The 57,671-nt window shown below is 49.3% G+C and carries 53 protein-coding genes and 2 riboswitches (2 of these 55 cut by a window edge); of the genes, 37 read left to right on the top strand and 16 right to left on the bottom strand.

Annotated elements, in window-relative coordinates:
* Positions 1–13: the 3' end of a LytTR family DNA-binding domain-containing protein gene (locus FB479_RS26740; RefSeq protein WP_106652575.1), read on the top strand. The gene continues 659 nt to the left of window position 1, outside the view; the window shows 13 of its 672 coding nt (coding positions 660–672); its start codon lies beyond the left edge, outside the window; it ends in the stop codon at positions 11–13.
* A 141-nt stretch (positions 14–154) separates the two neighbouring features.
* A complete protein-coding gene (locus FB479_RS26735; RefSeq protein ID WP_142067301.1) occupies positions 155–1,666 on the top strand; it encodes a succinyl-CoA:acetate CoA-transferase ScpC in 1,512 nt (503 codons plus the stop codon).
* Between the two features lie 197 nt (positions 1,667–1,863).
* Here the strand turns inward: FB479_RS26735 and FB479_RS26730 are convergent, their stop codons facing one another.
* From FB479_RS26730 to FB479_RS26705, 6 genes are all read right to left on the bottom strand, one after another.
* Positions 1,864–2,895: a cytochrome d ubiquinol oxidase subunit II gene (locus FB479_RS26730; protein ID WP_142067287.1), complete on the bottom strand. Its 1,032-nt coding sequence runs from the start codon at positions 2,893–2,895 to the stop codon at positions 1,864–1,866.
* Complete coding sequence (locus tag FB479_RS26725) at positions 2,892–4,226, bottom strand: cytochrome ubiquinol oxidase subunit I (RefSeq protein ID WP_142067300.1); 1,335 nt, start codon at positions 4,224–4,226, stop codon at positions 2,892–2,894. Before FB479_RS26725 ends, FB479_RS26730 begins: the two co-directional genes overlap by 4 nt.
* 163 nt (positions 4,227–4,389) lie before the next feature.
* The gene (locus FB479_RS26720; protein ID WP_142067299.1) at positions 4,390–5,163 is read right to left on the bottom strand and encodes a pirin family protein; all 774 of its coding nucleotides are present in this window, start codon (positions 5,161–5,163) and stop codon (positions 4,390–4,392) included.
* Positions 5,164–5,220: 57 nt separating this feature from the next.
* Entirely contained in the window at positions 5,221–5,607 is a 387-nt protein-coding gene (locus FB479_RS26715) for a DoxX family protein (RefSeq protein ID WP_106652579.1), read from the bottom strand.
* 74 nt (positions 5,608–5,681) lie between these two features.
* A complete protein-coding gene (locus FB479_RS26710) occupies positions 5,682–6,308 on the bottom strand; it encodes an FMN-dependent NADH-azoreductase (RefSeq protein WP_106652580.1) in 627 nt (208 codons plus the stop codon).
* Positions 6,309–6,443: 135 nt separating this feature from the next.
* Positions 6,444–6,890, bottom strand: coding sequence for a MarR family winged helix-turn-helix transcriptional regulator (locus FB479_RS26705; RefSeq protein ID WP_142067286.1), 447 nt, complete (start codon positions 6,888–6,890; stop codon positions 6,444–6,446).
* Positions 6,891–7,075: 185 nt separating this feature from the next.
* Here FB479_RS26705 and FB479_RS26700 point away from each other — a divergent pair, with 185 nt between their 5' ends.
* Positions 7,076–8,176 carry a carbohydrate kinase gene (locus tag FB479_RS26700; RefSeq protein WP_142067285.1) on the top strand — a complete coding sequence of 367 codons (1,101 nt, stop codon included), beginning with the start codon at positions 7,076–7,078 and terminating at the stop codon, positions 8,174–8,176.
* Positions 8,177–8,179: 3 nt separating this feature from the next.
* The gene (locus FB479_RS26695; protein WP_017247167.1) at positions 8,180–9,106 is read left to right on the top strand and encodes a pseudouridine-5'-phosphate glycosidase; all 927 of its coding nucleotides are present in this window, start codon (positions 8,180–8,182) and stop codon (positions 9,104–9,106) included.
* A gap of 100 nt (positions 9,107–9,206) precedes the next feature.
* On the opposite strand, the gene FB479_RS26690 is transcribed toward FB479_RS26695, so the two are convergent.
* On the bottom strand, positions 9,207–10,118 hold the full coding sequence (locus FB479_RS26690; RefSeq protein ID WP_255438703.1) for a VanZ family protein: 912 nt from the start codon (positions 10,116–10,118) through the stop codon (positions 9,207–9,209).
* 286 nt (positions 10,119–10,404) lie between these two features.
* Between FB479_RS26690 and FB479_RS26685 the strand changes: the two genes are divergently transcribed.
* The 6 genes from FB479_RS26685 (at position 10,405) to FB479_RS31100 (ending at position 17,595) form a co-directional block, all read left to right on the top strand.
* Positions 10,405–12,825 carry a heavy metal translocating P-type ATPase gene (locus FB479_RS26685; protein WP_142067284.1) on the top strand — a complete coding sequence of 807 codons (2,421 nt, stop codon included), beginning with the start codon at positions 10,405–10,407 and terminating at the stop codon, positions 12,823–12,825.
* Between the two features lie 63 nt (positions 12,826–12,888).
* Complete coding sequence (locus FB479_RS26680; RefSeq protein ID WP_106652585.1) at positions 12,889–13,089, top strand: copper ion binding protein; 201 nt, start codon at positions 12,889–12,891, stop codon at positions 13,087–13,089.
* Between the two features lie 664 nt (positions 13,090–13,753).
* A riboswitch (cyclic di-AMP (ydaO/yuaA leader) is annotated at positions 13,754–13,900 on the top strand.
* 392 nt (positions 13,901–14,292) lie between these two features.
* The gene (locus FB479_RS26670) at positions 14,293–15,519 is read left to right on the top strand and encodes a quaternary amine ABC transporter ATP-binding protein (protein WP_106652586.1); all 1,227 of its coding nucleotides are present in this window, start codon (positions 14,293–14,295) and stop codon (positions 15,517–15,519) included.
* Positions 15,503–16,342 (top strand): ABC transporter permease, encoded by an 840-nt coding sequence (locus tag FB479_RS26665; protein ID WP_142067283.1) that lies wholly within the window; start codon positions 15,503–15,505, stop codon positions 16,340–16,342. Before FB479_RS26670 ends, FB479_RS26665 begins: the two co-directional genes overlap by 17 nt.
* Entirely contained in the window at positions 16,339–17,274 is a 936-nt protein-coding gene (locus FB479_RS26660; protein WP_142067282.1) for a glycine betaine ABC transporter substrate-binding protein, read from the top strand. Before FB479_RS26665 ends, FB479_RS26660 begins: the two co-directional genes overlap by 4 nt.
* A gap of 18 nt (positions 17,275–17,292) precedes the next feature.
* Positions 17,293–17,595: a hypothetical protein gene (locus FB479_RS31100; protein ID WP_255438702.1), complete on the top strand. Its 303-nt coding sequence runs from the start codon at positions 17,293–17,295 to the stop codon at positions 17,593–17,595.
* 263 nt (positions 17,596–17,858) lie between these two features.
* On the opposite strand, the gene FB479_RS26650 is transcribed toward FB479_RS31100, so the two are convergent.
* On the bottom strand, positions 17,859–18,227 hold the full coding sequence (locus tag FB479_RS26650; protein WP_012684130.1) for a Na-translocating system protein MpsC family protein: 369 nt from the start codon (positions 18,225–18,227) through the stop codon (positions 17,859–17,861).
* A 241-nt stretch (positions 18,228–18,468) separates the two neighbouring features.
* Positions 18,469–18,615: riboswitch (cyclic di-AMP (ydaO/yuaA leader) on the top strand.
* 561 nt (positions 18,616–19,176) lie between these two features.
* On the opposite strand from FB479_RS26650, the gene kdpF reads away from it, so the two are divergent.
* The 16 genes from kdpF to FB479_RS26570 all read left to right on the top strand — a co-directional run bounded on the left by kdpF (position 19,177) and on the right by FB479_RS26570 (position 39,547).
* The gene (gene kdpF / locus FB479_RS31315; RefSeq protein ID WP_111914364.1) at positions 19,177–19,254 is read left to right on the top strand and encodes a K(+)-transporting ATPase subunit F; all 78 of its coding nucleotides are present in this window, start codon (positions 19,177–19,179) and stop codon (positions 19,252–19,254) included.
* Between the two features lie 61 nt (positions 19,255–19,315).
* Positions 19,316–20,989: a potassium-transporting ATPase subunit KdpA gene (gene kdpA, locus FB479_RS26640; RefSeq protein ID WP_142067281.1), complete on the top strand. Its 1,674-nt coding sequence runs from the start codon at positions 19,316–19,318 to the stop codon at positions 20,987–20,989.
* A gap of 72 nt (positions 20,990–21,061) precedes the next feature.
* A complete protein-coding gene (gene kdpB / locus FB479_RS26635; protein WP_142067280.1) occupies positions 21,062–23,101 on the top strand; it encodes a potassium-transporting ATPase subunit KdpB in 2,040 nt (679 codons plus the stop codon).
* 36 nt (positions 23,102–23,137) lie between these two features.
* Positions 23,138–23,701, top strand: a complete 564-nt coding sequence (gene kdpC, locus FB479_RS26630) for a potassium-transporting ATPase subunit KdpC (RefSeq protein WP_142067279.1) — start codon at positions 23,138–23,140, stop codon at positions 23,699–23,701.
* 21 nt (positions 23,702–23,722) lie between these two features.
* On the top strand, positions 23,723–26,053 hold the full coding sequence (locus FB479_RS26625) for a universal stress protein (protein ID WP_142067278.1): 2,331 nt from the start codon (positions 23,723–23,725) through the stop codon (positions 26,051–26,053).
* Between the two features lie 12 nt (positions 26,054–26,065).
* Positions 26,066–26,791 (top strand): hypothetical protein, encoded by a 726-nt coding sequence (locus tag FB479_RS26620; protein ID WP_142067297.1) that lies wholly within the window; start codon positions 26,066–26,068, stop codon positions 26,789–26,791.
* A gap of 62 nt (positions 26,792–26,853) precedes the next feature.
* Complete coding sequence (locus FB479_RS26615) at positions 26,854–27,696, top strand: arginase family protein (protein WP_142067277.1); 843 nt, start codon at positions 26,854–26,856, stop codon at positions 27,694–27,696.
* Between the two features lie 156 nt (positions 27,697–27,852).
* Positions 27,853–29,184 (top strand): DUF4179 domain-containing protein, encoded by a 1,332-nt coding sequence (locus FB479_RS26610; protein WP_142067276.1) that lies wholly within the window; start codon positions 27,853–27,855, stop codon positions 29,182–29,184.
* Between the two features lie 122 nt (positions 29,185–29,306).
* Entirely contained in the window at positions 29,307–29,873 is a 567-nt protein-coding gene (locus tag FB479_RS26605) for an RNA polymerase sigma factor (RefSeq protein ID WP_142067275.1), read from the top strand.
* Positions 29,854–31,506, top strand: a complete 1,653-nt coding sequence (locus tag FB479_RS26600; RefSeq protein WP_142067274.1) for a DUF4179 domain-containing protein — start codon at positions 29,854–29,856, stop codon at positions 31,504–31,506. Before FB479_RS26605 ends, FB479_RS26600 begins: the two co-directional genes overlap by 20 nt.
* A gap of 190 nt (positions 31,507–31,696) precedes the next feature.
* Positions 31,697–32,263, top strand: a complete 567-nt coding sequence (locus tag FB479_RS26595; RefSeq protein WP_142067273.1) for an RNA polymerase sigma factor — start codon at positions 31,697–31,699, stop codon at positions 32,261–32,263.
* Positions 32,244–33,905: a DUF4179 domain-containing protein gene (locus FB479_RS26590; protein WP_142067272.1), complete on the top strand. Its 1,662-nt coding sequence runs from the start codon at positions 32,244–32,246 to the stop codon at positions 33,903–33,905. The genes FB479_RS26595 and FB479_RS26590 overlap by 20 nt, the downstream gene beginning before the upstream one ends.
* Positions 33,906–34,109: 204 nt before the next feature.
* Positions 34,110–34,802 carry a sporulation membrane protein YtaF gene (gene ytaF, locus FB479_RS26585; RefSeq protein ID WP_088910410.1) on the top strand — a complete coding sequence of 231 codons (693 nt, stop codon included), beginning with the start codon at positions 34,110–34,112 and terminating at the stop codon, positions 34,800–34,802.
* A 108-nt stretch (positions 34,803–34,910) separates the two neighbouring features.
* Positions 34,911–37,715: a calcium-translocating P-type ATPase, SERCA-type gene (locus FB479_RS26580; protein WP_142067271.1), complete on the top strand. Its 2,805-nt coding sequence runs from the start codon at positions 34,911–34,913 to the stop codon at positions 37,713–37,715.
* 30 nt (positions 37,716–37,745) lie between these two features.
* Positions 37,746–38,447 carry a sporulation protein YunB gene (yunB, locus tag FB479_RS26575; RefSeq protein WP_142067270.1) on the top strand — a complete coding sequence of 234 codons (702 nt, stop codon included), beginning with the start codon at positions 37,746–37,748 and terminating at the stop codon, positions 38,445–38,447.
* Between the two features lie 125 nt (positions 38,448–38,572).
* Positions 38,573–39,547, top strand: a complete 975-nt coding sequence (locus FB479_RS26570; protein WP_106652603.1) for a copper amine oxidase N-terminal domain-containing protein — start codon at positions 38,573–38,575, stop codon at positions 39,545–39,547.
* Positions 39,548–39,595: 48 nt separating this feature from the next.
* On the opposite strand, the gene FB479_RS26565 is transcribed toward FB479_RS26570, so the two are convergent.
* Positions 39,596–40,111, bottom strand: a complete 516-nt coding sequence (locus FB479_RS26565; RefSeq protein WP_142067269.1) for a GNAT family N-acetyltransferase — start codon at positions 40,109–40,111, stop codon at positions 39,596–39,598.
* A 163-nt stretch (positions 40,112–40,274) separates the two neighbouring features.
* Here FB479_RS26565 and FB479_RS26560 point away from each other — a divergent pair, with 163 nt between their 5' ends.
* The 5 genes from FB479_RS26560 to FB479_RS26540 all read left to right on the top strand — a co-directional run bounded on the left by FB479_RS26560 (position 40,275) and on the right by FB479_RS26540 (position 44,702).
* On the top strand, positions 40,275–41,345 hold the full coding sequence (locus FB479_RS26560) for a PAS domain-containing sensor histidine kinase (RefSeq protein WP_106652605.1): 1,071 nt from the start codon (positions 40,275–40,277) through the stop codon (positions 41,343–41,345).
* Positions 41,320–41,976, top strand: a complete 657-nt coding sequence (locus tag FB479_RS26555; RefSeq protein ID WP_106652606.1) for a response regulator transcription factor — start codon at positions 41,320–41,322, stop codon at positions 41,974–41,976. The genes FB479_RS26560 and FB479_RS26555 overlap by 26 nt, the downstream gene beginning before the upstream one ends.
* Before the next feature lie 374 nt (positions 41,977–42,350).
* Positions 42,351–42,518 (top strand): cytochrome c oxidase subunit 2A, encoded by a 168-nt coding sequence (locus FB479_RS26550; protein WP_088910416.1) that lies wholly within the window; start codon positions 42,351–42,353, stop codon positions 42,516–42,518.
* 27 nt (positions 42,519–42,545) lie between these two features.
* Positions 42,546–43,013, top strand: coding sequence for a cytochrome c oxidase subunit II (locus FB479_RS26545; RefSeq protein ID WP_007726119.1), 468 nt, complete (start codon positions 42,546–42,548; stop codon positions 43,011–43,013).
* Positions 43,014–43,028: 15 nt separating this feature from the next.
* On the top strand, positions 43,029–44,702 hold the full coding sequence (locus FB479_RS26540; protein ID WP_106652607.1) for a b(o/a)3-type cytochrome-c oxidase subunit 1: 1,674 nt from the start codon (positions 43,029–43,031) through the stop codon (positions 44,700–44,702).
* A 229-nt stretch (positions 44,703–44,931) separates the two neighbouring features.
* Here the strand turns inward: FB479_RS26540 and FB479_RS26535 are convergent, their stop codons facing one another.
* Positions 44,932–45,687 carry an SDR family NAD(P)-dependent oxidoreductase gene (locus tag FB479_RS26535; protein ID WP_142067268.1) on the bottom strand — a complete coding sequence of 252 codons (756 nt, stop codon included), beginning with the start codon at positions 45,685–45,687 and terminating at the stop codon, positions 44,932–44,934.
* Positions 45,688–45,814: 127 nt separating this feature from the next.
* Between FB479_RS26535 and FB479_RS26530 the strand changes: the two genes are divergently transcribed.
* Positions 45,815–46,447, top strand: a complete 633-nt coding sequence (locus tag FB479_RS26530; protein WP_106652609.1) for a nitroreductase family protein — start codon at positions 45,815–45,817, stop codon at positions 46,445–46,447.
* A 104-nt stretch (positions 46,448–46,551) separates the two neighbouring features.
* Here FB479_RS26530 and FB479_RS26525 read toward each other — a convergent pair whose 3' ends face one another.
* Genes FB479_RS26525 through FB479_RS26515 form a run of 3 tightly spaced genes read right to left on the bottom strand, consistent with a single transcriptional unit; the run spans position 46,552 to position 50,042 of the window.
* Positions 46,552–47,946 carry a sensor histidine kinase gene (locus FB479_RS26525; protein WP_164724535.1) on the bottom strand — a complete coding sequence of 465 codons (1,395 nt, stop codon included), beginning with the start codon at positions 47,944–47,946 and terminating at the stop codon, positions 46,552–46,554.
* A complete protein-coding gene (locus FB479_RS26520; protein ID WP_106652611.1) occupies positions 47,933–48,640 on the bottom strand; it encodes a response regulator transcription factor in 708 nt (235 codons plus the stop codon). Before FB479_RS26520 ends, FB479_RS26525 begins: the two co-directional genes overlap by 14 nt.
* 37 nt (positions 48,641–48,677) lie before the next feature.
* Positions 48,678–50,042, bottom strand: a complete 1,365-nt coding sequence (locus FB479_RS26515; RefSeq protein ID WP_106652713.1) for a hypothetical protein — start codon at positions 50,040–50,042, stop codon at positions 48,678–48,680.
* Positions 50,043–50,295: 253 nt separating this feature from the next.
* Here FB479_RS26515 and FB479_RS26510 point away from each other — a divergent pair, with 253 nt between their 5' ends.
* From FB479_RS26510 to FB479_RS26495, 4 genes are all read left to right on the top strand, one after another.
* Positions 50,296–51,252, top strand: a complete 957-nt coding sequence (locus FB479_RS26510; protein WP_106652612.1) for a hypothetical protein — start codon at positions 50,296–50,298, stop codon at positions 51,250–51,252.
* A gap of 221 nt (positions 51,253–51,473) precedes the next feature.
* Positions 51,474–52,688: a GTP-binding protein gene (locus FB479_RS26505; RefSeq protein ID WP_106652613.1), complete on the top strand. Its 1,215-nt coding sequence runs from the start codon at positions 51,474–51,476 to the stop codon at positions 52,686–52,688.
* A gap of 24 nt (positions 52,689–52,712) precedes the next feature.
* The gene (gene rpmG / locus FB479_RS26500) at positions 52,713–52,862 is read left to right on the top strand and encodes a 50S ribosomal protein L33 (protein ID WP_049742370.1); all 150 of its coding nucleotides are present in this window, start codon (positions 52,713–52,715) and stop codon (positions 52,860–52,862) included.
* A 232-nt stretch (positions 52,863–53,094) separates the two neighbouring features.
* Positions 53,095–54,585, top strand: a complete 1,491-nt coding sequence (locus FB479_RS26495) for a glycosyltransferase family 4 protein (RefSeq protein ID WP_142067267.1) — start codon at positions 53,095–53,097, stop codon at positions 54,583–54,585.
* A 23-nt stretch (positions 54,586–54,608) separates the two neighbouring features.
* Here FB479_RS26495 and FB479_RS26490 read toward each other — a convergent pair whose 3' ends face one another.
* The gene (locus FB479_RS26490) at positions 54,609–55,742 is read right to left on the bottom strand and encodes a glycerate kinase (protein ID WP_142067266.1); all 1,134 of its coding nucleotides are present in this window, start codon (positions 55,740–55,742) and stop codon (positions 54,609–54,611) included.
* A 91-nt stretch (positions 55,743–55,833) separates the two neighbouring features.
* Positions 55,834–56,997, bottom strand: coding sequence for a cation:proton antiporter (locus FB479_RS26485; RefSeq protein WP_106652616.1), 1,164 nt, complete (start codon positions 56,995–56,997; stop codon positions 55,834–55,836).
* Positions 56,998–57,228: 231 nt separating this feature from the next.
* Between FB479_RS26485 and FB479_RS26480 the strand changes: the two genes are divergently transcribed.
* Positions 57,229–57,534: a cupin domain-containing protein gene (locus FB479_RS26480; protein ID WP_142067265.1), complete on the top strand. Its 306-nt coding sequence runs from the start codon at positions 57,229–57,231 to the stop codon at positions 57,532–57,534.
* A gap of 89 nt (positions 57,535–57,623) precedes the next feature.
* Here FB479_RS26480 and FB479_RS31095 read toward each other — a convergent pair whose 3' ends face one another.
* Positions 57,624–57,671, bottom strand: the 3' end of a protein-coding gene (locus FB479_RS31095; RefSeq protein ID WP_255438700.1) for a hypothetical protein. The gene runs 87 nt beyond the window's last position; 48 of the gene's 135 nt are visible here — the last part of the coding sequence; its start codon lies off the right edge, out of view; it ends in the stop codon at positions 57,624–57,626.

Here is a 57,671-nt window from a genome sequence, read left to right as displayed (position 1 = left end):
ACTCGGCTTCTGAAATATCTGATAAATGAGAATGGTTCGCTGTCGTTTTTTCTTGATCGCCGCGTAAATATTCTGTTTTGTTGAAAATTGAGTGCCCGCTCAGAATTCGTGTGCTAGTGTAAAGGCAACAAAGATGGCATGGGAGGTCACAATGATGTGGGAGCGCTTACGCGATAAACGACTGGCAGATAAAATCGTGACAGCTGAGGTAGCAGCAGGATGGATTGAGGATGGCATGACGATCGGGTTAAGTGGTTTCACGCGTGCTGGTGATGCCAAGGTCGTGCCGCTCGCATTGGCTGAGCTGGCGAAAAAAGAGAACAAGCCTTTTGGCGTAAACGTATATACAGGAGCTTCACTCGGCTCCGATGTAGATGCCGTGATGGCGGAAGCGGGGATCATCAACAAGCGATTGCCTTTTCAAGCAGATCCGGTCATGCGCAAAAAAATCAACGATGGCAGCATGATGTTCGTTGATCAGCATCTGTCGCATACAGCAGAAGCCATACGTCAGGGAGCGATAGACCCGATCGATTACGCAATTGTGGAAGCGGTTGCAATTACAGAAGAGGGCATGATCATTCCGGCTACGTCCGTGGGGAACTCCAATATTTTTGTGGAAAATGCCAAGCATGTCATCATTGAGCTGAACATGGCTCAATCGGTGGAGTTGGAAGGCATTCATGATATTTATACACCAGCGAAACAGGGAGAGCGTGAACCGATTCCGCTCACGTCCGTGGATCAGCGAATGGGCACAGCAGGGATTCCCGTCGACCCGGATAAAGTAAAAGGGATTGTCCTGACGAATCAGTTGGATTCTCCCTCGACGATTGTGGAGCCGGACGAAGAAACGGCGCAGATTGCGGCACATCTGATCGAGTTTTTGCGTCAGGAGGTAAAAGAGGGACGCTTGCCGAACAATCTCGCGCCATTGCAATCGGGAATCGGTTCGGTAGCGAATGCGGTTTTCAACGGGTTTTTGGATTCGGAGTTCACGGATCTGACTGTCTTCTCGGAAGTGTTGCAGGATGCGGTGTTTGATTTGCTTGATGCAGGTAAAATTTCGTTTGCCTCAGGCTGTTCGATTACGCTGACGGCTGACAAGATGAAGCATGTCACCGAAAATTTCGCTCAATACCGTGACAAGCTGCTATTGCGTCCGCAAGAAATCACGAATCATCCGGAACTGATTCGCCGCCTTGGTCTGATTGCGATCAATACCGCGATTGAAGCGGACATCTATGGCAACGTCAACTCGACCAATGTATCGGGTACGCGAATGATGAACGGCATCGGCGGCTCTGGTGATTTTGCTCGCAACGCACGTCTGGGCATCTTCGTAACCAAGTCGATTGCCAAAGGCGGAAATATTTCGAGCATCGTTCCGTTTGCCTCCCATGTGGATCATACCGAGCACGATGTAGATATTATCGTGACTGAGCAAGGCTTGGCTGATCTGAGAGGCTTGGCTCCGCGTCAAAGAGCCATCAAAATTATCGAGAATTGTGCGCATCCGATGTACCGCGATCAATTGATGGCGTACTACGAGGAAGCACTCACACGCGGCGGGCACACCCCGCATGTACTGGAAAAGGCATTCTCGTGGCACGTACGTTACGCGCAGGAAGGCACGATGCTGGAGAAAAAGCCAGCGTTGGTTTAGGCGATGGAATGATGAAAAAACAAACCCGCTCGGGCATGGAAGCCTTGGCGGGTTTTTCTCGTCTCCATTGCATTTCTGCAAGCAATCGCCGGAAGTAACGGACTTGTACCGGATCAGTGAGGGAGTACATGACCGAACAAAAAAGAGGCTCCGCCATATCAGGGCGAAGCCTCTTACTATTTTGTATAGAGAAAATGCTATTTTTGCCGTACATACTGCTCGTCCTTCATGAACAGACGCCAAAAATAAATAAAACCGGGCACGAGAATCGCAAAGCCGACCAAATAACAAATGAACAGAGCGTGGAACGTATCCGGATGTGTAAAGCTGGACTCAATCGTCACGTGGGGATAGACGATGTAGGGGAGTCGTGCCGCACCGTACGCATAGCTGGCGAGCAGGTATTGCGTTGTGGCGACAATGACCGCGATTCGCGGAAGATGGATGCCGAAATATCGACGGTCTTGGGGCAGCAAGAGAGCGATATAGCTAATGAAAAAGCAAACCGCCGATGCAATAAGCCACGGCAAATAGTCGAGAATGCGGTCGTACAACCACATAGCTTCCATTTGCATCGTGAGCACGGTAACCAATGCCGCCAGCAACGTAATCGGACCCAGAATCACCGCATCCCGGCGGTAGATGGCGAAGGCTTGCTTTTCACCTGCGACGTAGGAGTAGTCTGCGAGAAGCAGCGAAGAGAGGAAGAGCGTGCTGCTGACGGCAAGACCAATGTATGAATAGACGTGTGGGCTAGTCAAAAACAGTCCCCAATCGAGATACTCCACGCCATTGATCATCCGAGACAACCCGCCTTGCGTCACAGGAAGCACGCTGATTAACAGAGCTGGCACCAATATCCCGGTAACGCCGGAGACGATGCTGAGCATCTTGTCATACTTGTAAATCAAATGCGAGAAGACCATAAACGTACTGCGAATCAGCATCAATAAAACGACCAGACATCCGGGAACCAGCAGCAGACTCCCCAGTGTGTAGGTCGCGCCAGGGAAAAAGGTAACGAGCGCGACAACAATTAACACGATAAAGACATTCACGACCTCCCAGGAGGGCGAGAGGTAGCGATTGGCGATTTGGGTGGCCTTGGTTTTTTCCCGATTCAAATAGATCATCGACCAAAAACCTGCACCGAAGTCAAAGGAGGCCGCGACGGAATAGATGACGACGAAAATCCAGAGTAGCGTAATGGCAATAATCGTGTCGGTCATGCCGTTCCTCCGTCCACTTTCGGCTGTTCAGGCGGATCGAGCTCCAAAGGGTGGCGGCCAAAATAGCTGCGGAATACGAGCAGGGTGACGATCGCGAAAAATAGGTACACCGAGAGGAAAATCCAGAACAGGGTAGAGATGCCTGCTGCTTGGGTAGCGGCATCTACTGTTTTCATCACACGATAAACCACCCATGGCTGGCGTCCTGTGCAGGCAAAAATCCAGCCGAATTCGATGCCTAGCAAGGCGAGCGGTCCACTCGCGACAAATACCCAGAGCACCCAACGGGGAAACTGAGAGCGTTTTAGGAGCTTCTTCCAAGCGAAGCCGATGAAACCAACGAAGATTAACAAGCTGCCGATAATGACCATTCCGTTAAACAGTGTATGGACGTAGAGTGGAGGCCACAGCTCCTGTGGAAAGTCGTCCAGACCGACCACGACCTCGTCAAAGCGATTGGCTGCAAGGAAGCTGAGCGCCCATGGAATCTCGATCGCGTATTTGACTTCTTTCGTCTCGGGATCGGTAAAGCCGCCAATCGCGAGCGGGGCGTATGCTTGTGTTTCAAACAGTCCTTCCGCAGCTGCCAGCTTTTCCGGCTGGTATTTATGCAAAAGCTGTGCAGATTCATGACCGTTCAAAGCGGTTAAAAGGGAAAAGGTGCCACCTACGATCAAGCCGGCCAAGAGTGCTTTTTGATGATACAAATAAACGCGGCTGCCTTTTTCGGCGCGCAGCATTTTCCACGCTGCCACTCCAGCGACGATGAATGCCCCCGTCATATAAGCAGAAACAGTTACATGACCTGCCGTCACGATAAAGCTGGGATTGAAAAAAGCTTTCCACGGGTCCACGTCGACAATCTGCCCATCGACCATCCGGAAGCCAGTGGGCGTGCCTTCAAAGGCGTGGACATTCGTAATCAGGATCGCAGAGGCTGTCGCACCAAGCAAAACCATGAACAAACTCAACAAACGCATGTTGCGGGATAGGCGGTGAGCCGCGTAGACGTAGATGGACATAAATAAGGCTTCCACGAAGAAAGCGAATATTTCGATCTGAAAAGGAAGCGAGATCACCTTGCCGACAATCTCCATGAACCCTGGCCATAACAGGGAGAGCTGGACCCCAGCAATCGTTCCAGAGGGGATCGCGACACCGAGCAAGATCGCCTGGGCCTTTGTCCAGCGTTTGGCCATAATCTCGTAATCGCGGTCACGCGTCCGCCAAAAGAGGAGCTCCACCAGCAAGATCATGAGCGGGAGACCCACGCCCAAGGTCGCAAAAATAATGTGAAAGGCCATAGTTGTCCCGAATATGGCTCGAGTCATCACGATATCTTCCACGTTCAACTTCCTTTCTGATCGGCACCAAAAATTGTTAACGATTTCCTCGTTAATGTCCCATGAGTAGGCGGAGTTTATACGAAAAAGACCGTCACAAAAATGTGACGGTCGGGCTTGATAATAGGATAAGGGCGTTTGGAAGAGTAGATTATTTACGATAGAGCGGATAATCAACCTCAGTTGGTACTTGAATCAACACCAGTCGGAGCGGAGCATTCGTTGATGCTTGGTAGATGGCTGTGCTGTTTTCCTTGGAGGAGAGAACGACAAAGTCACCTTTGGTTGCCGGGGTGTGGTTCTCGCTGATCGTTGTTTTCTCTGCAACGCTTCCGTTCCCTTCCACGATGACGACTGCATGAGCATAACCAGCCGGGAGTTCTTTTGCATACGACTTTCCAGCGGGAATCGTGATGTCACTCATCAAGGAATCTGTGACCAACTGAATCGGCGCAGACGATCCGATGATGTGTTTTACTTGCACACCATCAGCATCCTCAGACGGAAACTCCTCATGATCATACTGATGGTAAGTCGGGGGTTGCTTCGTCGTTTGTGCGAGATGCGGTTCAAACCAGATTTGAAACATTTCCGTATCCTTGCCAAGCTCTTCTGCATGGTACGCGCCTGAACCCGTTTGCATGATCTGTGCGCCGCCTGTCGACACCTCTTGAAGATTTCCGAGCGTGTCCCGATGTCCGACTGTCCCTGTGAGGACGTACGACAAAATTTCAAAGCCGGAGTGAGGGTGCAGCGGAATTTCAAATGTCTTCAGTGATTTTGCCCATGCCCAGTAAAAAAGTGGTCCTACCCGTTTGACAACGGAGCCTTCATGAGGGAAGCCAATTGGTTTATTCTCTACGATTTCACCGTCGCCAAAATGTCCTTTTGCTTGCTCGTTCTGTGTGTAGACGCGGATTTCCATCACTGATGTTTCCTCCCTTAATACGATTGCTGGCTTACGGGTTGTGAGGAGTCACCATTAAAACAAAACGTATGCGCCTGGACCGATCAACGCCACACCAATAACAACTGCGATTAACGTCAGGTTGTATTCGAATCCGTTTTGTGTGACCCAATATCCATTTTGACCGTGTACCTTCAGAATGGCAACCAGCATTGTGAAAGCGAGCAAAATAGCACTTGGCCAGATACCTACGCCTGCTGCAAACATGAGACCGCCAACGAGCTCAGACAATCCAGCCACAAAGGCCATCGCTACGCCAGGTTTCACTCCGATAGACTCCAGCCAGCCGCCGGTTCCTTTCAAACCATAACCGCCAAACCAGCCAAACAGTTTCTGCGCACCATGACCTGCAAACGTCAAACCGATGACCAAACGAATCAACAATAATCCAGTATCCAACACTTTTCATCTCTCCTTAATTGTTTTTAATTAGTGTATCTTTAATTTAAGATATTGTCCAAAAAGGCTGGCGGGCCTTAGAAGGATTCCGCCAGTTTTGCTGCTTTTTCTACACCAGCTGCAACAAGCTCAGCTGCTTTGTCTTGGAATTGGTTGTGACCTTCTACAATCACTTCCGATACATTGCTGATGCCCCAGAAGCCGAGGAGCGTGCGAACGTATTTGTTTGCCATTTCGATTTCAGCCATAGGCCCTTCGGAATAAACGCCACCGCGTGCGCTCAACAGCGCTACTTTTTTGTCGCCCATCAGACCAACTGGACCTTCAGCTGTGTACTTGAATGTTTTGCCTGCTTGGGAGAGGTAATCCATATAGGAGTGCAGAACAGCAGGAACAGTGAAGTTCCACATAGGGAAAGCAAATACGATTTTGTCTGCTTCTGTAAACTGGTTCAGGTATTTGTTAACCAAGTCGGCACGTTTTTGCTCATCAGCAGACAGCTCGATGCCGTTTCCTGCTTTCCACATAGCAGTCAGCATGTCGTTCCCGTAATAAGGGAGGTTTTCAGCAAACAGATCCAGCTCAACGATTTCGTCGTTTGGATGTGTTTCTCTGTATGCTTTGGTGAAAGCTTCGTACAGCTTTACACTGGTAGCCTGCTCAACTGGGCGATCGTTTGCTTTGATAAAAAGTACTTTACTCATGAAAATCATATTCCCCTTCCGATTAGTAAGTCACTAACTTTTAATGTGTAAATCTTGATTTTAAGATTATTACGTATCAGATCTTTTGTCAACACTTTTTTGAAACGATTGTGGTGAAGAGCGGGGACTGCTCATCTAATAAGTAGCCTGAGCAGTGCGTCCCAGCTTTTTTAGCAGCTCGATTGCTTGACGCTGTTCTTCTAGTGTGAGACCTTCCATCGCTTTCTCAATGGCACGTTGATGAGGGGGGAAGATTTCAGACAAAAATTGATGCCCTTTTTCCGTGAGTTCCGCAAAAATGACGCGGCGGTCTTCCGAACAGGGCTTGCGAATGAGCAGTTGCTTCTTCTCGAGTTTGTCCACAACGTATGTGATGTTTCCGCTGGAGATCAATATTTTTTCGCCAATTTGCTGCAATGGTTGAGGACCTTTATGAAATAATACCTCTAGTACCCCGAATTCAGTTGGATTAAGTCCATGCTCGCGAATGTGACGATTGGAGTGAGCGGTAACCCAGTTGTATGACCTCGATAAAACTACAAAAAGATCGAGGGGATCATTTCGCAGTGATTTGTCAGACATATGGACCCTCCTTTACATCGAAACTTGGATATCTTGAATTTAAGATAATCCTACATGATCATATTCAGATTTGTCAAATTGAGATAAAAAATAAAATGAAAACGCCTGTACAAACAGTTGTCTTAGTGATAAACTTTTGTTTGTAAACGAGCTGTGAAAGCGAAACAGAAGAAAGGAGGATGACCGTGGAAAAAGACATGCAGATCCTTCATCATATCCGGCAAAATCCTTTTATCACGCAACAAGAGCTGGCTGATCTGATTGGCATCTCACGTTCAGCGGTAGCTGGCTACATCGCACAGTTGACCAAACGCGGGGAAATCAAAGGACGGGCTTATGTACTTCGTGATGAAGGAATGATTGCTTGTATTGGTGGGGCCAACCTAGACCGCAAAGCACGTGGCAAGCAACAGGTGCGTCTACACTCATCCAATCCCGTAACGATTATGGAATCGTGTGGAGGGGTGGCACGGAATATCGCGGAGAACCTCGGTCGTCTTGGCTGCAATACGTCCCTCATCACCAGCATTGGTGAGGACAAGGAAGGCGAATGGCTCTTGCAGGAGACGAAAAAACACGGGGTGCACATCAGCCAAGTGTGGCGACTGCCTACACAGCGGACGGGAACGTATACGGCGCTTCTCGATATCGATGGCGAGATGGTTGTTTCCTTGGCGAACATGGATATTTACGATGCGCTTACACCGGAGATGTTCGCGGAAAAATGGTCGCACATTGCAGCAGCCCACGTGGTTTTCATCGATACAAACATTCCGGCGGACTGCTTGGCCTACATCATCGAACGATGCCGGGAAGAAAACATCCTGCTCTTCGTTGACCCGGTCTCTTCCATTAAAGCAAAGAAGCTCCCACAGCAATTGGACGGAGTAGAAGCGATTTTGCCGAATCGCGAAGAAGCCGAGCTGATGGCTGGCATAAAGATCACGACGATCGAAGAATGCGCCGAGGCTTGCCGCAAGATCAGGGAACGAGGCGTCAAGCACGTCATCGTGACCTTGGGTGAAGAAGGCATTTACTATCAATCCGAGGACGTCGAGGAGCATATGTCTCCGTATCCAACGCAAGTAGTAGATGTAACAGGTGCAGGAGATGCGTTCGCGTCGGGACTCTTGTATGGCATTGTAAACGGAGAGTCTTTCCAGAGAGCGTGCCGCCTTGGATTGGCAGCATCCGCTCTGACATTGCAAACAGAGCAGTCCGTATCTCCTCTATTAAAAGCAGAACAATTGGAACTGGCCGTAGAACAATTCGAAAAGGAGCGATAAGAGATGAAACAATATTTGACCTTTACTGAGGAAGTACGCCACGCACTGGAGAACAACCTGCCGGTAGTTGCGCTGGAGACGACGATTATTTCGCACGGTATGCCATACCCGCAAAACATTGAAATGGCAAAAGAAGTAGAGCAAATCATTCGCGACAACGGTGCTGTACCAGCTACGATCGGGATCATGGACGGCAAAATCAAAATCGGCTTGACTGACAGCGAGCTGGAAGAGTTTGCGACGAACAAAAATGTAGCAAAAGTAAGCCGTCGCGACTTTGCTTACATTTTGGCTAGCGGTAAAATCGGTGCGACTACAGTAGCCGCTACCATGATCGCAGCTGAGATGGCTGGCATCCACATGTTTGCAACTGGCGGTATCGGCGGGGTACACCGTGAAGGCGAAATCACTTGGGACGTATCTGCTGACCTGACTGAGCTGGCGCAAACAGATGTCGCTGTAGTATGCGCAGGCGCGAAATCGATCCTCGATATCGGCCGCACACTCGAATATTTGGAAACACAAGGTGTACCAGTTGTAGGCTACCGCACGGATGAATTCCCATCCTTCTTCGCTCGCGAAAGCGGATTTGGCGTAGACATGCGCATCGATACACCAGAAGAAGTCGGTAAGATGATGAACACCAAATGGGATCTCGGCCTCAAAGGCGGTATGATTATCGCGAACCCAGTACCAGAATCAGATGCACTCAACCACCAGGAAATCGAGGCTGTGATCCAGAAAGCACTCGCAGAAGCAAAAGAAAACAACATTGCAGGGAAACAGGTAACGCCATTCATGCTCGATAAAGTGAAAAAGCTGACAGAAGGTAAGAGCTTGGCAACGAACATCGCGCTAGTGAAGCACAATGCTGAAGTAGCTGCAAAAATCGCGGTGGCTTATCAGAAAGAAGCGAATCAAGGTAAATAAGAGAGAGCGAAGATCGACTAATTGCTTTTCTGAACAACAAAATAGTCAAAGAAAAACGAGCCTCTAGAATCGCTTCTAAGGCTCGTTTCGTTTATTTTACTCACTCCCACCAATGTTGCATTCCACGGATTCCAACATCCCACAGCTTAGCGTTTCCGGAAACGATAATGGTAATTTCGTTTACCTCGTTAAAAGGCATCTCCTTTAAAGCTTCTGCCCCTTGATAGGATTGTTCGTTTAACTGAGATATTTCTTGTCCATCTACGATGATTTTGGCTTCACCCTTAGCGTCTCCATTGTCGGGAATGCCGAAATAGAAAGAAAGCCAGACATTTTCTTTGTTCCCCAGAATATAGTTGTAAGTTTTGGTGGATTCACCTTCACTGCTATACACGTTCATTTTCGGCTCTATTCGCTCACCTGCTACGGTGAAGCTTGGGAGGTTCTCAGTCATTGGTGTCGTTCCTGTCATTTCTTTCATAACCGTTAATGACTGAATAGGGCCTTCTCTTTTTTTGAGGATTTCAGAGACCACCATGATTCCCATTATAAGTACAACAATAGTTAGAGCTGAAGCCATGAGCTTTTTATAAGAAATGTTTGAAGAAAATCCAACTCGATAGGCAACATAGCCAATCGCTGCACCTAATGTATTGGATATCACATCATTTACATCAAAGCTACCAAGATAGGTTAAAGCCTGAAAAGTTTCTAGAACGAGAATCGCTAAGACAAACAAGGATATGAACTTCCCAAATCGTACACGATACAACAGGGGAAACAGTATTCCAAAAGGGATAAAAGCAGCAATGTTTCCAAAATCAACAATCCATGAATAATTTAGTTCTGGAAATTTAAGTGGTACTCCTTCTGGAACAAGGATAAAGGTGTATCCATCTACACTAGTTGCACCGTCGAGCCTGTTAAACGCAAAGAACATAAAAAATAAAATTAAAATCGTATAGCATATGGTGCCAACTAAAATGACTTTCCGTGATTTCGTTTCCATCATTTAATCTCCTTAAAGCTATTTGTTTCTGAATGATCTTACTCTGAACTAATACGTAAGTAATTAGCTGTTAGTCACATCCTTCTTTTAACGGTGTAAAGCTGGGGGATGACATTGCCGTTAAGATCTCCCTGTGTTTTCAGCACTTAAAAGCCCATTTAGAAAAAAATTGAAAAAAGTACTTGATATACCCTGAGGGGGTATTGTATAGTAAAGGTGTGATCAGGAAACAACGTAAGGGAAACGATACGATAAAATATACCCCTATAGGGTATTTGGAGGGATTAGAATGAGTACCAAAACAGCAGAGGCAACAGTCGCAATCTCAGGGATGACTTGCGCAGCTTGTGCACTGCGCATCGAAAAGGGCTTGGGAAAAATGGAGGGAGTGGAAACCGCCAACGTCAATCTGGCTTTGGAAAAATCCACAGTCGTCTTCGATCCAACGAAAACGAACATCGACGACATCCGCTCCAAAATTGAATCGCTCGGCTATGGAGTCATTACTGACAAGGTGGAGCTAAACATCTCGGGAATGACATGTGCGGCCTGCTCCACACGGATCGAGAAAGGCTTGAACAAAACAGCCGGGGTTCTGAAGGCAAACGTGAACTTGGCGATGGAAACAGCCACTGTCGAGTACGATTCATCGCAGGTAAGTGTGACGGACATTATTCAAAAGGTAGAAAAGCTCGGGTATCAGGCGACTCGCAAGGAAGAAGGAAAAGAAGAAGAAAAAGTAGATCGTCGCCAGGAAGAAATTAAACGTCAGACCCGCAAGTTCTGGATTTCCGCGATTCTGTCGCTCCCGCTGCTTTGGTCGATGGTGAGCCACTTTTCCTTCACCTCGTTTATCTGGCTGCCTGAAATCTTGATGAATCCGTGGGTACAGCTCGCATTAGCAACACCCGTACAATTCATCATCGGAGCACAGTTTTACGTGGGAGCTTTCAAAGCCCTTCGCAACAAGAGTGCCAACATGGATGTGCTGGTTGCTCTCGGTACCTCGGCCGCTTATTTCTACAGCCTGTGGGTAGCGATCGACTCCATCGGTGCTCATGGCGGCCACATGCTAGAGCTGTACTTTGAGACCAGTGCGGTACTGATCACCTTGATCGTGTTGGGTAAACTGTTTGAGATGAAGGCGAAAGGACGCTCTTCGGAAGCGATCCGCAAGCTGATGGGCTTGCAAGCAAAAACAGCAGTAGTCGTACGGGATGGCGTCGAAATGACCATTCCTGTAGAAGAAGTGAGACTGGGCGACGTCGTTCACGTGAAGCCGGGCGATAAAGTACCTGTCGATGGCATCGTCATGGAAGGACAGTCCGCTGTTGATGAGTCCATGCTGACTGGTGAAAGCATTCCGGTGGATAAAGCCGCAGGCGATACCGTCATCGGGGCCACTTTGAACAAAAACGGCTTCTTGAAGGTTCAAGCAACCAAAGTCGGAAAAGAAACGGCTCTGGCGCAAATCATTAAAGTAGTGGAAGAAGCACAAGGAACAAAAGCACCAATTCAACGCGTAGCTGACAGTATCTCTGGGATTTTTGTCCCAATCGTCGTAGGGATTGCTATTCTTACCTTCTTGATCTGGTACTTCTTCGTTATACCTGGCAACTTCGGTGAGGCTTTGGAAAAAGCAATTGCTGTACTCGTAATCGCTTGCCCGTGCGCCCTCGGTTTGGCTACACCGACCTCGATCATGGCGGGTTCTGGACGCGCAGCTGAGCTGGGCATCCTGTTCAAAGGCGGGGAGCATCTGGAGACGGCTCACCACCTGGATACGATCGTCCTCGATAAAACAGGGACTGTAACCAAAGGCGAGCCAGAACTGACAGACGTCATTGCCATTGATATCGAAGAGCAAGAGCTGCTCTCTTTGGTCGGTGCCGCTGAGAAAAACTCCGAGCACCCATTGGCTCAAGCCATCGTTAGAGGAATTGCAGATAAAGGAATCACCCTGTCCGATACTGGTTCATTTGAAGCCATTCCTGGTTTCGGTATCCGGGCAACCGTCTCTGGCAAAGAAGTACTCGTCGGTACCCGCCGCTTGCTGGAAAAACATCAAATTTCGTACCAAGCAGTATCTGATACCATGCTGGAACTGGAGCGCTCTGGTAAAACAGCGATGCTCGCAGTCGTCGAAGGCAAGCTCGCTGGCTTGATTGCCGTAGCGGATACGATCAAACCAACCTCCAAGCAAGCTGTTCAGCGCATGAAAGCAATGGGATTGACTGTGATCATGATGACCGGTGACAACCGTCAAACTGCCGAGGCCATTGCCCGTGAAGCAGGAATCGATCACGTCATCGCAGAAGTCCTGCCCGAAGGCAAAGCCGCAGAAGTGAAAAAACTGCAAGAACAAGGCAAAAAAGTCGCGATGGTCGGCGATGGTATCAACGATGCTCCTGCACTCGCTACCGCTGACGTCGGAATGGCAATCGGTACAGGTACAGATGTGGCGATGGAAGCAGCCGATATTACCCTGATGCGCGGCGAACTGACCAGTGTCGCAGACGCCATCGAGATGAGCAAACTCACCATCCGCAACATCAAGCAAAACCTGTTCTGGGCATTGGCCTACAACACCTTGGGCATCCCGATTGCCGCAATCGGCTTCCTCGCTCCATGGCTTGCCGGTGCCGCAATGGCCTTCAGCTCCGTATCCGTTGTACTCAACGCACTGAGACTGCAACGAGTAAAGCTGTAACAACAGTAACAAGCGGCTTTGTCCGCCTTACCTATACAATTATCATTTAAGGAGAGATTGATCATGACAAATATCACATTGAACGTAGAAGGCATGTCTTGCAACAAATGCGTAGCGCGCATCGAGAACACATTGAAAGAACTGGGTGCTGAAGGCAAAGTGAACCTGGCTGAAAAAAAGGTTGAGGTTTCCTACAACGAGAGCGACTTGACTCTCGATGCAGTAAAAGAAGCAATCGAAGACCAAGGCTACGACGTCGTATAATCATCGTGTCTTTGAAAAGCAAAGCTCCTGCCTGATTCAATGAGGCGGGAGCTTTTTGCTTTCGTGGTAGGAAGTGGCTGTAGTGGAGGGGAAGAAGCCCATTTCCAGTCTACGCTTCGGCCTACGCCCCGCAAGGGGTTAGACTGTCCGCTCCGAAATGAATGTCGGGAGCGCTTCAAAAGTAGAGTTTCGAAGATGTATTCGCAGAGGTTGAAGCTGAAAACCCCCGCCATTCATTTCTCCGCTTGGTTGGGCTCCAGAAGCGCTAGGACTGGAAATGTTCTTCTTCCCACGCTGCTTTTTTCTTCATCTTGAAAACAGCATTCAAGCGGTCTTTAAAAAGCATGTAGACTCCCAACAGCTCGTAGAGGAAACAGGAGAAATAAGCGAAGATCTTTGGACGCGGTTTCTCTTTTTTTCACGGAGCCGGGCATCCCATGCTCCCGTGCAGGGGTTCCAAGAATCTGAGCGTTTTCTCCTGTTTCCTCCCCACCACAACAGCGAGTATAACGCACTAATCTTTCAATCGAATAAGCAACGAACAGCTAATCCAATCCGACTCATAAAGAAAAACAGAATCGAGTTAAAACTGTGCTAAACGAACGTTCACAATAACTGGAAGCGAGCGTATAATTCAAATCACAATCACCATTCAAATAAGAAACAACACATACGGCCTAGTTCCGAGATTCTCGGAAGCGGGGGAACCAATCTTTTGGGGTTAATCCTGAGTGATCAGGAGGGATGAGAAAATGTCTTCTCTGCCATCCTACCCGTCAGCTAACCTCGTCGGCCAAAGCAGGGAAGGTCATGGATGGATAAAGTCTAGGCATATAATACGCAATAAGGAGATTCCTTGCGGGCGTGTGATAGGCCGATGCAGGCTTTTTCTTTAGGACCTTTGTTCTGGAGAAGAATCATGTATCGGCCTATTTTTTATGGAAATACCGACGAGCAGCTTACGCGATACAGACGAAGGGAATGGTGTGGATCGCTGGGAGGCAGTCGGTAAGACATAAACCGCTGACAATCGAAATCAGGAAGACAGAGTACAGGGAGTCCTGAAAATGGACGCCAGGTATTACGTAAGCCTGCGGATTTTCAACACAAGTAAAAATCAAGCGTACCTGCTTGGTTTTGCTGGAGTGTGGAAACTTCGCGGGCTTTTTTCATTCACGAAAAAAACGAAAGATGGGGGATACCATGCCCAAAATGAAAGTCCATCAACTGACAAAAGTGTTCGGCAAGCAGCCCGAGTTAGCCTTGAAGCTGCTGGCAGAAGGACGAACGAAAGAACAAATTTACAAGCAAACCGGCCAGTCCATCGGTGTCAATCAGGTCAGCTTTGAAGTCGAGGAAGGTGAAATCTTCGTCATCATGGGCCTGTCCGGCAGCGGCAAGTCAACGTTAATTCGACTGTGTAATCGACTGATTGACCCAACGAGCGGAAGCATCGAGATCGATGGCGAAGAGATCGTGGACATGAAGGCGACAGCCTTGCGCGAGGTTCGGAGGAAGAAGCTCGGGATGGTTTTCCAAAATTTCGCCCTGTTTCCGCAGCGAACGGTACGGGAAAACGTCGAGTTTGGATTGGAGATTCAACAAGTACCGCCCGGGCTCCGGCAAGAAAAAGCACGGGAAGCGCTTGCGCTCGTTGGATTAACCGAGTGGGAAAACGCGTACCCGGATCAATTGAGTGGAGGGATGCGCCAGCGGGTCGGATTGGCGCGGGCGTTGGCTAATAATCCAGATATTCTCTTGATGGACGAAGCGTTCAGTGCACTGGACCCGCTCATTCGAAAAGACATGCAGGATGAACTGCTGGAGCTTCAGATGACGATGAAAAAGACGATCCTGTTCATTACACATGACTTGCACGAGGCGTTGCGGCTGGGCGATCGGATTGCCTTTATGAAGGACGGACAGATCATTCAGATCGGCCGCCCGGAAGAAATCATGGCAGACCCAGCGGATGAGTTCGTACGGAAGTTCGTCGAGGATGCCGACCTGTCCAGGGTGCTCGTTGCTGAAAATGTGATGAAACGGGCAGAAGCAATTACGCCTGACAAAGGGGCGCGAGTAGCGCTGCAACTCATGATGGATAACGGCGTGTCCAGCTTGTACGTCGTGGACAAAAAGCGTACACTGCTCGGCTTGATTACGGCGTATGACGTATCACTCGCGATCGGTACGGGAGATTCGCTGGAGACGATCATGAATACCGATCTCCCTACCGTTTCGCCTGACGCACGTCTGCACAGTTTGTTCCCGATGATGGCAGACCTGCACGTCCCGATTGCGGTAGTGGGCGAGCAGCAGCGTTTGTTGGGTGTCATCGTAAAAGGAGCGGTGTTGGGCGGGCTGGTAGGCAAAGTCAATGTCCAAGAGCACCAGAGAGCAGAGGTGATGAGTGATGGACGTCGTGCCTAAGCTGCCGATTGGCGAATGGATGGAAGGGTTCGTGGAGGTGCTGGGCCAGTACAAAGGGGTATTGTTTGATCCGGTGTCTATCGTCATTTCCACGATGGTGACTTACTGTTCCACGGTTTTGGCAGAGATACCTTCGCTGATCCTCATCTTGCTGCTAGGGGGCGCCACATGGGTTTTTGCAGGAAAAGCATCCATGGTCTTTACGGTTATCGGACTTTCTCTCATTCACAACTTGGGGTACTGGGATGAAACGATCGAGACATTGGGACTCGTCCTCACTGCCACCATGATTTCGATCGCCATCGGGATTCCGGTGGGCATTCATTGCGCGAGACACGATACGTTTCGCAATCTGGTCACGCCAGTACTTGATTTGATGCAGACGATGCCAGCGTTCGTTTACTTGATTCCCGCGATCTTTTTCTTCGGCTTGGGCGAGGTGCCGGGAGTCATTGCCTCCGTTATTTTTGCTTTGCCGCCAATCGTGCGACTCACGAACTTAGGCATACGTCAGGTCCCAGAGGAAATGGAGGAAGCGGCGGACGCCTTTGGCGCAACCGGGTGGCAAAAGCTCGTGAAAGTGCAACTGCCGTATGCGAAATCGACGATCTTGGCGGGCGTCAATCAGTGCATCATGCTCGCCCTGTCGATGGTGGTCATAGCGGCTATGATCGGGGCGAAAGGCTTGGGTGCAGACGTATATCGCGCCGTTTCGCAAGTGGATATAGGAAGAGGATTCGAGGCGGGGCTATCCATCGTGATCATCGCTATCGTCTTGGATCGGCTTACTCAACATGCAGGAAAAAAGGAGAGAAACACATGATGAACAAAAAGGTTCCAGCTTTACTGGCAGTGATGATGGGAGCGACGGCTTGGCTCGCAGGCTGCTCTAGTCCAAACACAAACACACAAATACCGACAGCAACGGTGATCGGTCCAATTTCTTCTGAGACATCGGACAACGCGTTGGGAGAAAAGCTCGACTACAAAATCATCGGAATCGATGCAGGAGCAGGCTCGATGGTGAAGACAGAGGAAGTCATGAATCTATATGGCTTGGATAAATGGCAGCTTGTCGAAGGCTCAGATGCAGCAATGACAGCAGCTTTGATCAAGGCGTATGAAGCGAAGGAACCGATTATCATTACGGGCTGGACGCCCCATTGGATGTTTAAAAAGATGGATTTGAAATATTTGGCGGACCCGAAGAACGGCTTTGGCGGAGCGGAACAAATCCATACCATCGTGCGAAAAGGGCTGAAAGAGGATCTGCCTGCTGCCTATCAATTTCTGGATAAGTTCTGGTGGGAGCCAGCCGACATGGAGTCGGTCATGGTCCAAATGATTGACGGAAAAGATCCGGAAGTGGCTGCTGCGGAATGGGTAAAAAACAACGAAGCCAAAGTAGCGAAATGGGTGGCGGGCATCCAGCCTGTCCAAAAAGAGAAGCTGACTCTCGCGTATGTAGCATGGGATTCTGAAATTGCCAGCACACACGTCGTAGAGCATGTGCTGGAGCAGAAGCTGGGGTATGAAGTCGAAGTGAGTCAGGTTCAGACTGGACCGATGTGGGCAGGAGTTGCCATTGGGGATGTAGATGGGATGGTTGCGGCTTGGCTGCCGTCTACAGATACGAGCTATTTAAAAAAATTTGGTGGGCAAATCGAGGATTTGGGTCCGAATCTCGACGGAACCAAAATCGGACTCGTGGTTCCTTCGTACATGAACATCTCGTCCATTGAGGATCTCCAATAAGGAAAGGGAGGCGCTGCTATGAAGCATTATCTTGTAATGGGCAAGGGGGAAGCTTTCACTTCTTTTGTCCAGACACTATGCTGCGACAGTTTGCCTGCGTTTTGGGGAAGGAATCCTGGTGCCTTTTCATTGACAGCGGGGCCTGGAGACAAGACGATTCAGCGTTTTTTGCCCATTTCATTTGACGAGTGCTACCGCGATCAGGAATCCTTGCTGCGCTACCATTCCGTCTACCTCTTTCCTGATGAGTGGGCGGAGGGACGTGACTTGCTTACACTGTTCAAGCAGCTGGGCACCTGCCGAATTTTTGTGATCGTATAGGAATTTATAAAATAAATTCCGGAACGCATGAAAACTTACCGCTTAAACGCGGTCGCTCCCCCTTGAAGAGACCGCGATATAGATTTTCTTATGACGCAGGAGCATCGGAACGCGATGTTATACAAGGCGCTCGGGGAGAATCACGTCATCGTGAGCCAGCCCGGGTATAAAGGCTACGGCTGGTTGGCTGAACAGATGAGTGGGTAAGAGAGGAATAGAAAAGGCTCCGTCTTCAAATGAGGCGGAGCCTTGTTTTCGTGAAATTAGCCCAACATTTTTTCGAGGTCCTTGTCCAATACATATACCTCGATTCGTTCACCCATTTTCGTGCTGATGTCACTATGACTCGATAGTACCTTGCAGCTTGTCAGCTTCTCTACGATTTCTTCTGATTCTTCGCTGTACATTTCACGGAGAACCTCGCGCATTTCTTTGACGATGCGGCGACCTTTATCGTGACTGGACAGATGCTTTTCTTCGACGGTGAGAACGCCTTTGAACCTGGCGATGACCATATCACCGACGATGTAGGTCTTCGCTTCCTGTGGACCTCGTCCAATCAGTTCGCGCTGAAATTTTATGAATGCTTCGCTGATTTCTGCTTCCAGCTTTTTTTTGTTAGAGATGGCCAAACGCCATACCTCCCATAATTTATCATTGTGCCTAATATTACTCAGCAGTGTAGAGACTGTCAAACAAATAGGCTGATTATGTGAAAAAGCAAGAGAAACGATGAAATATCATGATCGGATGAGGCCTGATAGGTTTAAATCGCTTACACGGATAAAGAATGCAAAAATCGTGTGAAAAAGACTGAAATAGGACATTAACATCCGATTATGCCGGACGTATAATGAGACTCGTAACCAACAATTGCAAATATGGCCAAATCCCGAGGCACTCGGGAACGGAGGACCCAATCAGTAGGGGTTAATCCCACGCATGAATCGTGGGAGGGATGAGACACTCTTTCGCCATCCTACCCGTCAGCTAACTTCGTCGGCTAAAGCGAGGGAGGTCTAAAGACCGCCTATTTGAGGAGGCCTTTTTGTTTTCCATTTGGGACGACAAAGGTTGACTCAAAACGTAATGCAGGTCTTTTCGTTTTGCTCAAAAACGGCCAATGACCGTTTTACTCACAAGTAAATAGCTGTTTTTTTGAAAAAGGAAACGGGAGACAAAACGCAAAGAAGGCAACTTCAAGTCGGCTGGGCGTTAGGTAGACCAATGAGTACTTTTTCTCCGATACAAAGGATCGTTTTATTTGCCGCGGGAAGCGGGCGACTTCGTTCGTCTGTTCATCTTCAGCTCGGTCAAATGTGGCGATCTTTCGGGGAAATCGTAAGCATTGGTCTATTTTTTTATCCCAAATGGCAGGTTTTCTTCAAAAAAGAAAGCCTGTGCAGGGGATAGCGAGAGAGACGCTTCGGCCAGACTTCACGGAATAATTCGTACGGCAAAAAAGGAGGGACATGGCATGGACGTGGTTTCCATACTGCTCTTGGCGCTTTCATTTGGTGTATTTTTTGCACTCATCAAGTTTTGTGACGCCGTGGTAAGAGAACAGGGAGGGAAAGAGAAATGATCTGGTTGCTGCTGATTGTGGCAGGGCTTGCGATGTACCTGTGCCACGCATTGATTTACCCGGAAAAATACTAGAGGCTGATCGAATCATTCGTTCATTTGGAACCATTTTTTAGAGGGAGTAGGAGGAACTGTCGTGGACTTTATACAAATAGCGTTGGTTTTGGTGGTGCTTTTCGTGCTCGCCATACCGATGGGAAGATATTTGGCACGCTCCTTTTCGCTGGAGACGACCCGATTGGACCGTGTTTTTGGCGGGTTGGAAAAAGCGATATACAAGCTGTCTGGCATTCGCGTAGCAGATATGACCTGGAAGCAGTACGCAATGGCTGTTCTGGTCAGCAACATTTCGATGGTAGCCATTGCCTATCTCTTGCTTCGTTTGCAAGGGATGCTGCCTGGAAACCCAAGTGGCATTGCGGCGATGGAGCCGTTGCTTTCCTTTAACACAGCTGTCAGCTTTTTGACGAATACCAATCTTCAGCATTACAGCGGAGAAAGCGGATTGTCGTATCTATCGCAGATGCTGGTCATTATTTACCTGATGTTTACCACGCCAGCGACAGGGATCGCGGTCGTAATGGCTTTCATGCGCGGGCTGACCGGACAGCGCAGCATCGGTAACTACTACGTAGATTTGGTACGTGCTCATACACGGGTGTTGATTCCACTGGCGATTGCCGTGACATTGCTCTTGGTGTCCCAAGGCGTGCCGCAGACGATGGAACCGACGGCAACAGCGACAACCATTAGCGGTACGGAGCAACAAATCGCTCGCGGTCCGGTCGCTTCACTCGTATCGATCAAGCATTTGGGAACAAACGGAGGCGGATTCTTTGGCGTGAACTCCTCGCATCCATTTGAAAACCCGACACCGCTAACAAACGTGATCGAAATTTTGTCGATGTTCTTGATCCCGGCTGCACTGCCATTCGCATTCGGCTTCATGGCGAAGAGCCGCAAGCAAGGCTGGGTTATTTTTGGAGCGATGTTCGTGATGTTCCTGGCGTTCCTGATTACGGCGTATGCCAACGAAGTAAACGGCAACCCGGCGCTGGAACAGGCTGGCCTGTCACAAGAAATGGGCAGCATGGAAGGAAAAGAAGTCCGCTTTGGTATCGCACAAAGCGCCTTGTTCACTGCCGTGACAACAGCGGCAACGACAGGAACCGTGAACAACATGCACGATACATTGACACCACTTGGCGGCTTGGTTCCGCTCGGTGAAATGATGCTCAACTGCGTATTCGGCGGAGATGGCGTCGGAACGATTAACATTTTGATGTATGCGATTTTGGCTGTATTCTTGGCGGGCTTAATGGTAGGACGTACGCCTGAATTCCTCGGCCGCAAGATCGAAGGAAAAGAGATGAAGCTGATCGCCATCGCGATTCTCGTTCATCCCCTGATTATTTTGGCGCCAACCGCCATTGCATTGGCAACAGAAATGGGATCGTCCGCAGTGTCGAATCCAGGCTTCCACGGTATTTCACAAGTGCTGTATGAGTACACTTCTTCGGCAGCCAACAACGGTTCCGGTTTTGAAGGGTTGGGCGACAACACGCCATTCTGGAACATTTCTACCGGACTCGTCATGCTGTTCGGTCGATACGTCTCGATCATTACGATGCTGGCGGTAGCAGGCTCCTTGCTCGCAAAAACGCCAGTACCGGAAACGATGGGTACACTGCGCACAGACAATAGTGTATTCACAGTGATTCTGATTGCGACTGTAGTAATCGTAGGCGCACTGACATTCCTGCCTGTGCTTGCGCTCGGTCCAATCGCCGAGTGGCTCACAATCCGTTAAGGGGAAGTTCAAAAGCCGACTTTTTGAACATCGATTTGAAAATGAATACTAGAGGCGAAGGAGTAATTTTCCATGAGTAGAACGCGCACGGTTGCGCTTCCTAAAGATTTGTACCAGCGGGCCTTTGTCGAGTCTTTCAAAAAACTGGACCCGCGTGTAATGATGAAAAATCCAGTTATGTTCGTGGTAGAGATCGGGTTCTTCATTACGCTTCTCCTGACGTTTGTGCCTAATTTGTTCGGGGGAGCTTCGGACCCGCTTTATAACGGCGTCGTCAGCTTTATCCTGTTCGTGACGATTTTGTTCGCCAACTTCGCAGAAGCCTTGGCAGAAGGGCGCGGCAAAGCACAGGCAGAGAGCTTGAAAAAAACGAAGCAGGACACGCAAGCAAAAAAAGTGGGGAAAGATGGTCGGATTCAAGTCGTCAGTTCCACAGAACTGCGAAAAGGCGATCTGGTCATCGTGGAAGCAGGCGAGCTGATTCCATCCGACGGGGAAATCGTCGAGGGTGTCGCCTCAGTGGACGAATCAGCGATTACGGGTGAATCTGCTCCGGTCATTAAAGAAGCAGGTGGCGATTTCAGCTCTGTCACGGGAGGTACACGTGTCGTCAGTGACCGCATCCGTGTCCGCGTGACGACGGATCCCGGCGAATCGTTTTTGGATCGCATGATTTCGTTGGTAGAAGGCGCGAAGAGACAGAAGACTCCGAATGAAATCGCGTTGAATACGCTGTTGGTCAGCTTGACGTTGATTTTCCTGATCGTCTGCACGACCTTGCAGCCGATTGCGAACTATGTGAATGCAGCCATTCCGGTTGCGACTCTGATTGCCTTGCTCGTATGCTTGATTCCGACCACGATTGGCGGACTCTTGTCAGCGATTGGGATTGCGGGTATGGACCGGGTCACACAGTTCAACGTTATTGCCATGTCTGGTAAAGCCGTTGAGGCATCTGGTGACATCAACACCATTATTTTGGATAAAACGGGAACGATCACGCATGGTAACCGGATGGCTGCCGAGTTTGTCACCGTAGGCAACAGCAAAAGCACGGAATTGAACCGCGTAGCTGCACAAAGCTCGGTTCATGATGAAACACCGGAAGGACGCTCTGTCGTAGAGCTGGCGAAAAAACAAGGGCTGGCACCTGCTGAACTGGAATTGTCCGATTCCGAAGGCGTGGAGTTCCGCGCTGAAACAAGAATGAGCGGGACGAATCTGGCAAACGGTATCCTCATCCGCAAAGGGGCCGTCGACGCCATCAAAAAATACGTAGCAGAGCAAGAGGGCAGCATTCCTGCTGATTTGGATGAAAAAGCAAACCGGATTGCAACGGCGGGCGGCACGCCATTGGCTGTAGCAGAAGGCAATGCGATTCTCGGTTTGATTTACTTGAAGGATACCGTAAAGCCAGGGATGCGCGAACGTTTTGAAGAGCTGCGTCGGATGGGAATTCGTACGGTCATGTGCACGGGGGATAACCCGCTGACAGCAGCGACGATTGCCCGCGAAGCTGGTGTAGATGATTTCGTAGCGGAAGCCAAGCCGGAAGACAAGATTGCGCTGATCCGCAAAGAACAAGCGGCAGGCAAGCTGGTCGCCATGACAGGTGACGGTACGAATGACGCGCCAGCTCTCGCACAAGCCGATGTCGGTTTGGCGATGAACACGGGTACGGTAGCGGCGAAGGAAGCAGCGAACATGGTCGATCTGGATTCTGACCCGACCAAAATCATCGAGGTCGTGGCGATTGGCAAACAGCTTTTGATGACACGCGGTGCATTGACGACGTTCAGTATCGCCAATGACGTAGCGAAATACTTCGCGATCATTCCTGCGATGTTCATGCTGGCGATCCCACAAATGAGTGCGCTCAACATCATGGGCTTGGCTACACCGCAGAGTGCGATTTTGTCCGCATTGATCTTCAATGCGATTATCATCCCGATCCTGATTCCGTTGGCGATGAAAGGTGTGAAGTACACACCGATGAGCGCGACAAAGCTGCTCAGCCGCAACCTAGTGATCTATGGCTTGGGAGGAATTATCGTTCCGTTCGTGGGTATCAAGCTGATTGACTTGATTTTGACCGGATTGAATCTGGTGTAACTCATATTGAAAAAAAGAAAGCTCAGGTGAACCGATATGATAGTGAAAAATTTGCGTCTCAGCCTCGTTTTGCTGCTGATTTGCGGCATTGCCTACCCGCTGGCGATGACAGGAGTTGCACAGGTTGTCATGCCTGCACAAGCAAGCGGCAGTCTCATCACCGATGCGAGCGGCAAGGTGGTCGGCTCCGAACTGATTGGGCAAACCTTCACCGATCCGAAGTACTTCTGGGGACGCATTTCTTCTATTGATAACAATGCGGCAGGCTCTGGCTCGAACAACTACGCGCCATCCAACCCGGCCCTGATCGAACGTACGCAAAAGGATATCGCCGCATTTCTTGCAGCGAATCCTGGCGTGAAGCAGGAAGACATCCCGGCTGATTTGCTGACCAACTCCGCTTCCGGTCTGGACCCGCATATCTCGCCAAAAGCTGCCCAGATACAAGTAGAGCGTGTAGCCAAGGCACGCAATCTCGAACCGGTACAACTACAGGCACTGATTGAAGCGAATACAGACGGAAGGAGCTTGGGTGTATTCGGAGAGCCGCGTGTCAATGTAGTGAAGCTGAATTTGGCTTTGGACGAAATGAAGAAGTAAAGAGTGAAGGAGGGCTGCGAGATGGTAGAGCAGTTTCGGCGAAAATCCCCGGAGGAAATCTTGCAGTCCATCTCCAGAATGCACCGGGGCAGGCTGAAAATCATTCTGGGGGCAGTCAGTGGTTCAGGGAAAACCTATCATCTGCTAATGGAAGGGCAGACGCTTAAGAAAAAAGGGGTGGATGTGGTCGTAGCTGGCTCAGGTGAGGCCACTCATCCCAAGCTGGCGCAAAAGCGGGAGGGCTTGGAGCAAATCCAGCCAATCATCTGGTATTCCCTCGGGGAAGCGAGACATGATCTGGACGTTGCAGCCATTATCGAACGAGATCCGGAAGTCGTGCTCGTAGACGGCTTGGCTCATCGCAATCGTCCAGATGCCCCGCGTCCAACCAGCCTGGACGATGTTCAGTATTTGCTGAACCACAATATTAGTGTGATCGCGACGGTCAACATTTACGAATTGGCCGGGATGAAAGAGATGGCAGAGCGACTGACGAAGGCAGAGGTGCGGATCGACCAGTGTGTCCCGGAAGATACGCTTGCCATGGCCGACGAGGTGAAACTGCTAGACGTTACGCCAGAAGCCATTCTGAAACGGCTGCAAGAAGACGATCGCAACCCGACTCGAACCAAGCATCCGCTGTTTCGCAGAGACAATCTGCATGTGCTGCGGGAACTCGCTCTTCGGTTCGTAGCTACGGGCGTAAACGAGGATTTGGAGGATTATCGGGAGAAGCACGGCATGGTGGGGGCGTCAGGAGCCACAGAGAAGGTTCTGGTTTCTGCCCAGTATCATTGGAACGGCTCGATATTGGTTCGGCGCGGACAACAGGTTGCCAAGCGGCTCGGCGGAGAGCTCTTGGTCGTCTGTTTTCTCCCTTTATCCAAGAAGCTGACGAAGGAAGAAGCGACTTTTAAGAGATCCATCGGAAAGCTCGTGGACAAAGTCGGAGGTATCTTTGAAGAGCAGATGCTTGCACGTGAAAAGGACGTAGCAAATCAGCTCGTCGCTTATGCGATGGAGAATAATGTGACCCGAATCGTCATGGGGCAGTCCAAGCGTACGCGCTGGGAAGAGATATGGTACGGATCCATCGTCCATAAGATACTTCGGCAAACGAAAAATATCGATATCTTGATCGTGGCGGATCGTTCCGAGCGGGACGGTGAGCGTGTCATGCCGACCAAGCGAGAACAAGCGGTAACGGCCAATCCGTACCGACGACTCTCCGATGAGGAGATGCAGCAGGAAATCGGTAAAATCAAGCGCGGGACGCTAAAGGTATATGTAGGAGCCGCACCTGGTGTCGGCAAGACGTACACGATGCTGAGAGAAGGCAATGAGCTCGCCGAAAATGGCATCGACGTGGTGATTGGACTTTTGGAAACGCATGGACGAAAAGAAACCATTGAGCAGGTAGGGGGACTTCCTCTCATCCCGCGCAAGCGCATTCCGTACAAAAACGTGACGCTGGAAGAAATGGACACGGACGAAATCATCCGGCGAAATCCGGAGGTCGTGCTGGTGGATGAGCTGGCACATACGAATGTGCCGGGGAGTGCCTATGAGAAGCGATACCACGATGTCGAGAAGATTTTGGCTGCGGGTATTTCTGTCATATCCACGATGAACATTCAGCACCTCGAGAGCTTAAACGACAGCGTCGAGCAAATCACGGGAATCCGCGTGCGAGAGACGGTGCCAGACCATATTCTGCATCAGGCAGATGAGGTAGAGCTGATTGATATTTCACCCAAGGCACTGCGTCAGCGGATGCGGGAGGGCAATATTTACGCGATGGAAAAGGTGGAGCAGTCACTGACCAACTTTTTCAAAACAGGGAATTTGATCGCGTTAAGGGAGCTGGCCTTGCGTGAGGTGGCAGACGACGTCGATGAACGCTTGGAGGCGTGGGAGCGACGAACGCTTCGTGGGCCTTGGCGACAGCGGGAAGTGATTTTTGTCTGCGTCAACCTGCGTGCAGACAGTGAACGATTGATTCGACGAGGGTTTCGCATCGCGTATCGCTTGAAAGCGACCTGGCATGTAGCTTACGTGCAGGACCATCCGTCGCTGACAGAAGAGGAAGAGACACAGCTGGCGAAGCTGAAGGCACTAACAGAGCGGCTCGGAGGTCGTTTCGAACGATACGAAGCCCCTTCCCGACGCAAGGTTTTCACCAAGCTGGTTTGGCATATGAACGAAAAAGGAACGACACAGGTCGTCATCGGGCAGTCGGCGCGGACCCGCTGGAAGGAAATTCTCGAGGGTTCGGTCATCCAGCGATTATTGCGGGAGGTCCGACACATGGATGTGCTGGTCGTGGCTGATCACGCACCCGATATGATGTGAGGGAGGGTAATGATGGGCACAGAAAAAGAAGGGCAATGGGACCAAAGCGTGGCAGATGCCTATAGCCGTTTGGAGTGCCTGATACTAGAGCCAACTACGGAGGCAGATTTGTTTTCCAGGCTGATACGGGTCTACCTGGAGGAAGAAGAGGTGCGCATACGGCAAAAGCTAAAGCGCAAATCCTCACAGCGAATCTCTCGCGTCATGCATGAGCGGGTGGGTGAGTTTTTGTCCGGGCAGTTGACCGGGCTTTCGTTTCAAGTGATTGACGGTCTCTTGTTTATGAAAAAAGACGAACAACTGGTCGGAGCACTCAAATGTATCCCTGATCTCGGCAGCTACGATACGCCATCTTGGAATGCGACACTCGCCCGTTTTGCCAAGCAGTATCAGAAGCGGTTCAAGCTGGCGCCAGAGAAGCTGCTGTTCGTTGTCTGCTCACTCGCCAAAAGCTTGGATGCAGCCCATGCCAAGGCGTTGACCGGAATTGACGTGTGGTGCGGCGCAGCACTAACAACTCCAGCTTATCGGGATGCGTTGCAGGTGTATGTCAACAAATATGTGGAAGTCATGGATGCGCTCCCACAGCCTGTGAATCAAGTGTATTTCTTGAGTGCAGATGCCCATCCGAATGCGCTTGCTTGCCAATTGCTGCGCGGGGAAAAAGCTTCCTTGCCAGATCGTTGGCTGCGGCCGTCCGTCAGTGATCTCATCCAATTATTGCAAACGAAGCTGTGATATACTTTTAGGGATGTTCATACGATGAATTTCCTTGGGAGGGACTTTTTATAAAAGTAAAAGTGGCTGGTATCCCGCATTTCACAGGGGCATATGTCTCTGGTACAGAATTAGGTCCTGACGCTCTTCGTACAGCAGGATTGATCGAGCAGTTGCAGCAGCATGGCTTGGATGTGCAGGATGTAGGAAATCTGCATCTTCCCGATGATTTGCCTCGCCATAATATTCCACCAGTTCGTAATTGGCCGGCTCCGCGCATGTTTTGGGATTTGCTGCAAAAGGACGCGCAAGAGTGGCTCGATACAGACGACTTTGTCTTGATGATCGGCGGCGATTGCAGCTTGGTTGTTGCGACAGCGCAGGCTCATCAGGCTCGGTATCAGGAAAAAGCGTATCTGCTCGTGCTTGACGGTCATCTCGATGCAGTAGTTCCATCGGCTTCCCGCTGTATTGGGGCAGCAGGGATGGGATTGTGGTTTTTGCTTCAGGATCGCGGACAATGGATCGAGCCAAGCGGCTGGAATGCAGAGCGAATCCGCCTTGTCGGCTGCCAGCAGATGCCTGGAGAGACTTTCGGCGTTGACGTCATGACCTTGGCCCAGCTCACAGAAGGCAGCATCGGGGAACGAGTTTCTCATATGCTCCAATCGATCCCGCCTGATGCCAAAATCCTCGTTCATTTCGACGTAGATATCATGCACAAAGACGCGATGCCTGCTGCCTATTCGCCAAGTGAGAATGGGTTGTCCTTGTCGGAAGCGAAGGCATTGCTTGCGACTGTTCTGCGAGATTCGCGCGTGACAAGTATGGAAGTAACGGAATTCTCAGGGGCAAGGGATACCACTGGCGAGTATGCAACGAGACTGGTAGAGTTGCTCGCCCGGGCACTAGCTGCACGTGCGTAAAGCCCTCCCATCTATGAAATCAATTCGATAGAAAGTGAGCTCGGTAATCCTGATTCGTTCAGGCTGTCGGGCTCTTTTTTGCGTGCTCCTCGTGAACCGAACGATTGTTTCTCGTGAATATAGAGTGAATCTAGGAAAACAAGGAGTGGAGCAGTTATGAAAAAGCTGGCATTATGTGTGGCAGCATTGGCAGTCGTTGTATCAACGGGAATCCTCGTGTCCCCGTCGTTTTTCACAAGTAGTCCGGCAGCAGTGGTGAATGCAGCACCGTCTGTGAACACTAGCTTGTTTGTCTCGCAAAAGGCTGGAGATCCTGGAATTTTGCAAGCCGCTCAAAATGGATTTGCCCAGCCGCTTGATCTGAAAGTGACCGATCAAGGCTTTACCTTGGAAGCAAAAGAGGTTCTGGCAGACCCGCTGCGCATCAGTATTATCGCCGGGGTAAAAGACAAAGACGGCAAGGCAACAGATGTGTATTGGGATAATTTCCACGCCCCCACCCATGAATATCAAGAAATCACGATCAAGGATAAAGCGGGCAAGGTTTTACATAGCTCATCCCCCAATCAAGTGTCGTGGAAAACAAACCAGATAGGCGATTACATCCTGTTTGAACACGAGCTCAGAAGCTATTTTGACGATGGGAACAAGCTGCCGGACGAGCTGGTCGTAGAGTTCCACATGAAAAAGATGGGCAGTACCAAAGGCAACTGGCAGCTGTCGGTACCCGTGAACTTGAAAAAAGCAAAAGCTGCGACGAAAACAGTGGCTGTCAATCAGTCCTATACCTCTCCCCAAGGATTTCAGTTCGATTTGCGAGAGATTACCTTTGCACCGAGTGGAACAGAAGTGGTGATTGATTCGAATAACAAGGACTTCAGCTATCAGCTTGTCAATGAAAAGGGAGTCGTCCTTGGCGCATGGGACTCTGCAGTCGCTATCCATGATGAGAGCATTCAGAAAAACGTAATCAATACGATGAAATGGCGCGAGTCTGCTCCAGTGGAAAAAGGGCTGCGACAATTTCATTACTTCCACGACCTGAAAGAATCGAATGGTCTAACCTTTAAGCTGCACGCTGTTTATACAGAGGAAGAGCCAGGATTCAGCGTAAAACTGGACCCTGCCAGTGTGGGAGCAAAGCAAGTTACAGCAGAAAAGAATGGGACTCGCTTCACGTTTCACAAAGTATCTAAGGGCAGCGGAGAGGATCGCTACAACATCGAGTTTGAGGGGACGCTAGCGGAAGGAGTTGTGGGAATCTTCCCGTTTGATACATGGTACGTGACGGACGAAAAGGGCAAAAAGTACAGTGCGGTATGCCATATCGAGGAATCCGCCAATCAAAATGGACGGATGAAAGTAAGCGGGAATTTGGAAATCGAGGAGATGAAATCCTTGCCGAAGCAAATGACGATCACCTTTGACAGTATGTTGAAGGAGCATCGCGATGTGAGCTTAGCGGTACCTCTTTTGACAGGAAAATAAAATTTTTTAAAATAACGAGAAAGGATTTTCCAGCCCGTTCGTATTAGTGGTGAATCAACCAAAACGGAAGCTGCGCAGCATTCCCCAAAGGCTGATCGGTGATAGATGGAGGAGTAGTAGAAATGCCGGACGATCGGGAATTGATCGAGCAAATCCTGGCTGGCAATCATCAGCTGTACAGTCAGATTATCGACAGGTACAAGGGCAAGATCGTTACTTACTTGTACAAAATGATCGGTAACATGCCTGACGCACAGGATTTGGCTCAAGACGTGTTTACCAAAACCTTTTACCTATTGAAAGACTATCGGCCTGAGCACAAGTTTTCTTCATGGCTGTATCGAATCGCGAGCAATCATTGTCTCGATGAAATACGAAGACGAAAAAGGACGGAACAGACCGCAATTGTGGAGGAACAGATCGTTGATCCAGAGACACCAGAAACCGCCCTGTTAAAAAAGGAGCGAGACGCCCAGCTGAAGCGCAGTATCATGCTGTTGGATGAGGAGTATCGCGAGGTGTTCGTTCTGCATTACTTGAAGCGTCTGTCGTATCGGGAAATCAGCGAGCGACTGTCTCTTACGGAGAGCGCTGTTCAGATGCGCTTGTTCCGTGCTCGTAAAGAGATGAAGAAAAGCCTGACGAAAACGATGGGAGGGGGAGATGTTTATGACATGCTTCATGTTTAATCAATGGAAGCTCTATGAAAATGGCGAGCTCCCCCCTGCCGAAAGCAAAGGACTGGAGCAGCATGCAGTAGAATGCCCACAATGTCAAATCAAGCTGCAAGAGTGGGTCGATCACATGCTGGAAGAGGAATTCTCCGCCTATCCGGAGGTTCCTGTACCCGATACGTTTACGGATGAGGTCATGGGTAAACTGTTCGAAACAGTTCCCGTACGCACTGCACGGAAGCACTCCTCCCGAACCAGAAGACAAAGGGGCTGGGATATTGTGAAGAAGACAGGATTGGTAGTAGCAGGACTTACCGCGTTGGTAGTGACAGGAACGGTTGTATCACCGACATTTGCGAATTATGTGAATAGCTTGTTCCAGATTGAGAAGGATGCGGATAGCGGCATGAAAAATGCTGTTAATAAAGGCCTTGTCCAAAAGCTGGAGCAGAAGGTAACCGATCAAGGGATTACTTTCGAAGCAAAAGAGTTGATGGCTGACTCGATGAGGATTGCAATTATCTTTGATATGTACGACCAGAATGGCAAACAGATAGAAGACCACTCTATGAAGCTTCAGTTAATTGATTCGAACGGAAAAGATTGGTTGGCAGAGGATGGAAGAGAAGAGTCTGGGAGTAGTCATGGGCAGTTTTTCATCGCTGAGCTGAGCTTAAACGATATTTTCGAATCGGCAGAGGCTACTCCTGACCAACTGACCCTGAAAATTGTACCAACAGACATCGAAGGCAAGACAGGGAAGTGGGACTTGGAAATTCCGGTCGATATGAAGAAAGCGAAAGAAGCGACCAAAACGGTTGCGTTCAAAGACGCCGTGTATCAATCACCACAAGGGCTTGAGCTTAAATTGAAACAAATCGAATTCTCCCCAAGTGCGACACGGGTTATGCTGGATTCAACGGTTCCAAAATCAGCTTACGTAGAGTTTGAACGGGCAGTGCTCATGTATGATAAGGATCATCCGGGAGGAGTCCACATCACAAACAAAAAAGTCGAACCTACTTTATCAGGGGGTGATATCGCGTACGAAATTATCAACGAAAAAGGTGAGGTCGTGGCAGCTCGGGATATGTTTGTATTAGATGAAGGAATCGCGAAAAAGAAGAATGTTCTTTACGTCTCTGGACTGTCCAGTAAACAAGAAGGCGATATCATGAAGTGGTGGCATACATTTGGCCCGCTACAGGGTGAACAAAAGTTAAAGTTTCAGCTCCAAAAAGTTTATGAGAACAAACTGGCTTCTCCCAAATTCGACCTCATTCCAGAAGACTTAAACAAGAAGGCAGCGACTTTCAAGGATGAGACAGGCAGTTCGTTTACATTCTCCTCTTTTTCGTGGACACCTGCTAGCGGGGAGGAAAAAGGTAAGGCTGTGATAACTGTAGAGGGTACACTAGGAAAAGACGTGGTCTCCATCAAATATTGGTATGTAAAAGATGAAAACGGGAAGATTTACTATGCGACATTGAGACCAGAAAGCACTAGAGACAAAGATGGACGCGTACTGGTCAAAGGCGAGCTGGTCATTCCGAAATTGGAGCAAGCACCGAAAAAGCTTACGATTTCCTATCCTGAATATACGGTGGAGCACGACGTAAATTGGGAAGTACCGATTGAAATCAAGTAGACGAATGATAGACAGGGGAAGAGGCTGACAGAGGCCTCTTCTTTTTTTGTTTCGATAAGTGATTATAGAATTTTTTAAAAGTAGAGAAAGGTTTTTCCAGGAAATCCGTAATAGCTTATGAATCAACCAAAACGGAAGCTGCGCAGCAATCCCCGCTGGCTTGATCTGTGAAAGATGGAGGAGTAGCAAAATGCCGGACGATCAGGAACTTATCGAGCAAATCCTGGCTGGCGATCATGAGCAGTACAGACAAATTGTCGACAGATACAAGGGCAAGATCGTCGGATATTTGTACAGGATGATCGGCAACATGCCAGACGCACAGGATTTGGCTCAAGACGTGTTTATCAAAACCTTTTATCGTTTGCACGACTATCGGCCTGAGTACAGGTTTTCTTCATGGCTGTATCGAATTGCGAGCAATCATTGTTTCGATGAAATGCGAAAACGCAAACGGACAGAACAGGTAGAAATCGATGAGGAGCAGCTGATTGACCTAGACACGCCAGAGACGACTTTATTGAAAAAGGAACGGGACGCAGAGCTGCAACGCAGCATCATGCTGCTGGATGAAGAGTATCGCGAGGTATTCGTCCTGTTTTACCTACAGCGACTGTCGTATCGGGAAATCAGCGAGCTACTGTCCTACTCGGAGAGCTCCGTTCAGATGCGATTATTCCGCGCCCGCAAAAAGATGAAGGACAGCCTGGCGAAAACGATGGGAGGGGGAGCTATTTATGAAATGCTTCATGTTTAATCAATTGAAGCTATACGTAAACGATGAGCTTGCCCCTGCCGAGAGCAAAGGATTGGAGCAGCATGTGGAAAATTGTCCACAATGCCAGAAGCACCTGCAAGAGTGGGTAGAAGGCATGCAGGAAGAGGATTTTTCCGACATTCCGGAGGCTCCTGTACCCGATGCGTTTACAGATGAGGTCATGGATAAGCTGTCTGATGCAGTTCCTCCACGTTCTACGCGAAAGCGATCCTCCCTAACCAGAAGACAAAGGGGTTGGGATATTGTGAAGAAGACAGGATTGGTAGTAGCAGGACTTACGGCGTTGGTGGTGACAGGAACGGTTGTATCACCTACGTTTGCGAATTATGTGAATAGCTTGTTCCAGATTGAAAAGGATGCGGATAGCGGTATGAAAAACGCCGTCCATAAAGGCCTTGTTCAAAAGCTGGAGCAAAAGGCGACCGATCAAGGAATTACTGTCGAGTTAAAAGAGCTGTTGGCTGACTCGATGAGGATCGCAGTCATCTATGATGTGTACGACGAGAGCGGCAAGAAGATTGAAGATCATGTTTTGAATGCGAAGCTGATTGATCAGAACGGAAAAGATTGGTTCGAGGATGATGGAGGAGATAATTCGGGAAGTCATGGAGAGTTTTTTATCACAGAGCGATTTTTGAACGAAATCTTCGAATCAACTGAGGCGACTCCTGACCAACTGACCTTACATTTAGAACAGACAGAAATCGCTGATAAGACAGGAAAATGGTCATTTGAAGTTCCGATTGATATGAAGAAAGCCAAGGAAGCGACGAAAACGGTTGCCTTCAAGGATACGGCTTTTCAATCGCCGCAAGGGCTCGGGATTGAGCTGAAAAATATCGAATTTTCCCCGAGTGCGACACGGGTCATGCTGGATACCACTTTCCCAAAATCAGCTTATTTGGAGGTTGAACGAACGTCGATCCTGTACGATCGGAAAAATCCGCAAGGGGCCATTATCACAGAAAAAGAGCGTGATCCTGCTTTTTCGGGAGAGAATATGATGTACGAAATCACCAATGAAAAAGGGGAAGTGGTAGCAGCTTGGGATATGAAATCATTGGATGATGGGCTTGATAACAAGGAGAATGTTCTTTTCACACCAAGAACAGAAGAAGAAGCGGAAGAAAGACCAGAAGGCGATGTCTTGAATTGGTGGCATACATTTGGCCCGATACAGGGAGAACAAAAATTAAAGCTTGAGCTAAAGAAAATTTATGAGAAAAAGCTGGCTTCGCCTAAATTTGATCTGGTTCCAACAGAACTAGACAAGAAAGCTGCGACTTTCAAGGATGAGACAGGCAGTACCTTTACATTCTCTTCTTTTGCATGGGAGCCAGGTAACGGCGAAGATCTAGGTGAGGCCGTAATGACCATAGAGGGGACATTAGGAAAAGGCATAGTCGAGAACCGCGATTGGTCTGTAAAGGATGAAAATGGGAAGACTTACCCTGCGTCAGTGAGTACGGAAAGCACCAGAGACAAGGACGGGCGGGTACAGATCAAAGGTGAGATCACGATTCCGCGCTTGAAGCAACAACCGAAAAAGCTCACGGTATCCTATTCTACCTATATGGTGGAACATGACGTGAAGTGGGAAGTACCTTTTGAAATCAAATAGTTCAAAGAAAAAGAAGAGGCTGACAGTGGCCTCTTTTTTTTCATCACATTTAATGGAAGCAAAATCGTTCCGCTAAACAACGTTTTAAACAATGTTTAATTTAATGGTAGGACTTTCCATCCGTGATGGCAATGATTCGTTTTTTGCACATCAGCGGAGCTTTTCGCGTATACCTAATAGGCAATGGGAAAGAGGTGACCACATATGAGCGGATGGCTCGCACTCCTGCTCGTTTCCCTGGCCATCAGCATGGACAGTGTCAGTGTAGGATTGACCTATGGTTTACGGAACATGAGAATGCCCTTTTTGTCGCTCGTCGTCGTTTCCGGTTGTTCATTTGCTGTTGTCTATGGTGTCATGCTCGTAGGCTCATCCCTTACCGAATGGTTAACCCCCGAGATCGGCAAGTATATTGGAGCCGCGGTCTTAATCCTCATGGGTTTGTTTACACTGTGGCGGCTCATTGCGACACGGTCGGGGACAGAGGCTCAGGAGTCTACTGCTGCGAGCAGCAACGCTGTTGTAGCCGCAGAAAAACAGGAAGAGCAGGAACCCATCGTATTATTGTCGCAGTTCCGCATTTTTGGTGTCATGATTCAGATTTTAAAAGATCCCTCCAAAGCCGACGCTGATCGCTCTGGGCATATAATGGGCTGGGAGGCCGTCATGTTGGGGCTTGCTCTGTCTTTGGATGCTTTCGGCGCAGGCATCAGCCTTACGTTTTTGGGATACTCGCCACTGCTCGTCGCTCTCTGTATCGCGGTAATGAGTGCCTTGCTTCTTGTGATAGGAATTGCCCTCGGCAGGCGCGCCGGAAAAGCCAGATGGCTGACGCGACTCACCTGGCTGCCGCCGATTTTGTTGATTTGCATTGGAGTAGCCAAAAGCTTGAAATAACCAATTAACGAACTACAGACCCGTCCTGATAAATGGACGGGTTGTTTTATTTTCTAGCTCGTCTGCATACACATGAAAAGGAGTGAGAAGTGGATGGAGGAGATGTAGGTGGATACACAGCCAATTCGAAAATGGTACACGCTGGCGGCAGCCGACGTGACCGAAGCCCTTCATAGTGATGCTGCGCAAGGGTTGACTCAGCAGGAGGCGGAGCGGCGACTGGCTAAACAAGGTGCCAACCAGTTGGCTGAACAGAAGCGAAAGCCTCTCTACTCGGTCTTTGTTGATCAGTTCAAGGATTTTATGGTACTCATCCTGTTCATTGCAACACTGATCTCGTACTTCCTCGGAGAGTACTTGGATGCGATTGCGATTATCGCGATCATCCTCATTAACGGCATCCTTGGTTTTATTCAGGAGGCCAAGGCTGAGCGATCCTTGCAAGCGCTAAAGGAGCTGGCATCCCCGATGGCGCGCGTCATCCGGGGAGGGCACATTTCCATGATACCGGCTTCGCGGCTGGTACCTGGTGATCTGGTGCAATTGGAGGCCGGGGACCGTGTTCCCGCAGATTTGCGTTTGCTTTCTGCCAATCGGTTGGAGGTTGAGGAGTCTGCGTTGACAGGGGAGTCTGTCCCTGTCGGGAAAAACGTGAAAAAGCTCGAAACAGCGCAAGCATCCACTGTACCGCTTGGCGACCAAAAAAATCTCGCGTTCATGGGCACGATGGTGACCGGAGGAACAGGGAGCGGCATCGTCGTAGCGACAGGGATGAGCACGGAAATCGGGAAAATCGCACATTTGATGAATACAGCGGAAGAAGCAGAAACTCCTTTGCAGCTGCGATTGGAGCAAATGGGCAAAATTCTCGTGGTCGTCGCACTGCTGTTGACGATTGTGGTCATTGCTGCTGGTGTCTGGCATGGTCATGAGCTGTTTACGATGTTCCTCGCAGGGGTGAGTCTTGCAGTGGCGGCAATTCCAGAAGGCTTGCCGGCGATTGTAACTGTCGCGCTAGCGCTCGGCGTCCAGCGGATGATCCGGCGCAATGCGATCGTACGCAAGCTCCCATCAGTCGAGACATTAGGCTGCGCCTCTGTCATTTGCTCTGATAAAACAGGGACCCTGACTCAAAATAAAATGACCGTTACCCAAGTGTGGCACAGTGATTCCACGTATGAGGTGAGCGGCAGCGGCTACGCACCAGAGGGAGCCTTTCACTATCTAGGAAAAATGGTATCTCCCGCCCGTGACGGAGCGCTCACGCAAATCATCCGAATCGCAGACCGATGCAACAATGCAAGGTTGACATGCGAGGAACAAAGCACGCGAAATCTGCTTGGGATGGGCAAGACGTCACGCTTTTGGCAAGTCGTAGGCGACCCGACAGAAGGTGCTCTCAAGGTGCTTGCCGCGAAGGCATTGGGCGGCAATACAGAGCGCAGCAACCAGAAAAATCAGGGACAGCGTGTGGAGGAGCTCCCTTTTGATTCTGACCGCAAAATGATGTCGGTCGTCGAAAAGGGGACCGACGGCGTGTATTCCTTGCTGACGAAAGGCGCGGCGGAGGCATTGCTGGCGAGATCGACACACATCTTGTGGAAGGGAGAGCTCATTCCACTCTCCGCGACGCTTCGTTACCAAGTACTGGAGCAAACGGAACGGATGGCAGGCAAAGCGCTGCGCGTACTGGGCTTCGCGTATAAGACACTGCAAGGCTATCGCCCGGGACAGCCGATCGGCTCCCTGGAAAACAATCTCGTCTTTGTCGGATTGGCCGGGATGATCGATCCACCGCGTGAAGAGGTGCGTCCCGCGATCAATTTGTGCCATCAAGCAGGAATCAAGACGGTCATGATTACAGGCGACCACAAGGTGACAGCAGAAGCAATTGCCCGGCAGATTGGCTTGATGCGCGGCTACGGAGAGGTGCTGGAGGGCCGTGAGCTGGACAACATGTCAGATGAGCAGCTCGCAGAGTATGCAGAGCGCGTCACTGTCTATGCCCGTGTGTCTCCTGAGCACAAGCTGCGGATCGTCCGTGCCCTGCAAAGCCAAGGACATGTTGTCGCCATGACCGGAGACGGTGTCAATGATGCCCCTGCAATCAAGACCTCAGACATTGGGATCGCGATGGGGATTACCGGTACAGATGTGACAAAGGAAGCGGCCGATCTCGTGCTTCGCGACGATAACTTCGCCACGATTGTCGCTGCTGTCGAGGAAGGCCGCAACATCTATGACAACATTCGAAAATTCATCCGCTATTTGCTGGCGTCCAATGTAGGCGAGATTCTCGTCATGTTTTTTGCAATGCTCCTCGGGCTTCCTTTGCCTTTGGTGCCGATCCAGATCTTGTGGGTCAATCTCGTGACAGATGGCTTGCCGGCTATGGCGCTGGGCGTCGATCAGGCGGAGAAAGATACGATGTATCAGCAACCGCGCAACAAGGCAGAGAACATATTCAGTCGAGGGTTGGGCTGGAAAATCATTAGCCGTGGGTTCCTCATCGGGGCCATGACACTGCTCGCGTTCTGGCTGACTCTCAAAGAGAATCCGAATGACTTGGTGCATGCGCAGACTGTTGCTTTCGTCACGTTGGTTATGGCGCAGCTGATTCACGTTTTCGATTGCCGGAGTCAATACAGCGTTTTTCACCGCAATGTATTTGAAAACAAATACCTCGTCTGGGCCGTGCTTTCGTCGATCGTGCTCGTGATCGGTGTCGTATACATGGAGGCACTCCAGCCGATCTTCAAAACAACGGATTTGAATCTGCGCGATTGGGCATTAATTTTGGTCGCGGCGGGCGTTCCTACGTTTGTCGCGGGAATCGGTGGGGTGCTTACCAGCGGCAGACAGCGCGCAGGCAAAGAGAAACGACCAGCTATGCGTACGGTTCGTCCTGACTAACCGGGCCGCCAAAGGGGAGAGGGAGCCATCGTGCGCTTGAGAAGGGGAGGATGGAAAAGACGTAGAAGGAGAATTTTCGCTGGGCTCCTGCTGATTATTGTTGTATTGATCGTTTTGTTTATCGTTGTGGAACGCAGGGTAGAGCCGACGTTGATGTTGATTGCCCAGGCCAAGGCAGAGCAGGTCGCCAAGCTAGCCATTACCGATGCAGTCACCAAACGCATGTCCCAGCAGGGTCTCGATGTCAACGAAGTCGTCATCATGGAGAAAGACGAGAATGGCAGCATCAAAGCGGTGAATTTCAACTTCAAAGAGTATTCCCGGATTGTGGGGGAAACGACAGCCCGTATTCAAAATCGCTTGAAGGAATTCGAGCAAGAGCACGTCCAGACAACCATACCACTAGGCTTGGCTACCAAAAACGTCTTTCTGGAGCACTTTGGGCCTGATATTCCGGTGTCGTTCGTTCCGATTGGAGCCGTCAAAACGAAGCTGGAAACAGGCCTGAAGCAAGCCGGAATCAATATGGTGCTGGTGACTGTCTACATTCACGTCGAAGTCGATTTGCGGGTCATTATCCCGTTTGCGACCAAGCAACAGACGGTCACCACACAAATCCCAGTCTCCGAAGCCCTGATCGTCGGCAAAGTACCGACTTATTTGTACGACAACCCGTCAGGCAAGCCCGATGTGCCGATGCCACGAAACAACGAAATCCCAACCCAGCCGTGACGTTTTTCGCTTATACGCGAACGATTTACACAGCTATGAAAATTTTTTTGAAACGTTTCAGAAATGGTGCCGTCCAATGAATAGAGACACACAAAAACAAGCAAGAACATTGGAGGCGTAACAACATGAAAACAATCCGTACAGGAATGATGACAATCGCGGCACTGGCCGTTTTGGGAACTAGCGTGGTATCTGCAACCTCCGAACCAGTAAAAGAACTTTCCGTTAACATTAACGGTCAAGCAATCGCACAAGATGCGATCTTCGATAAAGGTCAGCAAACCGTACTGGTTCCACTTCGTCCTGTTGCTGAAGCTCTCGGCTTCAAAGTAAGCTGGAACGACAAGGAAAAAGCAGCAGAAGTGCAAAGAGGCGCGATCACCAGCTACGCAAAAGAAGGAGAGGATCGCTATCCTTTCGCAAAAATGTACAAAACATTGGGAGCAGAGCCGCGTGTACTGAATGGCAGTACCTATGTGCCAGTTAAATTCGTGGACGAAATCCTGCAAGCAGAAGTGAATGTAACCGATGATGCCGTGACTGTAGTTGAGGACGAAATCGCTCCTATGCGCACAGGTACCATTACGAACATCAACAAATCCGATAAAGGCTACTCGGTTACACTGAACATCTATGAATCTGGCATCATCCTGCACCTGACGGAAGACACCAAAATTACGGATGAAGCTGGTAAAGTGCTGAAGCCAGAAGACTTGAAGCTGGGTATGGCAGTAGATGCTACAACCGAAAAATTCATGGCGATGAGCTTGCCGCCACAAACGAGTGCGCTCAGCATCACGGTAAAAGGCGGCCTGGAGACACAGGACGTCCTGGGAACAGCGGGAAAAGTAGCGAGCATCTCTGCTGACAAAGATGGCAATTACAAAATGCTTGTAGAGGGTCGCGGTATTACCAAAACCTCCCAAGAAAAAATCAACCTGAACATTACCGAGAAAACGGTGATTATCAATGCGCGAGACAATAAAGTACTCTCGCCAGCTGAGCTGAAAGAGGATATGCAAGTAGTTGCCTTCTACGGCCCAATGATGACGAAGAGCCTGCCGCCTATCGGCACTGCTGAGAAAATCGTAGTAGAGTAAGGAGAAAGAACGGGATGGCATTTGCTGTCCCGTTTTTTGTGTTCATGACTAGATCGTGTATTGCATACAGATGACGCGACCGAGCTTTTCCGTCTCTCTTTCCTCGTAGACAACAAAGCCGTATCGCTCGTAAAAAGGCACGACCCGGCTATTCTTTTCCAAAACGGCCAGATGCAGAGAGGTGTAGCCGTTTTCCCGGTACCAGGCAATTAACGTATCCAGAAATTCTCTAGCGTAACCGTGACGCTGGTAGGCGCTGTGCAGCATGATAAGGCCGAGCCAAGGGTTATTATCGCGGGGATTGTTTAAAATGAACTGGGCGATCCCAATGATCTCGGTACCGTGTACTTCTCTTATCGAAAAGCTATAGGAGTCCGCAAACGCCAGATTATCTTGATGGTCATCTGCTACTGTCTGTATAGTGACGATCCGTTGTCCAAAGGCAAAATCCATATAATCGGGGTTTGAATTGTACACCGTTAGCAGCTCAGGGAAATCGTGTTCCGTGACGGGCTGAAAAACCAATCGAGCGCTATGGGCTGGGAAGGGAGTAGTGCTTGGCATGTCAAAAGCTCCTTTCAACGAAATTTATCACTTATCTAATTAGATAATATTCTAATTTTATAAAATGTCAATTCGAATGATGATAAGGGAATTCCCTGATACACTTTCTTTTATGGAAACTTTACAATAAACGTTAGAATGATTGTCTCAAAAGGAGGAGCGCATGAGTACGTCGAGTGAAGTGCTTTCCCTGATGCAGTCGATCTTTGCCAACGTCAGTGATGCGATCCTGGTGATTGATCATGAGGGACGAATCGTAAAGGCTAATGCTGCGTTGGAGCAGATGACGGGCTGGACAGAAGAAGAGCTGATTCGAGATAAACATATTTGCGAGCTGTGTCTCGGAATGGCAACGTGTATGGAAGAAACGAGCTGCACAGATTGCTTTTTTAAGCGCGTGCAAATGCCTTCATTCGAGATGAGGCTCCGAACGAAATCAGGTGTGGATTACCCTGTCGCTGCCAGCTCTGCGAGACTAGAGGATGAAATGCAGGGGAAGCTGGTCATGATTTTGCGTGATATGTCTGCGCAACAGCGAGTGGAAAAAGAGCGCTACCAGTACAAGCTGACGAATTTTGCGATCCAAGCACAAGAAGAAGAACGAAAGCGCATCGCCCGGGAGCTGCATGATGGCGTAGGGCAGGCGCTTTATAGCATTTTAGTGGGACTGAACGTAGTCAGACAACGAGAATTGAACGAACCGATTATGCAGCATGTCACGGAATTGGTGAATATGACTTCCAAGGCGATGGAGGAAGTGAAGCGGATGGCGCTGGAGCTGCGTCCGTCTGCACTGGATGATCTCGGTTTACTGCCTGCATTACGTTCGTTGATGAAACGGGTGGAAAAGACTTTTCATATCCAGGTGGAGCTGCATGTTCAGGGGGAGAAACGCAGATACTCCGCTGCGATGGAAACCGCGTTGTACCGGATTGTACAGGAAGCCATGACCAATACGGCAAAATACGCAAAGGCGAGCCATCTGGGAATCATGTTCGAGAATAGGGAGAAGGAAATTGTCGTCACGATTGTGGATGACGGAGTAGGGTTTGAAGTAGAGAAAACATTGAAAATCGGCAAAGGTCTCGGTGTGTTTGGCATGAAGGAGCGTGCCCAGCTGCTTGGTGGTACCGTTGATATTCGCTCCGCACCCGAGGAAGGTACGACGGTAATCGTCCGAATTCCGGTGCCGAAGGAGGGGGTAGAGGATGACCATTCGCGTCTTGATCGCTGATGATCATGCGATTGTACGCTCTGGGCTGGGGATGCTGATCAACGCCCAAGAGGACATGGAAGTCGTCGGTTATGCAGCTGACGGAAAAGAGGCATGTGAAAAAGCATGGGAAATCCGACCCGATGTCGTCTTGATGGATTTGAGCATGCCGCCTGGGGAAAACGGCTTGACAGCAACCGCACGATTAAAGGAAACGGCACCAGACATTCAGGTGCTCGTGCTTACGATGCATGATGACGAGGAATACTTGTTTCGGGTACTGCAAGCCGGTGCTGCCGGCTATATTTTAAAAAGCGCCCCCGACCTCGATTTGATCACGGCGATCCGTTCGGTCAATCAAGGCATGGCGTATTTGTATCCATCTGCGACGAAATCTCTGATCGAGGAATTTTTGCAAATGGTCAAGAACGGTGAGGAGCAGGCCAAGTACGACATCCTGACTGATCGGGAAAAAGAAGTGCTAGTCTTGATTGCAAAGGGCTTTAGTAACAAGGAAATTGCCGAGCAGCTCACTGTTTCCGTCAAGACGGTAGAATCTCATAAAGCGCACATTATGGAAAAGCTCCACCTGCGTACGCGGCCTGATTTGGTGCGGTATGCGATTAAGAAGGGCTGGCTGGATTTTGAGTAGGACTTGATCTGTTCTCTATAGTCCAGCACTCTGATCTAACGTACGGTAGACGGTACCCTTTAAGGGGATCGGCTCAGCAGAATTTAAAACGGATTATGACCGCTCAGGTGCCTGCTAGCTCAAGAGCGGTCATTCTTTTTAGTCAGGGTCTACAACGATTGCTACAATAAGGTCCAAGGACGATCCCAATACGGGATCGTCTTTTTTTGTGTCGAACCTGTGACCGAAAACGGTCATAAAACGGTCGAAATCAGGGGTTTCCCGGAACATTTTAAGGGATTTCCCCGAATTACTTCCAAGGGGTTCCAGCGGTAGAATGAAGGCGTGAAAACTACACCGCGCCCATGAGGCACGTAGGAAAGGAGAAGAGCGCGATGGAGACGCAAGTAGACAAAGCGGCGAAAGGCAAAAAATCAAAATCCAGCAAGCTGCAAACGGACCAGGAAGACTTGAAGGGAACGTTTGTCGCGGTTCTGATCGTCGGAGGTATTATTCTAGTCGGTTGGTTGGGTGTATTCGGGCTTTTCCTGGATAGGGCGTAATAAGGAAGTAAAGGAGGGTACTTATTTATGCATTTGCATCGATATGAAAAAATCTGGTTGATGCTCGGCGCAGGCGGTTTGGCCTTATTTATTGTATTGTTGTGCGTCAATGCGTTTGCCATGGGGATGGCTCCGCCAAGTAATATGGAAATGATTGATCCGGAGAAGGTTACCGAGACGCCTCCTTTTGATAAACCAGGCTTGAAACAGGTAGGAGACAACGAATACGACGCTTACATGACAGCATTTGCGTTCGGCTTCGCTCCGACCAAGATGGAAATACCAGTCGGCGCAACGGTGAATTTCCACGTCACGAGTCCAGACGTTATTCACGGATTCCAGATTCCAGAGACCAACATCAACTTCATGGTTCTGCCTGGACACATCAGCTCGGCAACACACACATTTGACGAGCCAGGCGAGTATTTGATCCTTTGTAACGAATACTGTGGCGCAGGTCATCAGGTAATGGCGACCACGATTATTGTGAAATAAAGGTAGGTGAATCCTATGGTAATCGCACGGAAGATCGACGATACACTCCCCCATGTTCCGGTTCAGCGTTCTGCGGCAAGTCTTAGTTTGGCCTATGTGTGGGTAGCTTATATTGCATTTGGTTTGGCAGCTGTGGCAGGGATGGTACAGGGCATGGTTCGCGGTGGAATCATGGAACTGCCGAGCTGGACAAATTACTATCAAATTTTGACCGCTCATGGCGTGTTGATGGCACTTATTTTTACCACGTACTTCATCGTTGGATTTATTTTCTCAGGAGTCGCCCGCACAACAGGTGGTTCCTTGCACGGAGCCGCTCTGAAATTTGGATGGGCCGGCTGGATTCTCATGACGCTTGGGACGTTGATGGCTGTTGTCACCATTCTGATGAATGAAGCCTCTGTCCTTTATACATTCTACGCACCACTGAAAGCATCTCCATACTTTTACATTGGTTCTGCCTTGCTTGTAGTTGGCAGCTGGCTGGCGGGATTCGGGGTTTTTGCCAGCTATCGCAAATGGAAACGCGAAAATAAAGGAAAAACGTCTCCGCTTTTCCTCTATATGGGCGTCACTACTTACATCCTGTGGATTACTGCGACGATTCCTGTAGCGGTGGAGGTTCTGTTCCAACTCATCCCGTGGTCACTCGGGCTGGTTCCAACGATTAATGTCATGCTTAGCCGTACGCTGTTCTGGTTTTTCGGTCATCCGCTCGTTTATTTCTGGCTATTGCCTGCTTATATGGCGTGGTATGTATGTTTGCCAAGAATCATCGGCGGTCACGTCTTCAGTGATTCGCTTAGTCGACTCGCTTTTATCTGCCTGCTGTTGTTCTCGATTCCTGTCGGGTTCCACCACCAATTGATGGAGCCGGGAATCTCACCAGCATGGAAAATGATCCACGTTACACTGACGCTGATTGTTGTAATCCCATCCTTGATGACAGCATTTTCGATGTTTGCCATCTTTGAAACGACTGGACGCAAAAAAGGCGGAGTTGGACTTTTCGGTTGGTTCAAAAAACTGCCTTGGACAGATGTACGTTTCTTTGCTCCATTTGTAGGGATGCTGTTCTTCATTCCTGGCGGAGCTGGGGGAATTATTAACGCAAGTAACCAAATTAACGCGGTCGTGCACAATACGATTTGGGTAACTGGTCACTTCCACATCACTGTAGGAGCAGCTGTTGCGCTCACCTTCTTCGGTGTCAGTTTTTGGCTGATTCCAGCATTGACCGGACGGCAGTTGACCAAGACTGCGAATCGGATGGGAATGGTGCAAACGGTATTTTGGGCAGTAGGCATGTTCTTGATGTCGCTCGCCATGCACACAATGGGCTTGCAAGGGGCTCCACGCCGCACAGATTACACGACGTATATGGACCACCCATTAGCTTTGGGCTGGATGGATTATCAACGTGTAATGGCGTTTGGTGGCGGACTGCTGTTCGTATCCGCGATTCTCTTGATTGCGATCTTGCTTTATCTGACTTTCTACGCACCAAAGGGAAATACGGAATATCCGATTGCCGAGACAGAGACAACGCAAGAGGTTCCAAAAATTTTGGAGCGTTGGCCTGTATGGGTTGGACTTGTGGCCTTCCTGATTATTCTCGCTTACGGTTATCCGATCATGGAACAAATTCAGCACCAAGCACCAGGCTCGCCGCCTTTTGTGACTTGGTAGGACAATACAATACGTACGAAAAAAGCCGCTCATTCCGTTGGGAAGCGAGCGGCTCATTCTTTTTAAAAAAACTCTAGCGCTGCCAGTTCGGTAAAGGCAAGAATCAGATACCCGATTGCCAAAAGCCATAGGGCGAGAATTCTGAGGTCTTCCTCTTCAAATGGCATACAAACTCCTCCTTTTTCTCTTGTTAGCACAACATATTCAAGAGGGAGGGCATTGGTTTAGCTTATGGCTGGTATATCATCTTGCGGGTCATTCCGCCATCTACAATCAGCTCAGTACCCGTAATGAAATCGTTGTCTTTTTGCGTCAAAAATAGGCACGCACGGGCAATATCATCGGGTGTACCTACGCGACCTGCCGGATGCTGGGCATGATCCCCGGGGCGAAGATCGGCATAATCGCGGTGTTCAATCCAGCCAGGAGAGATCGCGTTGACACGAATTCCATCGGGACCGAGTGAGACACCAAGCGCATGTGTTAATGATAAAATGCCTCCTTTGGAAGCCGCGTATGCCTCTGAGTGTGGCTCGGACATGTGCGCCCGCGTCGAACAAAGATTAAGGATTGCGCCTCCGCCATGGCGACGCATGATTTTGGCTGCTTCTCTCGATGCGAGAAAGACACTGCGCAAATTTGTATTCAAGATATGGTCCCACGCTTCGACGGTCAGTTCATAGGGAGATTCCCAAACGGACAAGCCCGCGTTGTTGATCAAAACATCGAGCCGCCCCCAGCGTTCATCGACGGTTCTCATTAAATGTTCGATCTGCGCTGGAACGCTGACGTCAATGTGCTCGAAGTGTGCCGTGCCTTTCACTGCTTCTGTCGTGTTGATTAGCGAGGTAGTTTCTTCTCCCGCAGCGCGATTGTATTCGGCGATGACGACATGTGCTCCTTCGGCAGCATACATAGTAGCAATAGCCCGTCCAATGCCTTGGCCACCGCCAGTGACGATGACAATGTTATCCGTGTATTTCATCGAGAGCGCCTCCAAACAATAGGGTATGAAGCGAACTGTAAAAAGTAATTGCAAAATGTTTGTAACGATAATAAAGTAAGTAGTATCTTTTGAACAACGTACTATACAGTATGGAGGAGATTCAACCATGAGTACAGAAGTGAAAATTTCCGCTGAACAGGTAATGGAAGCCCGTCACAGCGTGCGTAAATACGATCCAAATGAAAAAATTCCACAAGGCGAGCTGAACGAAATCCTGCGTCTTGCAGCAAGCGCACCATCGTCCTGGAATTTGCAGCATTGGCGTTTTCTCGTCGTGACCGATCCTGCTATCAAAGAAAAACTGCTCCCAATCGCATACAATCAGCAGCAGGTAGTGGATGCTTACGCTACCATCATCATTCTCGGCGATCTGGAGGCTTACAAGTCTGCTCGCCCTGTTTATGATGAAGCATTGGCAAAAGGATACGTTACAGAACAAGTGCGTGAGACCATGATCGCGCAAATCGAAGGGGCTTACAATAACAACCCGGAAATCGCTCGTGATGAAGCAATCCGCAATTCGTCCTATGCAGCGATGCAGCTCATGCTGGCGGCAAAAGCAAAAGGATACGACACATGCCCAATGGGTGGATACAACCGTGATGCGCTCATTAAAGAGCTGAACATCCCATCCCGCTATTTGCCAACACTCATGCTGACTTTGGGGAAAGCAAGCGTGCAAGCTTATTCGACTTCCCGTTTTGGCCTCGAAGAATTGGTCATTCAAAACAGCTTCTAATATCGTGTTCCAACAGAAAAAAACTCATCCACGCCTCATACAAATGCGGCAAGGGTGAGTTTTTTTGTAAGATCTTTCCCAGGGAGCTATTCGCTCTTCCTGCCTTATTGATTCGCCAACAACGGTAAATCCACCATAATCGATGTTCCTTGACCAAGGGCGCTGCTGACGGAAAACCGCCCGGCATGGAGTTGAATGATTTCTTTGCAGATCGCCAATCCCAGACCACTGCCAGAGAGCTTGGAACGTCCCTTGAAAAACTTTTCTGTGACATGCGGCAGGTCTTCCGGGTTAATGCCTTCACCAGTATCCGTGACGGTGACAAGGAGCCGATCGCCTGACAAGGAAGCTGCGATGACAATCGAGCCGTTTTGTGGTGTGAATTTCAGCGCATTGTCCAATAGATTCACAAATACTTGCTTGAGTCTATTCGCGTCTCCCATAACCATTAGTGGAGTAGGGGGAGTCTCCAGCTTCAACTCGATTTGTTTCGCATTGGCACGTACTGAAAATTGAAGATGCAAATCATGGAGAAGCTCCCGGACATCCATGCGTTCGCGAGACAATTTCATCTCACCGGATTGAAACTTCGAGAAATCGAGCAATTCCTCGACGAGCCCGATCAAACGATCTGTCTCCTTGGAGATGACTTCCAGACCGAGCATCGTCTCCTCAGGCTCTTCCAGGCCGCCGGAAATGAGTGTTTCGCCCCATCCTTTAATCGACGTAAGTGGGGTACGCAGCTCATGAGAGACAGAGGAGATGAAGTCATTTTTCAGCTTTTCGTTTTTCCCGATTTCCGCTGCCATGTAATTGAATGTATCTGCGAGGGTTCCTACCTCATCATCGAATCGTTTTGGCGCCCGGACAGCGAAATTTCCTTCCGCCATTTGTTTCGCCGCACTCGTTAAATCTTCGATAGGGTCGACGATTCGTTTTGCCATGAGCAGGCTGAGCGCAAAAGCGAGGACGACTACGCCTGTCCCAACGCCAGCACCGTACAAGGCAATGCGATTTACAGCTTGATAAAGCGGTTCAGCGGAGATCGTGTACCGCAGAACACCTACAAATTCTCCGCTGTACGTAAGCGGATTGGACACCGCGATGACACGCTCCCGCGACTGTGGACTGTTCCCGATGTAGAGACCACTTTGTCCTTTGATGGCATCCATGACGTCAGGGGTATTGATGATCTCACTGGTCTGAAAGCCGTAGGAGTTGAGAATGACTTTTCCTCCTGGGTCCAAAACCTCAATTTTGGCGTATTCCTGATTCGAAACATTCTCCAAAATGTAGCGTGCTTTGTCTTTTAACCGATAGCCAGTGGCGTACTTGTTAATAAAATTGGTGAAGGTCGTGCTGCGGGTTACTAATGCTTCGGTCGCAGTCCCGATGTAATACGTATGAACGGCCCAGTAAAACAGTCCTTCCAAGAGCAGTACGATCAGAAGGAGGATTAGGCCAAAATGAAGAACCAGCCTACTCTTAATGCCTTTCATCTGGGACGTCCTTTCGCCACAGGTAGCCATACCCCCAGACGGTCTCCAGGAAAGCTGGATGAGCCGGATCGTCCTCGATTTTTTGCCTTATTCGGCGGATATTCACATCAACGATTTTTAAGTCCCCGACGAAAAATTGACCCCAAACTGCTGTCAAAATCTCGTCCCGACTGATAGCTTTGTTCGCGTTTTCTGCGAGTAATTTGATGATGGCAAATTCTTTTGGCGTGAGGTCAATTTCTTGATCCGCCCGAATCAGCTTGCGTTCATCGAGCAGCAGCGTGAAGGGGGCAATGTTAATTTCATTTTTGTCCTCGGCCTCAGGGATGGGTGTCAATCTGCGGTGCAACGCTTTGACACGGGCCAGCAGTTCCGCTGGGCTAAACGGCTTGGAGACGTAATCGTCCGCCCCGAATTCGAGACCCATGACTTTGTCTAGCTCCTGGCTTTTGGCCGTCAACATAATGATTCCGAGGCGCGGATATTTTTTTCGCAGCTGCCCGCATACTTCGAAGCCATCGATGCCGGGGAGCATGACGTCGAGAATCGCAATGACGATGTCCGATTGTTGATCTGCGAGATCAAGTGCCTCTTCTCCGGTGCCAGCCTCGATCACCTCATAGCCCTCGCGCTTGAGATTGATGCGCACAAAATCCCGGATGGATTTCTCGTCTTCCAGTAATAGAACCTTCATAGGGCAAATCTCCTTGATAAGGATTTACTATTTCACTTTATTCCCGGTTCGTCATCGGTTTGTAGAGCTGACGAACTTCCTCTGCGGTAAGCTGCATGGAACGATATTCCGCGAGAGCAGCCTTTCCAAGGGTAGGTGTCGTTTGCGGTAAAATGGCGATCAAGACTTGTTTTCCCTCTTCCTTCAGCAAAATGTAGGGCACTTGCTTTTGCTTCAATCCGCTTTCAAATTTGGTCCATTCGTTTTGAGGGATGCTTTGGAGCGTTAGTAATTCAGCCTTATTTTTGCCATTCGCTCCGTAATAAAGGAATCGAATGAGCAGTGGATTCGTATCATGGTTGATGGAGATGGTGTATTTTTCGCCCCATTTTGCCGGAATCTTGAGGTCAAACCCTTGTGTGTAATGTTGATAGTGATCTTCGATATGTTTCAAACCCGTTTTCCCGTCCCATTGGAAGTAGGAGGAGACCCAAGGGATTTCCGCCATGGCCAAATCCTCTGTCCCTGCGGGTTGAATCTTCGTGCCGATCTCGATGATGCCATCACCGTTGATATCTTCACTTTCCAAAGAATATGGCTTGAAGGTCAGGTCCATCTCTCCTTCTATTTTTGCCAAAGGGTTGGACAGTTGTCCATTGTCCCAGAGGAGTAGTTCAGTGGAAGCAGAGTGAGCACCTAATCCAGCATCAATAAATAGTCCGTTTCGGGTTGGCGATGCTTTACCGATGATAGCCTGATAGTAACCATTCACATATCCGTCAAGGGCTAGCTCTGTCTTTTTTGCGATTGTGCCGTTCGCCGCCCCATATAGCTCGGCTTTGGATGTGAAGTTATTTTTGTCGAGAACAACGAGAGCGAGATCCGCGTGATCATCTCCTGTCAAATCGCCTACTGCCATTATGGTATAGGGCTGCTTCATCAATTCCTGGGTCATATTATTCGCTAGCGAATAAACGGAGAGCTCCTTGTTCAAATCTTCGCCGCCCCCCATTCCAATCAGCATTTCTGGAATGTTATCACCTGTGAGATCTTGAAAGGAGACGTAGTCCAATTCGCTGCCGACACCAGTAAAGGAGGAGAGCTTTTCCCAGTTTCCTTGCTTTTGGGTAAGCACAAGCACACCGATTTCGTAATCGGTTTTTTCGGTTTTGTAAAAAGCGACGACCTCTGCAACCCCATCCCCGTTTAGATCCTGTAGGGAGACGGCACTGGCTTCTGCGGGATGAAGAGGAACAGATAATTGCGACCCAGCCGGCAAAAATTGCATGACGGCCTGATTGATCGATTTTTGATCTCCGTCTGCTGACGGGGCGCGCATCAATTCATTGGGTGTATCTGTGAGTCCGCAACCGCTAACAAGCGAGGCGCAGAGTGCTGTCGTTAAGAGCCAAGCCTTTTTCATTTCAAATGTTCCTTTCTGTTGCTGCATCCATTTGACTATATTGTAGCTTGCCCATCCCGCAAAATTGTTGCAAAACGGTAAAAAAACCGTTTTCGAGCTTTCCAAGAACGAGCGAACATGTTCTAAGCTTCCTTATACAGGAAAAAAGTGCGAGAGAACAGGGAACATTTTACTAGCAACAATTGACCTAGCAATTTCGTTTAAAAATGTAGGATAGGAGTTGGATGTTATCTATACGAAGGAGGAGAATAGGATGAAAGCATGGCACAAAACGATGGCGGCAGTTCTTTGCAGCGGCGCAGTTCTCATGGCTTCGGGCGTTGGAGCTGACCCGGTTCAAGCGAGCGGCATCCAATCGCAAGCGTACGCGCCGGTAGTCTTATTGCAACCAGAGCAAAATATCCCGTTCACGATCCAATTTGTCGATGGATTTGTGGCAAAAGTAACGAATACAAAAACAAAAGCGACGAGTACAGTAGATATATCGGACAATAAGGCTACGTATGTGAAGCAAGGAATTTATCATGCCAATGGTAAGCTGCAAAAGGCAACCAATGGATATACGCAAAAGCTGGTGGAGCTGGTGCCATTCCTGGATGCGAAAGGCAACCTGCGCTACATGGGCAAGCAAACCTTGCATGGGCTGAATACGGAGGATCGCTTGGCAGTGGCGACCAGTGTGTGGAACATCGTCGACAAACAGCCGCAGCTTTTACAGGTAACGGTTCAAAAAGCAGACTGGGACAATATGCCGTCGCCAGACGAGACGATCAATAGCGGCTTTAGTATGGGGAGCGATAGTACCTTTGTCCTTGATACGAAGTATGCAGACGTGACCGGAGACGACATCAAGGATCACATTTTGCTTGTAGGCGATAAGATGGGCGTATCGATGAATCAGACGGCCAAAAACCTGCGTGTCGTGGTTCTCGAAGGAAAGGATAATCAGCAGACGTTTATCTCTGTAGGAAAACGCGACAGCGGTATTCTTCCGAAGCTCGCCATCACGGATGGCAATGCCGATCAGGTGAAAGACATCCTCGTCACGATGCCGACTGCGACAGGTCATGTGTACAGTCAGCTTACGTGGAAAGAAAATCGCCCGCAGCCAGTCGTCGAGCAGGGGAAATTAAATGATCGTCAGGCGTACCAGCCAGTCATAGGGGTTTATGGCGAAGCGGTTGGGATGAATAAGGCGAAAAAACAATAGTGGAGTAGGCGTGGAGGAAATCAGTCAGAGTGAAATCTGGCTGATTTTTTTAATGTGCAGGATTAATCGTGAAAAAGTCATTCTTAAAAGAGAGAAGGTTTCTTCGGTTTTTTAAATCGTAATAATTACGTTTTATATTGACTCCGAATGTTTCGATGAGTTATGATAACCAACAAATCGTAATAATTACGTTTTGAGAAAGCTGAAAAGGAGAACCTAGCATGAACATGATCGAAAATAAAATTCCCGTCACAGTCCTGAGCGGGTACTTGGGAGCGGGCAAAACGACGCTGCTGAACCATGTCCTGAACAACCGGGATGGGCTACGAGTCGCCGTGATCGTGAACGACTTGAGCGAAGTAAACGTAGACGCCTCTCTTATTCTCTCGGGCAGTGGTCTTTCACGTGTGGACGAAAAGGTCGTGGAGCTGTCGAATGGCTGCATTTGCTGCACCTTGCGAGAGGATTTGCTGACGGAGGTAGAGCGTCTGGCTTTGGAAGGACGGTATGACTACATACTGATTGAATCGACGGGAGTAGGCGAGCCGGTTCCTGTCGCCCAGACTTTCACATACGTAGACGAAGAAAATGGCATCAATTTATCATCCTTGTGCCGACTGGACACGATGGTGACCGTAGTGGATGCGTACCGCTTCTGGCATGACTTTTCGTCTGGCGAAAACCTTTTGGACAGAGGGCAGGCAGTTGGCGAAGAAGATACCCGTGAGGTCGCGGATCTTTTGATCGACCAGATTGAATTCTGTGATGTGTTGATTCTGAACAAATGTGATCGTGTCGCTCCAGACGATTTGATACAGCTGGAAGCCGTTCTGCGCAAGCTGCAGCCAAATGCACGCTTCATCCGCGCTGTTCGTGGGCAGGTAGACCCGCAAGAAATTTTGAATACCAACCTGTTCGACTTCGAGACTGCCAGTCAATCAGCGGGATGGCTTGCTGAGCTGCAAAAGGAAGAGCATACACCTGAGACGGACGAGTACGGAATTTCCTCCTTCGTTTATCGCAGACGCATGCCATTTCATCCAGCCCGTTTTGAAAAGTGGTTAGAGGATTGGCCAGAGGAGGTCGTGCGTGCCAAAGGCTTTTTCTGGTTGGCGACACGAAATGACGTGGCGATGACACTAAGTCAGGCGGGACCATCCATTGAAATTGGAGCGGCAGGCTATTGGACAGCAGCGTTATCGGCAGAAGAGCAACAAGCCATTCTGGCAGAGGAGCCGGACTGGCAGCAAACATGGCATCCCGTTCATGGAGATCGAACGACAGAGCTCGTCTTTATCGGGATCGATCTGAACCAGGAGCTAATCGTGAAGCATCTCGATGCATGTCTCCTGAACGATGAGGAATACGAGGCGGACTGGAGTGAGCTGCCCGATCCACTCCCAACAGCAGATGCTGTTATCGAGACGACATTGTAACCAAAAAAGAGGAGGCTGACATCCATGCGTGTGAACATTACCCTGCAATGCACGGAAACCGGAGATCGCAACTATATCACAACCAAAAACAAGCGGAATCATCCCGAGCGATTGGAGCTGAAAAAATACTCCCCGCGACTAAAGCGCTATACCCTTCATAGGGAAACAAAGTGATTCCGAAAAATGTCTGAAGACCATAGGCACCCTGCCCAACACCTTCTTATCACCAAAACATAAAATGTACTTGTGTCTATCAAATGAAAAAACCTTCCCGGATGCGCGATGCGATAAAAGAGCATGAAGCGGTTACGATGGGCACCGCTTGAATGAGAAGAATCGGTCCTTTTTTGCAGGAACTTGATGAGTGTGCTGCAAGTCCTAGCTCTTAAACAGGAGAGGGTTCGGTATGAAAATCGTGATCATCGCCCCCGAGCAAATTCCCGTCCCCCCCATTCTTGGGGGGTCCGTCGAAATTACGATTCTGGCGATCGCCAAAGAATTGAGTAAGTGGCACTCGGTCTCGATCATCAGCAGAGCGCATCCTCGTTATCCGAAGTATTCTGTTATCGATGGGGTGCAGATTTATCGGGTTTCTACCGGCAGTCCTGCGAAATATTTGACCCATGTGAAAAAAATCTTGAAAAAACGCCGATTTGACGTTTTGCAAATTGATAACCGCCCGGAGTTCGTCAGGCCGATTAAATCGATGTTTCCGAAAGCTACTGTGTCCTTGTATCTTCACTCGTTGACTTTTGTCAACTTTCCCCATACCAGCCGGGCAGAGACTTTGGCCGGATTACGAAAAGCAGACTTGATTATCACTAACAGTTCATCGCTTGAAAGTCGGCTTTCTGCTCGTTTTCCTAGTATGTCGAGAAAAATCCGGGTTGCATGGCTTGGCGTTGATACATCTCGCTTTTCCCCTATTCAAAAAACCTCTCATCCCCGTGCCTTCACCTTATTGTTCGCAGGCAGGCTTATTCCACGCAAAGGCGTTCCCATATTGCTGCAAGCAGCTAAGCTCGTGAATAAACAGGTAGCCCAACCTGTCAAAGTAATGATTGCAGGAGGATCATCAACAAGCAAATATGCAAGACAATTGCAGGCGCTCTCGCGTAAATTTGGCGTACATGCCGAATTTCTAGGTACGATCCCTCATTGTCGTATCCACCGCGTGTTTAGAAAAGCCGATTTGTTCATTTGTCCTTCGCAGAAGCATGAATCGTTCGGCCTTGTTAACGTCGAAGCGATGTCTTCCGGATTGCCAGTCGTTGCCTCGAAAAACGGGGGCATAAAAGAAGTGATTCAGCATGGCCGTTCTGGATTGCTGATCAATCAATATAAAAATCCGCAAGCCTTCGCCGATGCGATCTGTTCGCTGATCATGAATAGGCCTCTGTATTTGAAAATGAAGCAAGAAGCTCGTCAAATTGCCTTGGAGAAATTTAGTTGGCGAGCAACAGCCGATAGACTCAACCAAATTTACGAGTCTGAAAAAGCTTTACAAAAGAATGAGCTCCAAAATGAAGACCATAACAATCCCCGCAATACCGTCCACGAGTATGGCCAATGTCTCGGCACGATAAGCGGTGGTAAAGCTCGATTTGGAGAAGTGGGACACGATCCAGAAATAAAAGACGTTAACAAGGCTGACGATCATAGCAGCGCTGCCGATTGCCATGAATGTCCAGATTTGCACGAATGGCATGTCCACGATTGGAGCTGCTTTGATGACTGCCCCCATAGCATTACCAGCACCCGAGTTTTCCAAAATGTTGCCGATCTATGTACCGAAAATGATGAGTCCGATGGGAGTGATGATTCCACGGAAGCCTCTTTCGATTTCTTTTCCGCTATCGGCTATCAAAGGCTTGTCGATGCACTCATATACGGTTAACACAATACTGCTGAAGTGGACAATCAGGATTTCAGGCTATAAATCCGCATAACCTGCTCGGCTGTTTGCTCTAGAAGTGAAGCGGCTTCGTGCATGGATTGATCCAGCGTCATCGGTTTGTTGGTGATGCTGACAACGGCAGAAACGCCTTTTTCATAAAGGGTGTCGATGCCATTTCCAATGGAACCCGCGAGGACGATGACGGGAATGCCGTATCGTTGCGCGACTTGGGCAACTCCACATGGCGTCTTTCCTTGGGCCGTCTGGAAATCGACTTGTCCTTCGCCTGTGATAACAAGATTGGCTTTGTCCATGGCTTCTGCGAGTCCGGTCGTCTCAATCACAATCTCAATCCCGGAACGCAGCTGACCATTCAGAAAAGCGAGAAGGGCACCAGCGACACCACCCGCAGCACCTGTGCCAGGCAAATCGTGAATGGCTATGCCGCGGGTCTTTTCGATCAAGTCAGCGAAATGGCGCAAATGATCATCCAATTGGAGCACCATTTCTGGTGTGGCTCCCTTTTGCGGGCCAAAAACGTGAGAAGCGCCATTGGGTCCAATAAAAGGATTGGTGACATCACACGCGATGACGAAGTGACAGTCAGCTAGCCGCTTATCAGCCTGGCTCGTATCAATACGGCTCAGTCGTGATAATTCACCACCTCCAAAAGAGAGTGGCTGATCGTCTTGGTCGAGGAGCACATATCCGAGAGCTTGGAGCATGCCAGCACCTCCGTCATTGGTTGCGCTGCCACCCAGTCCCAGAATGAACTTGCGGCACCCCTGATCCAGTCCGGCTGTAATCAACTGACCAAAGCCATAGGTCGTCGTGACAAGCGGGTTGCGATCTGCGGCAGAAATCAAGTAAAGACCAGAGGCAGCAGCCATTTCGATCACACAGGTTACACCGTCACCCAAAATGCCAAATTCAGCAGCAATGTCCTGTCCGAGCGGGTTTTTTACGGTGGCGGTCAGTATTCTTCCATCTGTGGCATCAACCAAGCATTGCATGGTACCTTCGCCGCCGTCAGCCATCGGTTTCACGATGAGTTCACTTTGCGGGAGTGCGCGTCGAATCCCTGAGCGAATGGCTACGCCCGCTTGTTTGGCAGTCAGGCTGCCCTTAAAGGAGTCCGGAGCAATTACAATTTTCATGACGGTGTTCCTCCTATCAAAAAGAGGGTATTTTCCTCATGATAAAAAAAGACTGTCCCCCGCGTCTAGGCGAGAAACAGTCTTGGTTGTGTCAGGCGTTCTTTTTTAAAGCCATTTCTTCTGGCTGCGATGTTTTCGAGAAGAACATTTTCATCATTGGCGGAGTGACGATGGTCGTCAAGAGTACAACGACAATCAGGACAGCAAACATGTCTTGTGTGAGCAAATTGTTCTCCAGACCAATGGCAGCGATAATAAGGGCGACTTCCCCACGAGATACCATGGCAGCACCAATGGCCATCGAGTTTTTCCACGGGAAGCCTGTGATTTTTGCACCAAAAGCACCACCGATGAGCTTGGAAACAATCGCGATGACGCTCAGGAGCACAATCAGTCCGAGGTTTTCCAAGATGCCAGAGAACTGTGCCGTTACCCCGATCGAGGTGAAAAACACTGGTACGAAAACCGAGTAGCTGATGGTTTCGACCTTGTGGGTTACTTCTTGCTTGTAATTGGTCAAGCTGATGGCAACACCGGCGATGTAAGAACCGATGATAGCAGCAACCCCTGTATATTCAGCAAAGTAAGCGAACAGGAAACAGATGATGAGCGCTGCGGAAATGACCGATTCTGTAACCTGCAACGGAGCGAATTTTTTCAAAACCCAAGGGACAACCTTCCAGGAAAGAACGATGACGATGGCAAAAAACGCGACCTTTTTCAAAACCACCATGCCAAGATTCACGTCGCCGCCAGCAAAGCTCATCAAGAAAGCGAGTGCCAAGATGACCAAAACGTCATCAATAACAGCGGCTCCCATGATTGTTGCGCCTTCTCTTGATTTTAGCTTGCCCAATTCCTTCAATGTTTGTACGGAAATACTTACACTGGTAGCAGAGAGCAACAGGCCCAGGAAGATCGCTTCGATGTTGGGGAGGCCAATCGCAATTCCGGCACCATAACCGAGTGCGAGTGGCATGACAATCCCGGCAACACCTACGCTGGTTGAAGACTTGGCGGTGCGTTTGAACTCATCAATATCCGTCTCTAAGCCCGCGATAAACATGAGCAGGATAACCCCGATTTGGCTAATTTCCTTGAGGATTTCTGTGTCTGTGACCAGCCCGAGAACGGTAGGGCCTAAAACGATACCGATGAGCAGTTTCCCCAAAACGGATGGCTGCCCCAGCCGTACGCTGATATCACCAGCGATTTTGGAAGCGATCAAAATGACAGCCAGCTGAAAAATAAGCATGTGGTTTCCCCCTTTTTACGAAATAAAAAAGAGCCCGTGATCACAGACTTCTTTTTGTCGGCTAAAAAAAGACAAAAAGAACCCTATGATGACAGGCTCCTCCAGTAACGAATTGAATATTCACTTGCGATTTACAAACATTTTAGCATATTGGGCAGAAAAAGTAAACATTTGATGACAAAAGCTCTCCTGCGTGTGAAGATAGAGCAAAAAACCGGAGGAGAAGCAGGTTTGAAAAAAATTAGCAAAGAGAATGCAGAGCATTATATCTGGGGCGATCAATGCGACGGCTGGCATCTGGTCAAAGGCCAAGAGCTCAGCGTCATTCATGAGCGGATGCCCGGAAATACAGCAGAAGTGCGCCATTATCACGAGCGGTCGCGTCAGTTTTTCTTCGTGCTGTCAGGACAGGCTATGCTGGAAGTGGATGGCGTTCGACATGTGCTGGGCAGGCAGGAAGGGGTAGAAGTGCCTCCGGGAGTCAAACACCAGATGAAAAACGAGGGAGCAGAGGATGTGGAATTTCTCGTGATCTAGCAGCCGACAACAAGAGGAGACCGCATCCAGACAGATTAAAGAAAGCCTGACCGTCATAAGAGGCGGCCAGGCTTTTCTATGCGTCAAGCTTATTTGAAATTAGTGAAATCGGACATTTGTGCGAAGATATCTGCCAA

The organism is Brevibacillus sp. AG162 (assembly GCF_006715575.1).
GTDB lineage: Bacteria > Bacillota > Bacilli > Brevibacillales > Brevibacillaceae > Brevibacillus > Brevibacillus brevis.
The sequence above is the reverse complement of the archived record's forward strand: the minus strand, read 5'-3'. Positions and strand labels throughout refer to the sequence as shown.

Bases quoted from the DNA above. Each gene is read 5' to 3' on its own strand.
- FB479_RS26735 (WP_142067301.1), top strand. From the start codon at position 155: ATGTGGGAGCGCTTACGCGATAAACGACTGGCAGATAAAATCGTGACA.
- FB479_RS26730 (WP_142067287.1), bottom strand. From the start codon at position 2,895: ATGACCGACACGATTATTGCCATTACGCTACTCTGGATTTTCGTCGTC.
- FB479_RS26725 (WP_142067300.1), bottom strand. From the start codon at position 4,226: ATGACTCGAGCCATATTCGGGACAACTATGGCCTTTCACATTATTTTT.
- FB479_RS26720 (WP_142067299.1), bottom strand. From the start codon at position 5,163: ATGGAAATCCGCGTCTACACACAGAACGAGCAAGCAAAAGGACATTTT.
- FB479_RS26710 (WP_106652580.1), bottom strand. From the start codon at position 6,308: ATGAGTAAAGTACTTTTTATCAAAGCAAACGATCGCCCAGTTGAGCAG.
- FB479_RS26705 (WP_142067286.1), bottom strand. From the start codon at position 6,890: ATGTCTGACAAATCACTGCGAAATGATCCCCTCGATCTTTTTGTAGTT.
- FB479_RS26695 (WP_017247167.1), top strand. From the start codon at position 8,180: ATGAAACAATATTTGACCTTTACTGAGGAAGTACGCCACGCACTGGAG.
- FB479_RS26690 (WP_255438703.1), bottom strand. From the start codon at position 10,118: ATGATGGAAACGAAATCACGGAAAGTCATTTTAGTTGGCACCATATGC.
- FB479_RS26685 (WP_142067284.1), top strand. From the start codon at position 10,405: ATGAGTACCAAAACAGCAGAGGCAACAGTCGCAATCTCAGGGATGACT.
- FB479_RS26680 (WP_106652585.1), top strand. From the start codon at position 12,889: ATGACAAATATCACATTGAACGTAGAAGGCATGTCTTGCAACAAATGC.
- FB479_RS26670 (WP_106652586.1), top strand. From the start codon at position 14,293: ATGCCCAAAATGAAAGTCCATCAACTGACAAAAGTGTTCGGCAAGCAG.
- FB479_RS26665 (WP_142067283.1), top strand. From the start codon at position 15,503: ATGGACGTCGTGCCTAAGCTGCCGATTGGCGAATGGATGGAAGGGTTC.
- FB479_RS26660 (WP_142067282.1), top strand. From the start codon at position 16,339: ATGATGAACAAAAAGGTTCCAGCTTTACTGGCAGTGATGATGGGAGCG.
- FB479_RS31100 (WP_255438702.1), top strand. From the start codon at position 17,293: ATGAAGCATTATCTTGTAATGGGCAAGGGGGAAGCTTTCACTTCTTTT.
- kdpF (WP_111914364.1), top strand. From the start codon at position 19,177: ATGATCTGGTTGCTGCTGATTGTGGCAGGGCTTGCGATGTACCTGTGC.
- kdpB (WP_142067280.1), top strand. From the start codon at position 21,062: ATGAGTAGAACGCGCACGGTTGCGCTTCCTAAAGATTTGTACCAGCGG.
- kdpC (WP_142067279.1), top strand. From the start codon at position 23,138: ATGATAGTGAAAAATTTGCGTCTCAGCCTCGTTTTGCTGCTGATTTGC.
- FB479_RS26625 (WP_142067278.1), top strand. From the start codon at position 23,723: ATGGTAGAGCAGTTTCGGCGAAAATCCCCGGAGGAAATCTTGCAGTCC.
- FB479_RS26620 (WP_142067297.1), top strand. From the start codon at position 26,066: ATGGGCACAGAAAAAGAAGGGCAATGGGACCAAAGCGTGGCAGATGCC.
- FB479_RS26610 (WP_142067276.1), top strand. From the start codon at position 27,853: ATGAAAAAGCTGGCATTATGTGTGGCAGCATTGGCAGTCGTTGTATCA.
- FB479_RS26605 (WP_142067275.1), top strand. From the start codon at position 29,307: ATGCCGGACGATCGGGAATTGATCGAGCAAATCCTGGCTGGCAATCAT.
- FB479_RS26600 (WP_142067274.1), top strand. From the start codon at position 29,854: ATGACATGCTTCATGTTTAATCAATGGAAGCTCTATGAAAATGGCGAG.
- FB479_RS26595 (WP_142067273.1), top strand. From the start codon at position 31,697: ATGCCGGACGATCAGGAACTTATCGAGCAAATCCTGGCTGGCGATCAT.
- FB479_RS26590 (WP_142067272.1), top strand. From the start codon at position 32,244: ATGAAATGCTTCATGTTTAATCAATTGAAGCTATACGTAAACGATGAG.
- ytaF (WP_088910410.1), top strand. From the start codon at position 34,110: ATGAGCGGATGGCTCGCACTCCTGCTCGTTTCCCTGGCCATCAGCATG.
- FB479_RS26570 (WP_106652603.1), top strand. From the start codon at position 38,573: ATGAAAACAATCCGTACAGGAATGATGACAATCGCGGCACTGGCCGTT.
- FB479_RS26565 (WP_142067269.1), bottom strand. From the start codon at position 40,111: ATGCCAAGCACTACTCCCTTCCCAGCCCATAGCGCTCGATTGGTTTTT.
- FB479_RS26560 (WP_106652605.1), top strand. From the start codon at position 40,275: ATGAGTACGTCGAGTGAAGTGCTTTCCCTGATGCAGTCGATCTTTGCC.
- FB479_RS26555 (WP_106652606.1), top strand. From the start codon at position 41,320: ATGACCATTCGCGTCTTGATCGCTGATGATCATGCGATTGTACGCTCT.
- FB479_RS26550 (WP_088910416.1), top strand. From the start codon at position 42,351: ATGGAGACGCAAGTAGACAAAGCGGCGAAAGGCAAAAAATCAAAATCC.
- FB479_RS26545 (WP_007726119.1), top strand. From the start codon at position 42,546: ATGCATTTGCATCGATATGAAAAAATCTGGTTGATGCTCGGCGCAGGC.
- FB479_RS26540 (WP_106652607.1), top strand. From the start codon at position 43,029: ATGGTAATCGCACGGAAGATCGACGATACACTCCCCCATGTTCCGGTT.
- FB479_RS26535 (WP_142067268.1), bottom strand. From the start codon at position 45,687: ATGAAATACACGGATAACATTGTCATCGTCACTGGCGGTGGCCAAGGC.
- FB479_RS26530 (WP_106652609.1), top strand. From the start codon at position 45,815: ATGAGTACAGAAGTGAAAATTTCCGCTGAACAGGTAATGGAAGCCCGT.
- FB479_RS26525 (WP_164724535.1), bottom strand. From the start codon at position 47,946: ATGAAAGGCATTAAGAGTAGGCTGGTTCTTCATTTTGGCCTAATCCTC.
- FB479_RS26520 (WP_106652611.1), bottom strand. From the start codon at position 48,640: ATGAAGGTTCTATTACTGGAAGACGAGAAATCCATCCGGGATTTTGTG.
- FB479_RS26515 (WP_106652713.1), bottom strand. From the start codon at position 50,042: ATGAAAAAGGCTTGGCTCTTAACGACAGCACTCTGCGCCTCGCTTGTT.
- FB479_RS26510 (WP_106652612.1), top strand. From the start codon at position 50,296: ATGAAAGCATGGCACAAAACGATGGCGGCAGTTCTTTGCAGCGGCGCA.
- FB479_RS26505 (WP_106652613.1), top strand. From the start codon at position 51,474: ATGAACATGATCGAAAATAAAATTCCCGTCACAGTCCTGAGCGGGTAC.
- rpmG (WP_049742370.1), top strand. From the start codon at position 52,713: ATGCGTGTGAACATTACCCTGCAATGCACGGAAACCGGAGATCGCAAC.
- FB479_RS26495 (WP_142067267.1), top strand. From the start codon at position 53,095: ATGAAAATCGTGATCATCGCCCCCGAGCAAATTCCCGTCCCCCCCATT.
- FB479_RS26490 (WP_142067266.1), bottom strand. From the start codon at position 55,742: ATGAAAATTGTAATTGCTCCGGACTCCTTTAAGGGCAGCCTGACTGCC.
- FB479_RS26485 (WP_106652616.1), bottom strand. From the start codon at position 56,997: ATGCTTATTTTTCAGCTGGCTGTCATTTTGATCGCTTCCAAAATCGCT.